The organism is Mucilaginibacter angelicae (genome assembly GCF_042434235.1).
Lineage (GTDB): Bacteria > Bacteroidota > Bacteroidia > Sphingobacteriales > Sphingobacteriaceae > Mucilaginibacter > Mucilaginibacter angelicae.
The window spans coordinates 230,687-288,357 of the sequence record NZ_JBHLTS010000080.1 but is presented as its reverse complement, the minus strand read 5'-3'; the positions used below and the strand labels follow the sequence as shown (position 1 = coordinate 288,357).

The following is a 57,671-nucleotide window of genomic DNA, read 5'->3' as shown; positions in this document are numbered from 1 at the left end:
TGTCCTCAACAGTAAAATCATCCAGTCCTAAAATGGCAGCCATGGTTGATGGTTGTATTTCACAGGCTTTTTGCATGGCATTGGCACGTGCGGCAACTAAACGCAGGCCATCTTCAAACGTTAAAGCACCTGCAGCAACCAAGGCCGAAAACTCGCCCAGTGAATGTCCTGCAACCATTTCGGGCTGAAAATCATCGCCCAAAACTGTAGCTAAAATGGTGGAATGTAAGTAAATAGCAGGTTGGGTTACGTTGGTTTGCACCAGGTCTTCGGCAGTGCCTTCAAACATTACATCAGTAATACGGAAACCTAATATTTCGTTAGCCTTTTCAAACAGCTCACGTGCTTTTTCTGACTGGTCGTACAGGTCCTTGCCCATACCTACAAACTGGGCGCCCTGGCCCGGGAAAATATATGCTTTCATTAGCCCCCTAACCCCCTAAAGGGGGAATTTTTTTAGTGTTTATAATATAATTATTAGCTCCCATCACTCCCCCTTTAGGGGGCCGGGGGGCTTAACTCAACTTAGAGCTTATCAAATTCAAAAACTCAGTCCTTGTTTTTTCCTTCAGGAACTCGCCGGTAAAGGCCGATGTGGTGGTTACCGAATTTTGTTTTTGTACACCGCGCATGCTCATGCACAGGTGGCGGCATTCAATTACCACGCCAACGCCTATCGGGTTCAGCGTTTGCTGAATGCAATCGCGAATTTCGTTGGTTAAACGTTCCTGAACCTGTAACCGGCGGGCAAATACGTCAACCACCCGGGGGATCTTACTCAGGCCTACCACATGCCCGTTAGGGATGTAGGCCACATGCGCCTTGCCAAAAAACGGCAGCATATGGTGTTCACACATCGAGTATACTTCAATGTCTTTCACTACCACCATCTGGCTGTAATCCTCTTTAAACTTGGCCGAGTTCAGGATCTCCTCGGCATTAAGGTCATAACCGTGGGTTAAATAAAGCATAGCTTTGGCAACACGCTCAGGGGTTTTTAATAAACCTTCTCGCTCTGCGTCTTCGCCTATCTGCTTTAATACGTTGTGGTAGTTATCCTTTAAACTATCAATCCGCTCCTGGTTGTAACGATCTATTTTGATGTATCCGCCGAAATCGTCATCGTCGGTATCCTGGCTAAATTGTGAATCGCTCATCTTATAAAATTAACCGCCAAAATACTCGGCAGAATTGTTTTCGGTTTCGTACAGCTTTACCGAATGTAAAAATACACCCTCGTAAGCTTCGATAGGCTCTTTTAACTGGTTAAAGATCTCAATACAGAGCAACTCTGTCGATGCCATTTTGCCGGCCATAAAATCAACATCTTTATTAATGTTTTTATGATCCAGCTTTTCAATAACATACTCATTGATAATCGTCTTCAGCTCTTTCAGGTCTATCAGGTAGCCGGTAGCGTGCGTAACTTCGCCCTTTACAGTTACAAACAGGTTGTAATTGTGACCATGCCAGTTGGGGTTGGCGCATTTGCCAAACACCTCAAAGTTTTTTTCAGCGCTCCATTCCTCACGGTACATCCGGTGAGCGGCATTAAAATGTTCCTTGCGCGTTATATGTATCATCATAACAAAAGTGGGTGCAAATATACAAAACAAAAACAGGTGAGTTGTTTTATATTAGCCGTCAAAATAATGCAATATGCTTATACTCATTGTTGCAGCTACCAAATTTGAGGTTGAACCACTGGTCAATGCTTTTGGCAGCAAGGTTGATGTATTGATAACCGGCGCGGGCATGGTGCCAACGGCCTTTAGTATGGCCCGGCAACTAAGCAACCACACTTACGACCTTGTGCTTAACTTTGGCATAGCAGGCAGTTTTGACCGCAGTTTTCATTTAGGCGATGTACTGGAAATTACCGAAGATACCTTTGCCGAACTTGGCGCACAGGATGATGAGGCTTTTATCCCTATCGATACCCTTGGCTTCGGAGAAAGTGCTTTTACGCCCACAACTTCACTCGAACAGGTTTATCCAAATTTTTTTCTGAAAAAGGCAAAAGCTATAACCGTTAATACGGTACACGGACATGAAACATCCATCCAAAAAATACAGCAACGGCTAAACCCGCAGCTGGAAAGCATGGAGGGAGCAGCTTTTTTTTACGCCTGCCGGCAGATGAACGTGCCCGGTATGCAGATCAGGGCAGTGTCAAATTATGTTGAAAAACGCAACCGCGAGGCCTGGAACATTGGGCTGGCCATTAAAAATCTGAATACATTTGCCATCGACCTGGTTAGCCAGATCATTAACAGTTAATCTACTACCCGCATGAAACTAACGCTCGGATTTTCGCCCTGCCCTAATGATACTTTTATTTTTGATGCCCTCATCCACCATAAAATTGATACCGAAGGACTGGAGTTTGAGGTTTTTTATGATGATGTGGAAACGCTTAATCAAAAAGCCTTTCGTGGCGAGCTGGATATTACCAAGCTAAGCTACCATGCTTTTGCCTATGTAACCGATAAATATGTGTTGCTTGACTCGGGCAGTGCACTGGGTTTTGGGGTAGGACCATTGTTGATTTCGGATTTGGAAATTTCGATTTCGGATTTAGAAAAAGGAGAAATCCGAAATCGAAATTCCGAAATCAAAAATCCTTTAATTGGTATTCCCGGCAAATACACTACTGCCAACTTTTTGCTGGGCCTTGCATTTCCGCAGGCTACCAATAAGCAGGAGCTGGTGTTTTCGGAAATAGAAGATGCTTTGCTTGATAGCCGTATAGATGTTGGCCTGATCATTCACGAAAATCGTTTCACTTATCAGGATAGAGGCCTGAAAAAGATAATTGACCTTGGCGATTACTGGGAAAAACGCACCGGCTGCGCTATACCGCTGGGCGGTATTGTTGCCAACCGTAATTTACCCCTGGATGTTCAGTATAAAATAAACCGGGTGCTGCGCAAATCGGTTGAGTTTGCTTTTGCCAACCCAAAATCGGGCCTGGAATTTATCAAGCAACACGCCCAGGAAATGAGCGAAGAGGTGATGTATAAACACATTGAGCTTTACGTTAACCAATACTCGGTTGAGCTTGGTGAAGAAGGCCGTAAAGCTATTAACCTGATGTTTGATACCGCTTTGGAGAAGGGGATCATACCGGAGATAAAGGAGGGGATATTTTTGACTGATTGAGAGCATAGAAAGATGGCGTTTAGATATTAAACGAATGATTATATTTGTGTGCAGGAAGGAGATGTAAATGGAAACTAAAAAAATTAAAATAGAGGAACTCTATGACCCATTTCGTTCTTATCAATATAGGTCTTATTCCGTAGAAGAGATTTTGGCAGCCGGAGGAGCTACTGCTTTCGCTGTTAAGATGGGCAAAAGCATGAAAGGTCTGGAAGAGGAATTGCAAGCCTTCCCAGATGATGCTTTTTTAACCGACGAAGAGTTTGAAGCCGCTCTTGCAATGCTTAGGGAAAGTAAATGAATTGATTTCTCGACACCAATATAATTTATATGGTTAAGCAGGCACTGATAAGCCTATGGAACTGCATATCAGCACATGCCAGTTACAAGTAGAAAGCTATTTGAGATTATCATAAGAGGCTGTCTCTGCTATCTGTGCAATTCGTTCTTCCAGATTAGGTATATATCCACTATCTATTTTCAGTTTTTCTCTTTCCCGATTTTGTTTTCTGGCTTCTGCAAACAATGTTTCGTAGCTGAGATGCAATGATTTTAAAACATCTGTCCAGAATCGAACCCGTTCGTCCGGCGAATGACATGGCCCATCTCTGTTATCTTTAAAACGTTCGTGATCGATAACAAATAATTCCGTCGAGTCATATCCCATGATTTTAGCCTTATCTTCAATCAACTCGCGTTCAGGCCAATTGTCAAACCAGTGTTCGCCATAGTCATTATCCAATATAAAAAAACGGCCAATCCATACAACCTCATTCCATTCGGTAAGCCCCAATTGATCTGCTATTCTCTTGTAATCATTATCAACCATAAAACAATTAAGTTCATCGAGGTATTTAAAAATTTTGATCATCGAGACATGATAAAAAAGTTGGTTTATCAATACAACAACTGGTCATACGGATACCTCTCCGTATGGATCGCCTTTACTTCGTCGTACAACAAAGCCCTGAACTCATCAACATTTTCTTTTTTGGTGGCCGAAATAAATATGGCGGGAGCATTATTCTTAGCCATCCAGCTTTGCTTAAAGTCTTCGAGTGTTAGCGGTTCATCCTGCGATACCTGGTGATCTTCGGGTTTAAAAGCATCTATTTTGTTAAACACGGTGATAATGCGTTTATCAATAGCGCCGATATCTTTCAAAGTTTCGTTAACTGTACGGATCTGATCTTCAAAATTGGGGTGCGAAATATCAACCACATGGATCAGGACATCTGCCTCGCGGGTTTCATCAAGCGTTGATTTAAAGCTCTCAACCAAATGGAGGGGCAGCTTACGGATAAAGCCTACCGTATCCGACATCAGGAAAGGCAGGTTTTCGATCACTACTTTCCTTACTGTAGTATCCAGCGTTGCAAACAACTTGTTTTCGGCAAACACCTCCGATTTGGCTATCATGTTCATGATGGTCGATTTGCCTACGTTGGTATAACCTACCAGTGCTGTACGCACCAGTTGATGACGGTTTTTGCGCTGGGTTTCATTCTGTTTATCTATCTGCTTCAGTTTATCCTTTAACAGCGAGATCTTATTCAGGATTAAACGACGGTCGGTTTCAATTTGCGACTCACCCGGACCACGCATACCAATACCACCCTTTTGGCGTTCAAGGTGGGTCCAGAGACGGGTAAGGCGGGGCAGCAGGTATTGTAACTGTGCCAGTTCAACCTGGGTTTTGGCCTGGGCTGTTTGGGCACGGCTCGCAAAAATGTCCAGGATCAGGTTATTCCGATCAAGAATTTTTACCTGCAGCTCATTCTCTATATTACGCAATTGCGAGGGCGAAAGGCCATCGTCAAAAATAACTATGTCAATTTCTTCTTCTATAACGTAGGCTTTAATTTCTTCCAGTTTACCTGAACCTACAAAGGTTGCCCTGTCCGGGCGCTGCAGTTTTTGTGTAAAATGGTTCACCGTTAATGCCCCTGCTGTGCTGGCCAGAAACTCCAGTTCTTCAAGGTGTTCCTTCTCCATTTCATCGGTTTCGTTTGGTGTTATTACACCAACAAGTACAGCTTTCTCCTGCTTCACAGCAGTATCATAAAATTTTTGCTTCATTAATTACAGTATATCAATCCAAATGCCAGTTAAATAAATGTACGTAAACAGGGGCGGGAAATGAAATTTTAATGTCAAAATAACAGGGTGCCGGGGTAAATTCATGACAGCAATTATCGCCATAAAAAAATAAATAAAATGGCCGGAAAATTTGCTTTTAAATATTCCGGTAATTGTTATTTTTGATTTGATTAAACCTCATCACGATGAACAGGCTTTTAGTGTTGCTCGGAGCAGCCTTATTTGCGTTACCGGTTAACGCTCAGAAAAACGAAAATCCCCCTAAAATTCTACCCTTTGGCAAAATCGAAACAGCCGATCTTGAAATGACGAAATGTGATTTTGAGCCGGATGCCAATGCCGAAGTTCTTTTTAACAAAGGTGACGTTTACTACGATGGCTCATTTGATATTAGCGGCGAATATCACAAACGCATCAAAATCTTTAATGATAAAGGCAAAGATGAAGCCAATATCCGTATTGAGTATTACGGCGGTAACCGCCTGGAATATATTAACGATGTACAGGCCGAAACCATTAACCTGGTTAACGGAAAGCCCGAAATAACCAAGCTGGATAAAAAGCTTATTTATACCCAAACCATTGATAAAGTACGCAACGCTATTGTTTTTTCAATGCCAAACGTTAAAGCGGGTTCGGTAATTGAATACAAGTATAAATATCACACTGTTTCGATAAGCAATTTCCCATCATGGGATTTTCAGCAAAAAATACCGGTACGCTACAGCGAACTGGATACCTCTATTCCCGATCTGTTATATTTCCGGACGGTAAGCCATGTATGGATGCCTTATTCAAAATCAATTCATAAATCGGATGCACGTACAATGCCGGGTAATAACTCTTTATCCTACAATGACGAAAAGGATTTGAGGGCTATGGAAAATATCCCGTCACTGCGCGATGAGCCTTATATGCGCTCATACACAGATAATATCATGTCGTTACAGTTTAACCTTACCTCGGTAAAATCAAGCTATGGTTTTTATAAGTCATATTCAGATACCTGGGCCAAGGTGGGGGGGCTTATTGCCGATGATGAAGATTTTGGAGGTCAGCTTAAACGTAAATTAAAAGATGAAGAGCCTATCATTGCCAAGGCCAAAACGTTTAAAACCGATGATGAAAAAATAGCATACATATTTAATGCAGTAAAAAACACCATGAAATGGGATGGTATCGACCGCTGGTATACCAACGATGGTACTTACCGGGCCTGGGAAAAGAAGACCGGTAACTCGGCCGAAGTTAATATCATTTTATACCACCTGCTTAAGCAATCGGGTATTAAAGAAATTTATCCCATGATTGTAAGCACCCGCGAGCATGGAAAGGTTGACGGGTACAATACCTCGCTTTCACAATTTAACAGGGCTGTGGTTTATATCCCGGTTGATACCACAAAAGAATATATCCTGGATGCCACAAGCAAATACAATCTGTACAACGAAATTCCGGATAACCTGCTTAACTCTTCGGGCTTATACATTGATAAATCGGCCAATACTTACGATATGCTCACTATCGAAAAAGATGCGCCCGCCAGGCAGGTAGTCATTATCAACGCCGATATCTCGGCCGACGGAAAAATGACAGGCACCGCCGATATCAGTAGTTTCAGCTATCATAAAATGAGCAGCTGTGAGCGCTATAAAACTGATGGCGAAAAAAAATATATTGAATACTTAAGGGAAAAGGACAATAACCTAAAAATATCGTCATTAAAAATGAATGATATGGAGGTTGATACCCTGCCCCTGGTTCAAAACATAGCCTTTAACCTTGAGCTTACAGGCTCAGATGGCAATTATATTTACTTTAACCCCAATTTGTTTACCCCCATACGTACCAACCCTTTTCTGAGCGAAAAGCGAGCTACCGATATTGATTTCGGGCACCGCAACCGGTATGAAATAAACGGCAGCTATAAAATTCCGGCCGGTTATAAAATTGATGCCCTGCCCAAAAGCATCCACATGGTTATGCCCGATCAAAGCATAAGCCTTAAGCGCTTTATTGCCGAGCAGGATGGAATGGTCATGGTACGGTATGTTATTTCATATGAAAAAGCTTTTTATGAAAAAGAGAGCTATCCCGAATTAAGAGAATTTTATAAACAAATGCAGGATATGCTTAATGAGCAGATAGTGCTCAAAAAAGCTTAGCCAATACATTCCTTATAATTAATCGCAAATCCATAAACCTAATTAACAATACTATAATTTAAATGAATAAATTATTAACCCTTATTGCCTTGGGTGCTTTTGCTACAGTAGCAAAGGCCCAGGCCCCTGCTATCCCAATTGCCCAGGCTTTTGGCAAGGTTGACAAAGCCGATCTTGAAATGAAAGCCTGCGATTTTGAAAAAGACGCCAACGCCGAAGTTCTTTTTGATAAAGGCGAGGTCTATTTCGATACACAATACAACATCATATTTGAAAGGCACAGGCGTATCAAAATATTTAACGATAATGGTAAAGATGAAGCCAATATCCGGTTAACTTATTACGGCGCTAACCATGCCGAATTTATAACCGGGTTACAGGCCGAAACTATTAATCTTGAAAATGGCGTTGCCACCCCCATTAAAGTCGATAAAAAGCAGATTTTTACACAAGCTGTTGATAAAAACCGTTCGGCGCTGGTTTTCTCATTCCCGAATGTAAAACCCGGTAGTATTATCGAATACAAATACAGGCATACCATTAACAACATCGGCGATTTTCCTGACTGGTATTTTCAGGGCGACCTGCCAACCCGCTATAGCGAGCTTAATACCAATATTCCTGATGTACTCACTTATAAAAACCTGGTGAACCTTCATTACCCGCTGGTGGTTGATAAAACTTCCGGAAGCAATACCCATACACAGGCAATGGCCAATATTCCTTCGGTAAAGGAAGAACCCTACATGGATGCCGTTAACGACAATTCAGAGCGGATCCTTTTCCAGCTACTGAGCATTCGCGGCACCTTTATGCACAGCTTTTCCGACACCTGGACAAAGGTTGGTGAAAACGTTATTAAATGGGAGGATTTTGGCGAACAGCTTAACCGTAAGCTTGCCGGCGAGGAAACTATTGTTGCCAAAGCAAAAACTTTCAAAACCGACGATGAAAAAATAGCCTACATTTTCAACGAGGTTAAAAATACCATGAAATGGGATGAATCCTATGATAATACAACCAATGATGGTACTGTTAAAGCCTGGGAAAAGAAAACAGGCAACTCAACAGAAGTAAACCTCATCCTTTATCATTTGCTTCAAAAATCGGGCTTAAAGGTTTATCCTATGATGGTTAGCACCCGTAAGCACGGCCGCATAAACCCTGCTTATCCAAACTCTTATCAGTTTAACAGTACCGTAGCTTACATACCTGTTGATAGCGCAAAACACTACGTGCTTGATGCCACAAGCAAATACAATCTTTACAACCAGGTTCCTTATACCTATCTTAATTCGTTTGGCTTTTTAATAAACAAAGCAGATAACGCTTACGATATGACGTTTTTACAAAATACCGACCCGGTAAGGCAGGTGGTTTTGATCAACGCCGAAATTAAACCCGATGGCAAAATGACCGGCAATGCCGATATCAGCAGCTTTGCCTATAACAGGATCAACGCTATAAGGGATTACAAAACCGATGGGGAAAAAAAATATATCGAAAACCTGCGCGATAATAACAACAACCTTAAAATATCATCGCTAAAATTTGAAGACATAGATATTGATACACTGCCCTTACGCCAAAATATCAATTTTAACCTCGACCTAACCGGCTCAGATGATAATTACATCTATTTTAATTCAAACCTGTTTACCGACCTTAAGACCAACCCGTTTTTAAGTGAAAACCGTACTACCGATATCAACTTTGGCTATCGCGATAACTATGCAATAACCGGCATTTTTAAACTGCCTGCAGGCTATAAAGTTGATGCATTGCCTAAAAGTGTAAGCATGGCCACTCCTGATAATTCAATAGTTTTTAAACGCATAGTGGCCGAACAGGATGGCCAGATCATGGTACGTCTTAATATCGATCACAAAAAATCGATATATTTCAAAGAGGAGTATGCTGATTTTCATGAGTTCTGTAAAAAAATGTACGAAATGATTAACGAGCAGATAGTGCTTAAAAAATCATAGTGAATAATATACGGTCAACCGATAAGATAGCAGAATGAGAAAATTGTTCACCTTTTTTATATTAATCCTGATAACAACAGCTGCTAAATCACAGGTAACAACCACATCAGGCACCAGGCAATTTGGAGATATTGACAAAGCCGACCTGGAAATGAAGGCCTGTGATTTTGAAAAAGATGCAAATGCTGAGGTGTTGTTTGATAAAGGAAGCGTATATTTTAATCATGACTACGAAATCATATTTGAAAGGCACCGCAGGATAAAAATATTAAATGACAATGCCAAAGATATGGCAAATGTACGCCTCGTTTACTTTGATATAAATCATGCCCAACATTTAAACGATGTACAAGCCGAAACAATAAACCTGCAAAATGGCGCCATCACTACTACCGTGGTTGATAAGAAGCAAATTTTCAGCGAATCTGTCGACAAATACCGGTCGGCCCTGGTATTTGCATTTCCAAACGTAAAGGCCGGGAGTGTTATTGAGTTTAAATTCAGGCTTACCTCGTCGTCCATTCTTAACTTTCCCGACTGGTATTTTCAGTCTGATATCCCTACCAGGTACAGTGAAATCACCACAGATATCCCATTCATCCTGTCGTACAAAAACCTGGTGAACGTTCATTATCCGTTTGTAGTTGATAAAGTTGCAGGAGCCAACATCCATACCCAGGCATTAGCTAATATTCCGTCATTGAAGGACGAGCCTTATATGGGTGCCCGTAATGACAACTCAGAGCGGATACTTTTTCAATTAATTAGCGTCAGACTGCCGGAACGTTACTCATTTGGTTTTCAGGAAACCTGGAACAAAGTGGCCGAAAGCGTTTTGTACAGTGACGACTTTGGGAGTCAGCTGAACCGAAAATTACCGGGGGAAGAAACAATATTAGCAAAAGTCAAAAGCTTTAAAACTGATGATGATAAGATCGCATATTTATTTAACTCGGTAAAAAACTCCATGACCTGGAATGGAATACACCAGGCTTTTACCAATGACGGAACCACCAAAGCATGGGAAAAAAGAACCGGAAACTCGGCCGAAATAAACCTGGCGCTGTATAGGCTGCTGCATAAAGCCGGACTAAAGGTTTACCCTATGATGGTGAGCACACGCAGCAATGGCCGCGTAAACCCTGCATATCCAAATTCATACCAGTTCAACAGCACGGTTAGCTACATACCTGTTGATAGTGCTAAATATTACATCCTTGATGCTTCAAATAAGTATAATCTCTATAACAGGGTTCCCCAGGACCTTTTAAACACCTTTGGCTTTTATATCAATAATGATGAGAAAGATTTTAACTTTTTGTTTATGCAGGATGAAGTACCTATGAACAAGGTTATTATGCTGAACGCCGAAATTAAGCCTGAAGGCAAAATGACAGGCGATGCAGATATTAGCAGTTTTGGTTATAACAGGGCAAGCGTTGTTAGCACATTCAAAAAGGAAGGCGAGAAAAAGTTTACCGAAGACCTTGCCGGGAATGGGTTAAAAATAACATCATTAAAAATGGAAGATATTGATGTAGATAGTTTACCGGCCAGGGAAAAGATTACTTTCGATCTTGACCTCAGCAGTTCTGACGGAAATTACATCTATTTTACCCCTAATTTATTTACTGGTCTTAATACAAACCCCTTTTTAAGCGAAGATAGAAAAACCGATATTGATTTTGGCTATCGCGATAATTGTGCTTTAACGGGGATGTTTAAAATACCCCACGGTTACGCGGTAGAGGCCATGCCTAAAAGTATTACCATGTCTACGCCTGATAACTCCATTGTTTTTAAACGCACAGTAGCCGAACAGGATGGGGCCATCATGGTACGTTTTAATATCGATTACAAAAAAACATTATATTTTAAAGAAGATTACCCCGAGTTTTATGAATTCTGCAAAAAATTGCACGAGATGCTCAGCGAAAATGTCGTACTCAAAAAATCCTGATATCACAATGTCAACTCAATACTTTAACAAATTGCTGGTTATTGCGGCAGTTTTATGCTTTTTTACCTTAAAAAGCTACAGCCAGGATAAAACCATTCCTAAAGACCTTTATATAGCCTCAACCATCCCCGATTCATTGAAAGAGGATGCAAACTCGGTGGTGCGCTATAGTATGGAAGATGATAGTTTTACAGGCCCGGGAAAAGCGGAAGAACGCTTCCATACCATTATTACTATTTTAAATGAAAAAGGGAATGACGAAGCCGAAAAGGTTTTGCACTATAATAAAAAGTATAGCATGGTAAATTCATTTGAAATGCGGATTTATGGCGCAGACGGCACCCTGATTAAAAAATATCATAAAAGCGACATGTACGACAGGCTGGCCGTTGACAATGAAACCATGGCAACCGACGATAGATTACTCGCCATAGGCCATACCATAGCTACCTATCCAACAACCGTTGAATATATTTATGATTTAGATGTAAGGAGCCTTATGGACCTGGGTTCCTGGGCTTACCAGGGTTATGAACAATCTGTTCAAAACGCATACTATCACATTTCCATTAACAGCGATGCCGGCTTTAGGTACATGAACAGGAATACCAATATTAAACCTCAAAAAACTACCGCCGATAAAATTGACAGCTATTCATGGAAAGTGACTAATCTAAAAGCTTTCAAGCATGAAATAGGATCAAAAGGATGGCGGGTATTGCCGATGATATATTTTGCTGCCAGTGATTTTGAGTTTTATGGCGTGCCCGGTAGCATAAGTACATGGCAAAACTATGGTAAGTGGCAGCAAAAACTCAATGCTGATGTATGTACACTTAGCCCCGAGCGGGTTGAGGAAATAAAAAAAATGACCGCTGATATAAAAACCGACAAAGAAAAAGTAAAGTTTTTATATGAGTACATGCAAAAAAATGTACGTTATGTAAGTATACAATTGGGTATAGGTGGCTGGAAGCCCTTTCCGGCAACGTTTGTTGACCAGAAAAAATATGGCGATTGCAAAGCGCTGTCCAATTACATGTCGGCTTTGCTTAGGGCGGTGGATATCCCTTCATGTTATGCCATCATAAACGCAGGAGCAAACATGCAGCCGGCCGATCCTTCATTTCCTTTCGATCCTTTTAACCACATCATTTTGTGTGTGCCGCTTAAAAGCGATACTACCTGGCTTGAGTGTACAAGCCAGACACAGACTTTTGGAAAATTAGGCTCATTTACCGAAAACAGGTATGCATTGTTAGTTACCGACGAGGGCGGCAAGCTGGTAAGAACCCCCAGGAGCAAAGACACCGACAACCAGTTTAACAGCGAAGTTCAAATAACGCTTGATGCCGATGGCGGTGCCAAAGCAAAGGTTAAGATCCTTAGCACCGGCGATTACAGGGATGATTACCTTGGTTTAATGTATTTAAAAACGGATGAACAAAAGTCAAAGCTGATAACGATGCTGAATATGAAACAGCCATCTGTTTTTACCTTTACACCATCAACAGATAAGGATGGTGTAAAAGAAGTTGACATTGATCTGGAGTATGACAAGTTTTGTGATATAGCTGCAGGCGGTAAGCAATTTTATAAACCAAGGGTGTTTGATTTATGGCAATCAACATTCCCGGTAGAAGAAAAACGTAAAAGCGACTATTATTTTGAGGTGCCCATGTTAAAAACATGTGTTACTACTATTGATCTGCCTGCCGGTTTCGAAATTGACGCCCTGCCTGCCGATCAAAGTCTTAAATTTACATACGGCACCTATGATGTTAAGTATGTTTATGATGCTGCTAAAAACCAGGTGGTAAGCACTACCAAATTCAATTTAAAAAACCACGTGATCCCTGCTGCAAAATACACCGAAATGCAGGTTTATATGGATGCTATAGCCAAAGCCCAAAATAAAAAGCTGGTGATCCGCCGTAAAGCATAAATTTGTGCCTGATGATATTCAGGCTCGACGAACGTTTAGTATTTCCAAAGCCCGATCTGGCCGAACCAGACGGGCTTTTGGCTGTTGGCGGCGACCTGAGCACTCAACGTTTGCTGCTGGCCTATCAAAACGGCATTTTCCCCTGGTATAGTGATGATACACCAATTCTGTGGTATTCGCCCCATGAGCGTTTTGTTTTATACCCGGATGAATTGAAGATATCTAAATCCATGCGGCAGGTACTCCGTTCCGGCAAGTTGAGGGTTACTGTTGATACCAGCTTTAACGATGTAATAACCGCCTGTTCAACCGCCCCGCGTGAAGGGCAGGACGGCACCTGGATAGTGCCGGATATGATTGCCGCTTATAATCGTCTGCATTTGGAAGGCTATGCCCACTCTGTGGAAGTATGGCAGGATGACAAACTGGTCGGTGGCCTTTATGGTGTGCACGTAGGCGATGTTTTTTGCGGCGAGAGTATGTTTAGCCGCGTTAGCAATGCTTCAAAGACCGCGCTCATTTACCTCTGCAACACCGGCCTTTACCGGCTGATAGACTGCCAGGTACATACCGGTCACCTCGAATCGATGGGGGCGAGGATGATAAGCAGGGGGCAATATATGGATGTATTGCTAAATAGTTTAGTTTGATTAGTTACCTTTGAGCCATATGCAGCAGGTGGTAAGTTTAAAGGAAAGGATCATTTTAGGTATCGACCCCGGCACAGCGGTTATGGGCTACGGATTGCTTAAAGAAACCGGCCCTAAAATTGAACTGCTGGCTATGGGTGTGGTTAAAATGCCCACTACCGACGATCATATGCTTAAGCTGCAACGCATCTTTGAAAAAACTGTAGCCCTTATTGATAACTACAATCCCGATTGCCTGGCTATTGAAGCCCCCTTTTATGGCAAAAACATACAGGTTATGCTTAAGCTTGGCCGCGCCCAGGGCATAGCGATAGCCGCAGCTTTATCACGCAACATCGAGATCACTGAATACGCTCCGCGTAAAATAAAACAATCCATAACCGGTAACGGCAACGCCACCAAAGAGCAGGTAGCCGCTATGCTGCAAAGCCTGTTGAAATTTAAAGAGACCCCCGATTTTCTGGATGCTACCGACGGCTTGGCGGTGGCCGTTTGCCATTCTTTTCAACGGATTCCTACTGGTTCGGGGAAAACAGGATCTAAAAAAGCCTATTCCGGTTGGGATACTTTTGTAAAGGATAATGCTAAACGGATTGTGAAGTAGGATAATAAAAGAAGCGTCATTGCTTCATACCACAATGACGCCGTTATGTTTTGAATATTTTGCCCTTACGGTTTCACCACACTCTTCACATACTTATCCACACGCCCGTCTTTAATAATCCCCTTCCAGTTTAAGCCGAAACCGAAATCATATTTATTGCCCTGCTCGTCAACATAGCATTTCATATCATGGGGAACATCCTCAAATTGCGCTTCTACGGTTTTCATATCTACCGGCATTTGCAACGGTAATAATGCCGATGGCTCAACTTTACCAGTCATGATATCAAGCGATGCCTGGCCTTGCACACCGAAATCAACAATGATGGCATTGGCATCCTTTTCAAACTCGGCAAACACCATCGGGTTACTCATATTAACAGATACAATAACCGGCTTTCCTTTCATTTTGGTATAGGTATCAGTAACCATAGCCAGATCCGTAACATTAATAGCCGTGCTTGATTTGCCTTTGTAAGTACGGTTGGTAAATTTCTCCAGCGGATCGCCACCTGCTATACTGGTTGCGCGTGCATCAGTAGCCGTATACGCTCCATATTGCAGGTTAACAGGTACATAACCTGTTCCACCGTTTTTAGCATCGGCGCTGTTGTAACCGCCGCCGCTGTTGGGGCTGGCAATAAACACCAATGCATAATCGGCCTCATCAGGGTTGTCGGTCACTTTAAAATACTTTTTAACGGTTTCCATATTTACAGGATATTCCAGTTTTTCAGGTGTTTCCATTCCCAAAAAGTTTCTACCTGCTGGGGTGAATTTTTTAGGCACATACACGGTTTTGCCGCTTTGTAAAGGCAATATATTTGCCTTGTTTTTAAGCATTACTATCGATTTAAGCTGCGCCTGGTAACCTGCATCCATAAACTCAGGCTTACCAACAACTTGTTTAGATACTTCAGGCTCCAGGTAAGGGTTTTCAAACAAGCCAGTCCTGAAAATATTGCGCAGCAACCTCACTGCCGACTGCTCAAACCTTGCCCGCATAAATGCTTCACCATGCTCTTTTACGCCAATCTGGTAAGCCTCGGTAACAGGGGCAACCTCGTTATTACCACCGAACTGGTCGACACCGGCCATCAGCACTTTATAATGGCGCTGTGCTATTGTAAGGCTTTCCACGCCCCATGATTTACCGGAAAGGAATGAATCAACCGTAGTTTCATCGCCGGTAACCAGCCAGTCGGTACAAACCACGCCATCGTATTTGTATTTTTTGCGGAGCAGGTCGTTAATAATGTAGGAGTTATAATTATTGGCTACGTTTTCGTGGTTTTTGGTATCCTGGTTATAGGAAATGGTATAATAAGGCATCACAGCCGCAGCCATACCGGTTTTGCCTTGCAGCTTAAATGCGCCCTCGGTAAAAGGGATCATATGCTGCTTAAAGTTATTGCCCGGGTAAACCGCATACTTGCCGTAAGCATAATGCGCATCGCGACCACCCTCACCGGCGCCACCGCCCGGCCAGTGCTTAACCATAGCATTTACGCTATTATAACCCCATCCGTTCTTTATTTCCTTTTCAGCCTCCGAAGTCTGGAAACCATCAATATAGGCGCGGGCCATATCGGCAGCTAATTGCGGATCCTCACCAAAAGTACCACTTACACGTGCCCAGCGCGGGTCAGTAGCGATATCAACCTGCGGCGAAAGTGCCGTTGAGATCCCCAAAGCCCGGTATTCCTGCGCAGCAATGTGACCGAAGTTTTTCACCACTTCCGGATCAAAGGTAGCCGCCAATCCAAGCGACCCCGGCCACATGGAAATAGCCCCTCCTGCCCCGGCATTGTATTCGGCGGTAGCCACGGTACCATGCCGCGGATCGGAACTGTTATTGTTGGGGATCCCTAAACCCAAACTTTCCACAAAAGCCTGGGCATTGTTATTCCATTGCGCGGCTATTTCGGGGCTTTGCACCGATGTAACCAGCACATGCCTTACATTGTCTTTTTCTAAAAAACGCTTTTGCTGATCGGAAAGATCTGATGCCTTAGCACCGCTTTCTGCGAATATCTTATTGTTATAAGTCCCCGCAAATGGACCACCCGCTGCCGCCGGGATAGGCTGGTGACGGCTGTACAGCATTAACCCCGCTATTTGCTCAACGCTCATTTTTGAAGCGAGGTCTTTAGCACGCTCATCAACCGGCAGGCGCCAGTCTTCGTATTTATCCAGTTTGCCGTTCTTGTTCAGGTCTTTAAAAGCAAGCCCGTCAACAGTTAATATTTTTACGCCGGATGTGGTGGAATAACCTAAGTTTTGTCCGCCGGTATTGGTTACAAAAGCAATATCGCCTGCTTTTCTTTCTGTCCACTTGTTTTGCGCTATTGCGGCAGTTGCGGGCAGCAGGGCCAGCAGGGTTATCAGTTTAATTGGTTTGGCCATGATCATTCATGATTCTGGTTAAAGAAAAAAGCCCCTGCAAAAATACTGCAGAGGCCGGGTTGGTTTTACTTTAGTTTTAGTTCGTTTATAGTTTGTTCGGGAACCAGCGCCTTGTTTACTTTTTCAACAGTAATATCTTTAGCCAGGCTAAAAGATGCTGTTTCTTCAATTTTGCGCGATGATGAACCTATTTTCACTTTATAGCTTCCTTCATCAGCTATCCAGGCCTGCCTGTCGGTATAAAACGAAGCGAGATCGGCTGCTTTGATAGTAAACGTTAATGTTTGCGATTGACCGGGGGCCAGCAGTTTGGTTTTGCCAAAAGCCTTCAGCTCATCCTCGGGTTTATCCAGATCTTTTTTAGGGGCGGCTAAGTATAACTGCACCACCTCTTTACCTGCAACATCACCTGTGTTTTTAACAGTTACTGTAGCAGCGATCATATTTTTGAAAACCTTTGAGCTTAATTTCAGGTTACTGAATTTAAAGTTGGTGTATGACAGGCCATAACCAAACTCATATGCCGGGGTGATTTTAGCAGCATCGTAGTAACGGTAGCCCACATAAATACCTTCTTCATAAATAACCTGTGTAGGTTTACCTTCAGGTGTCCCCGGGAAATTATTGGCCGATGGCACATCTTTATAATCGGCAGGGAAAGTAGTGGCCAGTTTGCCCGATGGGTTTACTTTACCGCTCAGTACATCGGCAATAGCATTACCGGCTTCCAAACCAGGCTGCCAGGCTAATAAAATCCCGTCAACCTTGTCGCGCCAGGCGGTAACATCAACTACACCGCCTATGTTAAGTACAACAATTACCTTTTTACCTTTAGCATGAAAAGCACTGGCAACACCGCTGATCAATCCTTTCTCGGCATCGTTCAAATAATAATCGCTTTCCAGCTTACGGTCGGCACCTTCACCGGCGTTACGGCCTATGGTGATCAGGGCCTCATCGGCACCATTGGCCTCTTCAGCTACGATAGCGTTTACATCCATTTCGGGTATTGGAGCAGGATGATCAAAAAAGTTTTTAGGCTTTGGCTGTTTAGCCTTCATATCAACAAGATATGCTTTATAATTATTGGAAAGCGTTTCCTGGAGTTTAAAGTTGGCGTTAGCCAGGCCTTGCATTAACGAAATGGTGTACGCCTTATTTACATCGCCGCTGCCGGTACCGCCCGCAATAATATCATATGAAGTATTGCCGAAAACAGCAATCCTTTTACCGGCACCCAATGGCAGTGCATGGTCGTCATTTTTTAGAAGTACCATACCCTGGGCAGCAGCCTCACGGGCCACCGCAGCGTGACCGGCCAGATCCGGTGCATCAGAATATTTGTATTTTTTGAATGTTGGCGATAGAATGATCACGTTCAGCATCCGCTCAACGTTGGCGTCAAGCTGTTTGATATCAAGCGTACCGTTTTTCACAGCTGCTACTATATCGTCAGATTGAGTGGGGTTACCCGGCATCAGCAGGTCGTTGCCAGCTTTCATCTGCGCTACGGCGTCTTTACCGCCAAACCAATCGGTCATGACAAAGCCTTTAAAACCCCATTCTTTTTTTAGGATAGTGGTAAGCAAGTCGCGCCTTTCGGATGTAAAAGTGCCGTTCAGTTTGTTATATGACGACATCACCGTCCATGGTTGTGCTTTTTTTACCGCAATTTCAAAACCGCGGAGGTACAGCTCGCGCATGGCACGCTCGCTTACAATGGTATTGATGGAGTTGCGGTTAGTTTCCTGGTTATTGGCCGCATAGTGCTTAATGGAAGTACCTACCCCGTTCGATTCGATACCGTTAACAATGGCCGCGGTCATGCTGCCGGCCACTAAAGGATCTTCTGAATAATATTCAAAATTACGGCCGCCCAGTGGGTTACGGTGAATGTTCATCCCCGGCGCAAGCAAAATATCAACACCATATTCACGCACTTCGTTACCAAAGGCAACACCTACTTTATTTACAAGCTGCGTATCCCAGGTTGAAGCCAATAAGGTAGCCACCGGGAAAGCTGTAGCGTAATAAGTTTTTGATTTATCGCCATTGCGGATAGGCTCGATCCTTAAACCGGCCGGCCCGTCAGATACGGTAATTGAAGGGATCCCTAAACGGGGTATGGCGTGGGTGCGACCGGCAGCTCCGGGCACTTTTTCGGGAATATTATAAGCATCCGGATCGGACGGTGGCAATTTAAAGCCGCCTATATCAACTGCTTCGGGCTTTTTACCCTTTACCGGCGGCGGTACGCCCGGCATTTTAAAACCCATCCCCACAACAAGCTTCGATTTTTCTTCGAGTGTCATGGCGGCAACAATCTGTTTTACGTTTGTTGCGCTTAATTGCGGTGCCGGGCTTTTGCTTTGGGCTTGTACTGCCTGATGGATGCCACCGGCAAATAAAACACCTGCTAAAGCAACGTGTAACTTGTAGCTCATTCTCATGTTTAAAAATTAAATAGGTTAAAGGGCAATAATTGGCGGTAATGAAAGCAAGGAAATCAAACTCTTTGTGTCATTATTACACAATAGTAAAAATTAAGTTTTACAATAACAAGTTTTATCGACGAATGAATGAAGATTAAGGATGGAGATGGGACAAGGCCACGTCTATATTCTGGCGCGAGTATGCAGAATGAGGTTGAGTACCGGGGAGACTCGTGGCTTTTCTAAATATTAAGTTAGATTTTCTTTCTAATAGGTTTGATTATAAAAAAGTCACGAGTACGCCACGCTTTTGCTGGCGTTGCATACTCGCACCAGTTGGTGTTGATTGTCCTTCGGAATACACGCGGCACACATGCAACAGCGAGTGGCCACATAGACAATCAAAAGAATCACGATGATCATTTTGGAATTTTAGATTATTAATTATTGTAGTTTTATACTATAATAATTAAATAATATGGCTATCAAAATAACGGACTATGAAGACAATCTGAAAGAAATGCATAAAGCCATTACCGGCTCAATTAGAGATTTTCAAAAGTTGTCTGAAGAACATTTTTTATCTGGTGAATATGCAGATTGGCATATAAAAGGATTAATCTATCATGTTAATAATCTTATAGCATCGTACCGAGAAGTGGTTAAAGAGTTGGAATTAAGATTGAACACTGTCAGTGAAGCGGATATATTTATAATGCATACCCCCCAGATAAATAACCTCATGTATGAATTTTATGCCTTTGTAAGCCTTGCGCGAATTACATTAGATAACCTTCGATACATATTATATCCTCTTTTTGTAAACAATATGGGGCAAATGCCAAAGTCAATAACTGATTTGGAAAAAAACAAAACCGACTGCTCTGTTTATCAAAGAATTGCCGATACTCAAGAATTGCAGTATTTGATAGATTTAAGAAATTGTATTGTACATTATAAGACATTTGCGACAAGCAATAATTCCGTGATTGTAAAAGAAGGGCTCAACATCAATCTTGAGGACTATACTGGAAATAAATGGACTGTCCCAATGGCAAAGGGTATGTACAGAATAACGGAAAATAGAGATATTGTCTTTAATATATTTTTACCCGATAACATTTATGATAGAACCAGTAATGGAAAGAAACTTTGCGTGTTTACTTATGATAAAAGAATCAATATTTTAGGGGAAAGTGTTAGATTTTTAAGGTATATAGTTTTTAACTACATGGAAGCCTTAATCCTCAATATTTCTTCTCAGGAAAAAAGATTCAATTATAATAAATCGGCTTCATTTGCCAATGTTAAGTATTTAGATTTAAAATTTTAAGGCTTTCTATAACAGTTATAATCGCCCGTTACCGCAGGTAAATTCTATACTTAACAAACTAACCACAATGCCCACGCTTTCTGGCACGGGTATGCAGCGCTGTCACGAGTCCCCCACACTTTGTCCGGCGCTTCATACTCGCGCCGGTTGTGTATTGATTTCTCGCAAAGGCGCGAAGACGCAAAGGTTTTTCTTAGCGCCTTCGCGCCTTTGCGAGCTTATATTAATTGCAGGTATTCAATCAGTTATCATCCGCAATGCAATTATTTGTGCGCAAATAAACCTTATTCAGCATGGCCGGGGAAATAAATACTGACCTACCCCAACACCTCCTCCAGCACATCGGCCGATCTAATGTTGCCAAATCCTTCAATGTGCATGGCATAATATTCCAGCAGCTTTTGTATCAGGTAACGGCGTTCATCATTGCTGAGCTTAAGCAGGTGCATGTTTTCAAAACCGGTTTGCAGTATTAATCCAAAATTCTGGGTATGCGGGGGCGACAGGTAAGAAACACTATCAGGCTTGAAACGGGTAAACAGCCCGTTTTTTATATCGAAGTAATCGGCATTGCCGGCCATGGAACGGTCGGGGTAAAAGCCAAGGTAGCGGGTAAGGCGGGTTAAAAATATCAAATGAAAATTGGCAACGCTTTCGGTTTGATGATCGAGCCATTCAATAGCGCTGAAAATAAAATCGAACAGGTTTTCATCCGGCGATTGCTGCTTTACGGCTTTATACAGCACCTCGTTCAAAAATATGGCTATGCAGCTTTTAATCACATCATAGGGAATACTAAGCAGTACCGGCGCGTTTTTCAATTCGGAAATACGCTGCACACCGCCGGTGTTTTTGTGGTAAACCACCAGGTCTAACAGGTGCAGGGGCTGCAGCATATTCCGGCCTATTTTTGCTTTTGGCTTTTTAGCGCCGTTGATGATGTACGATTGCAAACCAAACTTTTCGGTAAAAATTTGAACAATCACGCTGCTCTCACCATAATCGGTAGCCCTGAATATGATGCCCCGGGTTTTATGCAGCATGTCTTACCAATAAAATGATCTTCGGCAAAAAAATAACTATCCCGGTTATGAGCGCAAATAGCGCAGCCACAACAACGGCACCTGCAGCTACATCTTTTACATGACCCGCTTTTTCATTGTACGTAGGCGAAACCAGATCGGTAAGTGTTTCGAGCGAAGTATTAAGCAGCTCGGTGATGAGCACAACGGCAATGCAGGCCATGAGCCAAAGCCATTCGGCAGTTGAAAGCCGGAAAAAGAGGCCCAGTATTACAGCTATTGTACCGGCCACCAAATGAAACCTGAAGTTAGGCTGGGTTTTAGCAGCATACCCCAAACCCTTAAACGCAAAACCAAAACTGCGTATCAACCTTTTCATGCCCAAAAATACAAAGTTTAGGCGCAAATATTGATAAGGGTTATACTACGCTATTGTAGTTGGCCTTATCTAAGCCGTTGTTGGTGTTGTCATCACAGGTGTTCGGAAGATTTTTTAATTCCCTCCCTCGGGAGGGGTGCGGCTGAGTTGTGTAGTGGCAGGGAGGGGTTTATGTGTCATTTTAAACGAATAACCCTATCGGCGAAACCCCTCCCTACACCCTCCCAAGGGAGGGAATCGCACAATCCCCCGCTTTTTTATTTCTTCCGAACACTTGTGGTGACAACAACGGCAAGAATAAAACCCATGTCATTGCGAGCGATAGCGCGGCAATCTCATGCTATACAGAGCTGCTATACTTCTGTGCGATTGCTTCGTACCCTGCAATGACATAGTTTTTGTTTGTTTGACAAAGAGATTTCATCTTCAATAAACTGCAGGTTAACTATTTGTCACATTATCACTATCATTAATAGGCAGATAGCACAATTTTCGTAGTTTTGCGCCTCCTCTTACATATCAATAACTAATGTTCTGGAAACATATAGCTTCTGCAATTCTTAAAAACAGGCTGATAATTTTTATTTGCGTTTTGGCGCTGAGTGCCTTTATGGGCTATCAGGCTTCGAAAGTAAAAATCACCTTCAACGGCGGTAAAGTGCTCCCGGTTACCGATTCTGCTTTTATCCGCTATGCCGAATTTAAGAAAACCTTCGGGCAGGATGCTTCATCGATGGTTATCGGCATCAAATCACCCAATATTTTTGATAAAGATGTTTTTAACGACTGGTACCAGATAGGCGAGCAGTTAAAAAAAGTAAAAGGTATCAAAGCTGTGATCTCGGCCGCCAATATCTACAATCTGCAAAAGGATACCCTGCAGCATAAATTTGTGCTGAAACCTTTGGTTACCGGTCTGCTGCAAACAACAGCCGCGGTCGACAGTGTAAAACAGCAGCTTGCTTCCATGCCTTTTTATAAAGGGTTGATTATAAGCGAAGACGGCCAAAGTACCTTAATGGCTATCACTTTTGATGATAAGATCATCAACACACCTTTTCGCGTACCTATTATTAAAAAGATAGATCAGCTTGGGCAGGCCTTTGAAAAGAAACATAATATCAAAGTACACTATTCAGGTTTGCCCCTCATCCGTACCGTTGTTGGCGACCTTGTGGCTCATGAGTTTTCATTGTTCCTGAGCCTTTCGGTAATCATAACAGGCCTTATCCTCTTGCTGTTTTTCCGTTCGGTATTCCCGGTTATTTTCCCGGTAATCATTGTGATATTAGGCGTGGTATTTAGCCTGGGCGTACTGCAGCTGATGCATTACGAAATGACCATCCTTACGGGCATCATTCCACCGCTTATTGTGGTGATCGGTATTCCTAACTGCGTGTTCATCCTCAATAAGTACTTTCATGAGTATGGTATCAGCGGTAATAAAATGGCGGCCCTCGAAGTTGCCGTTGAACGCGCCGGTATCACCACTTTTATCGCCAACATTACTACCGCTATAGGTTTCGGCGTATTATGCTTTACCAACAGCGAATTGCTTACCCAATTTGGACTGGTAGCCTCAATAGGCATCCTGGGTACTTTTGCACTGAGCCTTATTTTAGTACCTATCATTTTCAGTTTCCTGCCTGCACCAAGGGCAAGCCAAACCGGCATTAAAGACAGTAAACTGATGGACGGTCTGCTGGCCAGGCTGGATAAACTGGTGCATACCAAACGCAAGGTTATTTACATCACCACAGTGGTATTGATCATCATTGCCGGTTTTGGCATGGCTAAAATGAATATTAACGGCTATGTGGTAGATGACCTCCCTCAAAGTAATAATACCCTGCACGACCTTAAATTTTTCGAGTCGAATTTTAAAGGGGTGCTTCCTTTGGAGGTTAGTATCGATACCAAACGCAAAAACGGGGTAATGAACTTAGCCACCATCCGCAAGGTAGAGAAACTGGAAAAACTGATCTCCTCATACCCTGAATTCAGCCGTTCGGTATCATTGATCCAGGTGTTGAAATTCAGCACCCAGGCCTTTTATGGCGGCAGCCCGGAGTATTATCGCCTGCCCGACGGACTGGAGCAAAACTTTATCCTTAACTATGCCGGTAATTCGGGCAAAGGCACAAGCGGCCTGCTGAAAACCTATCTCGACAGCACACACCGTGTTACCCGTGTTACCTTTGAAATGGTGGATGCCGGTTCAAAAAAGATGAATACCGTACTGGCCGAATTACAGCCACGCATCGATTCCATTTTCAACCCCAAGAAGTTTCATGTTGAACTAACCGGTTCGAGTATTATATTTATAAAAGGTACCAACTACCTGTTAAAAAACTTATATGAAAGCCTGGCCTGGGCCATCGCCCTTATAGCAGGGGTAATGTGGATCCTGTTCCGGGGTATAAAAATGATTGCTATATCGCTGGTGCCAAACCTTGTCCCGCTGGTTATCACAGCCGGCATTATGGGTTTTTTCGGTATCCCGCTTAAACCCTCAACCATATTGATATTCAGTATAGCCATGGGGATCTCGTCCGACCAGACTATCTATTTCATTACCCGCTACCGGCATGAGTTACGTCACAGCAAAAAAAGTATCTCACAAATAGTTTCAGATACCATCTGCGAAACCGGGGTGAGCATGATCTTTATTGCTACGGTGCTGTTTTTCGGCTTCGGCATCTTCGCGGTATCAAAATTTGGCGGTACGGTTGCTTTGGGCATCCTTTTATCCATCACACTACTGGTTGCCATGATCAGCAACCTTACTTTGCTGCCGGCATTTTTGCTTTCGCTTGAAGGTGGCGTTGACCGGGATAAGATCAAAGGCCCAGATATTGAAGAAGCCTGAGAAGAGCTGAAAGCTTTTTGAACTTTAGCTAAGGGGTTATGCTACTGTTTACCTTTATCTTCCCGGTTTTAAAGCCGATACTCCCGTTTCCATCTGTGCCTTCCATAATAAAAGTATAAGTTGATGGTTTATCGGCTGTGAAAAATGATACAGTTGCCTTGCCATCGGCCCCGGTAGTTACATTAGGTTGCCAGTGAATAGTTGAGCGAAGATCGGGCAGGTGTTTGCGGGTATCGTTTATACGATATTTGGGCTGGTAAAACTGTGCCGGTAAGCTTAGTGCAAGAGGTTTGTACAGGTACACACCTGGTATATTATTTATTTCCACACCATGCCCCGATCGTGTACTTATCTCTATAAAAACCGAAGGATACTCTATCCACCCTGAGCCAAACCTTCTTTCATAATTACCGGCGTATTTTGAAGACAGCATAACTTCCACACCTTTAATATCTTCCGCGCTGCGGGCAATCAGATAATCGGTTAAATCATTATAGTTATTAATATGAATAATTGTACTTGCGTCAATCCCGTCGATAAGGATCTTTATTAGTTTATCCTGAATATAATACCATTTAAAATAAGCATTACTCCGCTCTGCAAACCCTTTTATATTTTCTTTGAAAAACTCCAGCCAGTTCTTTTTACCGGCCTTTTCCATATCAGCCTCATCAAAAACCATATCGGCTTCGCCTGGCCCATTAAGGTTTTGTGATCCTTTAATTATTTTTTTAGCCGTGACTTTCACCTCATTCAGTATATGGCCTTCCATGGGCAGATCATTGAGCAGGTTTTGGCGGATGCGGTTATTTTTTAGATTATTAAGCAATGTGGTATCAGTACTAATGTACCAGGGGACGGGTGCAGGCCCTGTAGCAGCGCTGAGTATAGGCTCCGCCTGATCATCCATTACAATATTTACATTAAAGTTTTTAACTGTTTTGAGCACAAAAGCAGGTGAATCCACTACGGGAAGGTTATTAAACACAAACCTGCCGTTTTTATCGGTTGTGGCATCAGCAAATAATAGTGGCGATTTGGAAAGTAAGGTTACCCTGGTTGTTTTTACCGGTTTATTAAAAAAGTTCAACACGCGTCCTTTAACTGCAAATTCATTCTCGGCCATATAAGTAATGTTGTCCTTTTCCGTTAACCAATTATAATTTACCCAGCCCTGAGTTAACAGCAGGTCATCCAGGGCTTGCTGATGCTGATCGTTTTGCAAATAATAGCCGGGATTTTCTACATACCCCTTTAGTTCGGATGTAAGCAGCACATTGCTTATAATATTAATGTTATTGAGGGTATCTGTATTAACCTGCCCATCATCTGTTATTGATGCCGAAAAGTTGGCCATTACAGGGTTACCTATAGCGTCGCTAATTTTAATACGCAGGGCAACACTATCATGAGGGGCATAGACGGCCTTATTTGCCGCGATATTTATATGTAAATGATCATGCTGGTTTATAAATATCAGCCTTTCATTAACTGGATGAACCTTGGCATCCATGAGTACGAAATGGGTGATCCCCGATGGAAATAATTGCTTTGAAATATTCTTATTAGCCCTCCCTCCATCTTTAAAATTTAATGTTGCCGCGTAGCATACAATTCCCCTTGCTTTGCCTACTATGAAATAACTCTCGCCGGATGCTATAATATCTTCAGATGCTGATATCAACAATCTTACAGAATCTTTATTGACAGCGTTAGAAACCCTTAAAACTATGCCTGACGTTTTTACAGCAGGCAGTGGATATTCCTTTATTGCCCCGCCGGGTAAGGTAACCCTGGCAACATAATTTTCTCCTTTTTTGACTGCCATATCAAAACTTCCCATCCCCAGATGGTATGAGGCAAATTCAGCTACTTGTTCCTGGTTCTGATCAACAACCACGCCTTTTACAGCTATGCCCCTGCCGTCTTGCCCAATTGCCTTAAAGCCAATATGTGCATTTAATCCTGCTACCAGGCTTCCCCCTTCCGGCATAAATTGGACATCGGCATCCTGCGGCCTATTAAAATTGAGCGGAACATTAATCTTGTTGTTATTTTGATCCCAGGCATTGATACTTAAGCCATGTGTTTTATCGGGCAGATTGAAGCCTATATCAATTAATCCCGAAGCATCTGTTTGTACAGTTTGTTTGAATAGCCTGCGCGTGCCATTTATTACAGCCAGTTGAACCGGCTTATCGGCAATAGCTGTTTTATTGAAATCCCTTAGCCATAGTTTTACACCAGCCTGCTCTTTGCCATCAGCGATATTTATTGTTGTTTTATAATTCACCAGCCAATTACTTCGGGTATCATCAACAATGGTAAACTGCTTACGGAAAAAGCAGTCGTTACCAAAATTTTGCAGCCATTGCGTGTAAGCTATAAGTGTATAAGTAGCAGCGGGTAGTTCTTTCAGGCTGATGTTACCCCAGCTCAACCCATTTTCAACAGGTATACGCTGCCGCTTTACCACCACATTGTTATCAGTAACAATACTTACATACATCAACCCACTTTTAGCCGATAGGTTAAGCGTTGGAGCGTTAAAAAGATAAGCTTTAAACCACAGTGTATCCCCGGGGGTATAAGTGTTTTTATCCAACTGCAGATAGATCTTTTCGGCAGGATTTTTCATCTCTGAGCTGTCTGCCTCAGCTTTGATTTTTAACAATTGCTGTTTTAGCGCTTCTGTTTGTCCAAAACAATTGTGTTGAAGCATCAACATTAGCGGCAGCAAAAAAACAAGACTTTTAAAATGCAAACGCATGGTTTTAATTGCCGAAAAAAACCTTCCGCAAAGCTTAGGGGTACAGCCATCTGTTTTTGACAGCAAATCTTTCAATGGAGTGGATGTATTTAGGTTTATAATTGGGTGATATAAAGTTAATTATTATTAATAAAAAATAAAAGATTGTACATTTATATTATGCCGAAAGAAGAGGTTACCGATCTGCTTTTCTTTATGAGGACTTTCCCCTCTGAAGTGCGGGAGCGTGCTTTGTGGCTGCGCGATTTTATATGGGATTTGTACCCGCAGGCCAATGAGCTTATTTATGACAATTATAATGCTTTGGCCGTGGGCTGGTCGCCTACCGAAAAAATGAGCCATATCTTTTGCTCCTTTGCCCTGTACCGTGGGGGTAATTACAATACTCACTTCGGCTTTTACTGGGGTTCCGAACTTTCCGATCCGCACAAAATACTTATTGGCGAAGGCAAACAGTACCGCTATCTGCTGGTAAATGATATTGCGGCTTTCCCGCAACAAGAGGTAAAGAAGCTGGTTGATGAAGCCTGGCAAAATTCGCTGGCTAAGGTTAAAGACCCTAAACAATTAACAGAGGGCAAAACCATTGTGAAAATGGTATCTGACAGCAAGCGCGAAAAAAAACTGAAAGCTCCCAAAAAGTAAGTTTCTGGCGAATAAGCCCCAATTTTATTTTACAGGATAAAATATTTACTTTAAGCCTGTAAACTTACGCCTTAATGAAAAAGATCATACTGCTGATTTTGTGCTGTAGCATAAGCCTGTATGCCGGTGCCCAATCAGCTCATTTATATTTCGACCGCCTTGATATTAAAAAAGGTCTGCCCGAGTCAAACGTGGGCTCCCTTATTGAAGACAGCCAGGGATATATGTGGTTCTCTACACAAAATGGTCTTGTTCGTTATGACGGTTACCGCTACAAGATATACAAACTCGGCTCTCCAAAATTCAATAAGCAGGTATCAACACTGGTATTTAACATAATTGAAGATCATGATAAAACCCTGTGGATAACCACCCTTGCAAATGGAGTTTTCAGGTATAACCGGGCAACAGATTCCTTTACACAATATCCTTATCCGGCAAGTATAACCTATGGCCAGCTGATTGTGGGCACTATAGATAACGATGGCAATTTGTGGGGACGTTTTGATTCGGCCAACGACGGGCAAAATATTATGAAGTTTGAGCCGGGCACGGGGCAGTACCAACTTTTCGGCAACCGGCAAAAGGGCATCTATCATGTCAGGGCTACCCTTTATTATAACCCCGTTAAAACTACGGACGGCAGTATCTGGTTCGGCTCAAATAATGGCATATACCGTTACATGGGCGCAGGTAAAGGGTTTAGTGAATATCTTACATCAAATGATACCGCAAAAATGCGGGCCGCAAATCCAGTTTATGAAGCCCCATCTGAACCTGGTGTACTTTATATGAATACCTTTCATGGGCATGACGAAGCCCTGAAATTTGCCCGTTATGATATTAGCACCGGCAGGCTTAAAGAATACGGCCAGGCTAATGCAAAAGACAGCCTGTTGAGCGCAGGTATTTATAGCTTTTACGAAGATAAAGGTAAACGCCTGTGGATTGGCACGAATAAAGGTCTTTCAAAATTTGACAGGCAAACCCGTACGTTCAGCAACTATATACCTGTTGATACCATAAATTCAGCTACTAAAAACCAATTCATTACTTTCAGGGAAACGCGGGATGGGAAACTCTGGATCTCATCGTCGGCGGGTTTGGTTTATTTTGATCCCATAACATCTGCTTTTAAGCGCTACCTCACCGATCCGGATGATCCGGGCGCCTTACCAAGCCTGGGCTTAGGCGGTAAAGCAGTCGATCATACCAATACGCTTTGGGTTGGTTTTGGAAATGCAGGTGTAGCGCGCGTAAACAAGTTAAAAAGTGCCTTTACCATATTTAAAAGTAACCCGGCAAAAACCGGTACTTATCCCGGCAAGCTTGTAGCTATTAAAACATGGCCCAATGGCGATGCATGGCTCACCACCCGGCAGGGTATATATAAAGGTAATATCATCGCTAATCAGTACAAAAAGGTATACAACGCAGCCCCTGATGAAGGCTATTTTCCGGGCTTCTGCTACGGACAAAACAACACACTGTATGTGGCAACTGAAAGCGGGCTGCTGGTGTACAATACCATTACCGGAAAAAAAGAAAAATACAGCAACATTCCCGGTGACAGCACTTCCCTTACCAGCAATTTTATACACACGCTGTTCCAGGACCATACCGGGATACTATGGATAGCCGTAGATATAGATGCCGGGATCTGCTCATTTAACCCGGTAACAAAAAAGTTCACCCGCTATCCCTACCGGGGCTCTTATGAAAATATCACTTCAAAAAATAAATATGCACTTGATGACAGCCGCGGCATTACCTTTTATGAAGATCATGAAAATACCCTCTGGATAGGTACCAATTTCGGCGGCCTTAATCGTTTCGACAGGAAAACAGGGCGCTTTATATCCTATTTTAATAATGACATACGAAAAGCCGTTTGTGTAGATAACATTTTTGAAGATAAAGCCGGCAGGCTTTGGGTAGGCACCTATCTTGATGGTTTATTTGAGTTTGACCGCAAAAAGGAAGTTTATGTAAGGCATTTTAATGAAGATTCCGGCCTGATATTTAACTCGGTAATGGGCATTAATGAAGATAATGACGGCCGCCTGTGGGTAATAACCGAGCGGGGCTTTACCCGGATAGATACCCGCACCATGAAGTTGAAAAATTTTTTCATGGACGACATTTTGCCCGGGAAGGATATTTTCAGGGGAATTGATAACGTTAACAAGCTTACAGATGGCCGGATGGTTTTCCCGTTAAACAATGGCATTGCTGTTTTTAACCCCGAAGATTTAAACGACAGCCCCTACCCACCCATTGTACATATTGAAGCGGTTACCTACAGCAGTCCAAAAGCAAGCGAAAAAGCAGTAACCAATGCGTTGACATTTGGCCGTAAAAAACTTGAATTGTCCTATGATCAAAATCGCATTCAATTTAGCTATGTGGCCCTTCAGTATGATAATCCCGGGCAAAACGCTTACGCTTACAAGTTAGATGGATATGACAAAAACTGGGTGCAGGCAGGCACCAACCGTACGGTAACTTATAATAACCTTTCGCCGGGCACTTATGTATTTCATGTAAAAGCTGCCAACAGCTCGGGTGTTTGGAATAATACCGGCGATAGTTTTACCATAATTATAACTACTGCCTGGTACCTGCGCTGGTGGGCCTGGTTAATATATGTGGTATTGTTTGCTTCGGCAGTTTACGCGTTTATTGCTTACCGTTCGCGGCATCTTAAACGTGAAAACCAGTTGCTTGAAGAAAAGGTTAAGCAACGTACCAATGATCTGAGCCTGGCCAATAAAGAACTTAGCGAACAGCAGGAAGAGATCATTACCCAGCGCGACCAGTTGGCCGAAGCTGTCGACAACCTCAAAACCACTCAGCAGCAACTGATCCAGGCCGAAAAACTGGCCTCACTGGGTGAACTTACTGCCGGTATAGCCCACGAAATTCAAAACCCGCTTAATTTTGTAAACAATTTTTCGGAAGTAAGTATCGAGTTGATAGAAGAAATGGAAACCGAGCTCACCAACGGCGATGCGGAAGAAGCCAGGGCCATAGCGGAGGACGTAAAGCTCAACCTCGAAAAAATTCATCATCACGGTAAACGTGCCGATGCTATTGTAAAGAATATGCTGCAGCATTCAAGGGCAGGCACAGGCAGTAAGGAACCAGTAAACATCAACAACCTCACTGGCGAATATTTCAAGCTGGCCTATAACGGGCTTCGCGCTAAAGACAAAACTTTTAATACTGCATTGGTCACGAACTTTGACGACAACCTGCCGCTGATCAATATTGTACAGCAGGATTTTGGCCGGGTGCTGCTCAACCTGTTTAACAATGCTTTTTACGCGGTACATCAAAAGCAAAAAACAGCGGGCGAAAATTATCATCCGGAAGTGGTAGTGGAAACGGCCCCCCAACCCCCTAAAGGGGGAGCGACCTCAGTGATAATAACGGTACGCGATAATGGTACGGGCATCCCTGATAGTATTAAGGAAAAAATCATGCAGCCGTTTTTTACCACCAAACCAACCGGGCAGGGCACAGGATTAGGCTTATCACTCAGTTATGATATTGTGGTAAAGGGGCACGGAGGCAAAATTGATATTGATAGTAAGGAAGGAGAATATACTGTGTTTAGGATTACTTTGCCGGTAGGATAATCTTACAAAAATGTCATTGTGAGCGTAGCGCAGCAATCTCGTCGCCAATGCCGCTTCAATATGAATAGCTACGAGATTGCCACGTCGCTCCCTCGCACCTCCCCGGCAGGCTCCTCGCAATGACATGGTTTATATTTTATCTTCGCAGGTTTAATAGAGTTTAACCTGTGACTGTCCTGCCTCTTGTATCTCTTCCGCACTCATCCCCTAAAAACCCGCGCCCATGTACTTTATCTTTTAACTGTATAATAGTTTTTGTTGCTTTGGTAATAATTCGGCAACAGGCAAATTGAAACAACAGACAACTATATCACTTTATTGGAAATGTCAGCTCATTGGCTGGTCGGTGGCGGCGCTTTATTGGGGGTATACAGGCTACAGTGGGACGGGCTTTCATTGGTTGTCTGGCATTCTTCAATTTATTACCGATGTTGCCGTTTATATCCTTATTACCCATCTTTACCGTTGCCTTGCTTTAAAACTGGGCTGGCAAAACCTGGGATTAAATAAATTATTGCCACGATTGGTACCTGCGGTTATTGTATTGGGCCTTGTTTACCTGTTTGTAACCGTTTCAAAAGTTTATTTTTTCAGGGTGTGGTTTCAGATTGGGTTTTCAGAGCCGTTCAGTGATTTTTTTGATTTTTATCGCGACAGTATTTTTGTTGCCGGGCTGCGCCTGATGTCTATCTGGTTGCTGGCTTATCATATGTACCATTATTCCAAACGCGAGATCAATATAGCCAGGGAAAACGCCAGGCTGGCGGTAATCACCCGCGATGCACAGCTTAATAACCTTTCGGCACAGCTTAACCCGCATTTTCTGTTTAATTCTTTAAATAACATTAAAGCGTTGGTTATCGATGATCCCAAATCGGCAAGGCGGGCAATTGATCTGTTGGCCGATCTGCTAAGAAACTCCCTTTACAGTGGCGATAAACAAATGATCTCCGTAAAAGAAGAGCTTGAGCTGGTTAAAGATTATCTCGAACTGGAGAAACTCCGGCTTGAAGAGCGGTTGCAATATCATATCGAAGCAAGCAATGAGCCGGAAAATGTCATGCTTCCCCGCTTGTGTATCCAAACGTTGGTTGAAAACGCCATTAAACACGGCATCGGTCAGCAAAAACAAGGTGGGCTTATCAGCATACAATTAAACAATGAGCATAACAGTTTGATCATATCCGTGAGCAATCCCGGCAGGCTGAAGCCTGTTGAAGAAAGCAGCGGATTAGGTATTAAAAACCTGAACGAGCGTTTGCAATTGCAATACAAAGGCGAAGCCCATTTTACCATCAGCGAAGTCAATGACATGGTAACGGCAAGCATTAAAATCCCTTTGGCATGAAAAAAATAAGGATTTTGATTGTTGATGATGAACGCGCCGCCCGGAATGAAATAAAACGGTTGCTTGCCAATTATCCCGATTTTGAAATTATAGGGGAAGCCGCCAATGCCGATGATGCCATAAAAATGATGGGAGAACAAGCCCCCGACCTTCTTTTTTTAGACATCCAGATGCCGGAAAAATCAGGCTTCGACCTGCTGGAATCATTAGAACAGGTGCCGCCCGTAATATTTACAACCGCTTATGACCAGTATGCAGTTAAAGCTTTTGAAGTAAGTGCGCTTGATTACCTTGTAAAACCCATCCGCGAAGAAAGATTTGAAAAAGCGATACTGCAGGCAAGACTCCGGTTAGGCAAGGCAGATCCCGCCGGACAAATCTTTGTGAAAGACAGGCAGCAGTACCATTTTATTCAATGGAGTTCGGTACACCTTATTGAATCGATGGATAATTATGCCAGGATCTTTTTTGGTGATAAAAACGTGTTCATGAAAAGTTCGCTCAACCAGCTGGAGGATAAATTGAACAGTGAACTATTTTTCAGGATCAATCGCGCGCAGATCATCAACCGGCAATACATCCAGGCTATAACAACCGTGGATGGCCGCTTAAAAATAATCCTTAATACCGGTGCCAGGCTGGAGGTTTCCGAACGGCAATCGGCAAAATTCAGGCATTGGGCTGCAAGTAAGTAAATAGAGAAAGGATAAATATTGAATAAAAGAAAATGTCATTTCGATTGAGCAGGGGCAGGCTGAGTGCCGGGGCGAAAGAGAAACTATCTCTTGAGCGGTAGCGAAAAATGACATTTGGCTTTATTGATTAATAAAAATGTTTAAATGCAACCTCTCCAAAGAGAAAGTATAAGCTAAAAATCACAATACATATTAAACACTTAAAATGATGAGAAAATTATTCTCCCTGCTATTGCTATGCCTTGTTTTTGGCAGCGTAGCATCGGCACAAAACAAACCCGGCAAAGGAACTTACATTAGGGATAGTGTGCTGTTAAAAACACACGACGGCGTATTTATTACCGTGATGACAGCCCGTAAGAAAGGGGTAACCGAAAAACTGCCGGCCATTTTTCAGTTCACCATATACGCCCGCCGAACCGATTCATTAAAAATTGAAGAAGCTGCAGATCGGGGTTATGTTGGTGTAATGGCCTATACCCGCGGTAAATGGAACAGTCCCGGCGAGCCGATGGCCTATGAAACCGATGGCCGCGATGCTTATGAGGTGATTGACTGGATCAGCAAACAAGCCTGGAGCGATGGCCGGGTGGGCATGTACGGCGGAAGCTATAACGGCTTTACGCAATGGGCGGCTACCAAAAAGCTTCACCCTGCCCTTAAAACCATTGTGCCATCGGCATCGGTAGCGCCGGGACTTGATGTACCCATGACCAATAACGTGCAAATGAGCTTCGTTTTTTCGTGGACCTACTACACCAGCAACAATAAATTCCTGGATGAAAAAGACTACAACGGCCCGCAATGGAACCAGCTATACTGGAAATGGTATAACGCAGGCTTAGCCTATCACACGCTCGACAGCCTTACCGGTCGCGGGCCAAATCATATGTTCAGGCAATGGGTGGCTCACCCTACTTATGATCAATACTGGCGGAGTATGATCCCCTATAAAAAAGAATTTGCAGCTATCAACATACCGGTATTAACAACTACAGGGTATTACGATGGCGGACAAATTGGAGGCATGTATTATTATCGTGAACATCTGAAATATAATCCTCAAGCCAATCATTACGTGATCATCGGCCCCTACGGACATTTCGGCTCACAGGGACACCCGGATTCGGTTTTGAACGGCTATCGCATTGATGATGCCGCGCGGATCAATATCCACGAAATTATTTACCAGTGGTTTGATTATATTTTCAAAAACAAACCCAAGCCGGCTTTTTTGAAGGATAAATTCAATTTTGAAGTTATGGGCAGCAACGAGTGGAAGCATGTACCCTCACTAAAGCAAATGAGTAATGATACGCTGAAGTTTTACCTTGATAATTCGCGTTTAAGCCCGGTTAAACCATTAAAAAAAGCTTTCGCATCGCAAAATGTCGACTTCGCGAACCGGGATAGCATCAGCAGTTATTATTTTTTAAACCAGCTGGTTTATGATACGCTGAATACCGGCAGCAGTCTTGTTTTTAAAAGCGATCCGCTTACAAAACCTTTAACCGTAAGCGGTGCATTTTCGGGCGTATTAAAAACGATGATCAACAAAAAGGACCTGGATTACCATGTGGTAATGTTTGAGGAGATGCCCGATGGTAAATATTTTTACCTCACGTACTTTATGGGCCGGGCGAGTTATGCCACCAACCCGGAGAAAAGAAGTTTATTAAAACCCGGGCAAATAGAAACTATTCCCTTTACCAACAGCTACATCACCAGCAGGCAATTCAGCAAAGGCAGCCGCATAGTGATCCTGCTCAATATCAATAAAAGCCCTTTTGAACAGATTAACTACGGAACAGGCAAAAATGTAAGTGATGAAACTATCCGGGATGCCAAAGTACCGCTGCAAATAAAATGGTTTAATGATAGTTATATTAATGTGCCGGTGTTGAGGTAGATAAGACGCAAGAACCAGGAAGCAAGAAAATGTTTTATAAAAAACGTCATTGCGAGGAACGAAGCAATCCCCGATTAGCAGGTCCGCCCTGTATAGTTTGGGATTGCTTCGTGCCTCGCAATGACGATTGAAGATGTTACAACTACAATTTCTTAATCTCAATATTCCTGTACCACACATCCGCGCCATGATCCTGTAATACAATGTGCCCTGTTTTAAATGTTCCGAAATCGGGCCATTGCTTAAATTTACTGCCGGCTACCAGTTTTTTCCAATGATCATCCCAAAGGGTGGTTGACAGCACATGCTCGCCGTTGATGGTAAAATCAAGCTTGCTGTTGTTGCAAACTATCTCTACCTGATTCCATTCACCGGCAGGTTTAACTACTTCTTTTGATATCGAGATCAGGTCATACAAATCGCCTGCGCGGTGTTTGATGAGTTTACCATCTTCGTTTTCCTTGTTATCGACAACCTGGCATTCGGGGCCGGTAAAATAACTGTACTTGTATTTGGTGGTATCTTCCTTAACGAGGAACAGGATGCCGCTGTTCCCACCTTTGGAGATCTTCCATTCCAGCTTAAGGTCAAAGTTCCCGTATTCCCCGTTACTTACCATATCGCCGCCGTTTTTGCTTTGCCAATCGCCTTTTTGCGATGCGTCAAGGTGCAGCACACCATCTTCTGCTTTCCAGCCCAAACCCGGTGCCGGTTTACCGTAGGCATGCCAGCCCTTAGTAGTTTTACCATCAAACAAAGGTTCAAACGCGGCGCTGTCTTTTGAAGCTGTCGCGGTACTGTCCTTATTATAGTTTTTGGGGGTAGACGAATGGCAGCCGCTAATCGCTATGGCTGTTAGTGCTATTAAAAATAACTTATTCATTGGTGCTATGTTTATTTAGTAAGTTTTAAAGATTTCCTTTTTTAAGTTCGCCTACGGCAAAAGTAGCAGCGCGGGCGGTTAATGCCATATACAATATCGACGGGCTCTGGTTACCTGTACTGGTCATGCAGGCACCATCCGTAACAAACACGTTTTTGCACAAATGCAGCTGGTTCCATTGGTTAAGCAGCGATGTTTTAGGATCCTTCCCCATGCGTACGCCACCCATTTCATGAATATCCAGGCCGGGGGCTTGTTTATTTTCATGCTTTTGAATATTGGTACAGCCTGCCTTTTCAAACATGGCGGCGGTTTGGGTTAAAAAATCTTGGATCATACGCTCATCATTATCATCATACTCAACCGAAGTTATCAGCAGGGGGATGCCCCATTGATCTTTCTGCTCTTTACTCAGGCGCACATGATTACTAACTTTGGGGATAGTTTCGCCCTGCAGGTACATATAAGCACTCCAGCCGCCCGGTTCTGTAAGCGAATCTTTGTAAGCAGCTCCAACTTCACCTTCGGCTGTTTCTTTTGGCCCCCGGTTACGGTAAGCACCCATAAAAGTGGTGAAACCTCCCTTATAGTCAGTTTCCTGTTGATGCAGATTACGATAATTAGCCAGGATCAGCTCTGTTGGATTGCGGCCAAAATAGTAGCGGTCTAAAAAGCCATCCATATCGGCCGTTACAGATGCCCGGTAGTTTTGAAAGGCGATATATTTACCCAGCAAACCATTATCGTTGCCAAGCCCGTTCGGGAACCGGTTTGAAATTGAATTAAGCAGGATGAGGTTAGTATTCAATGCCGAAGCATTCATGAAAATGATGCGTGCCTGGTATACAAACTCCTGTTTGGTATTGGTATCAATAACCTTTACGCCGGTAGCTTTGCCCAGTTCTTCGTCATAAATAATGGAATGAACAACCGAAAACGGCCTTATGGTAAGGTTACCAGTTTTTTTAGCCCATGGCAGTGTTGAGCTTACCGAACTGAAATAACCACCGAATGGGCAGCCGCGCATACACAGGTTCCGGGCCATACATTTAACCCGGCCCTGGTCAATGTGGATCTGTTTGGGTTCGGTAATATGCGCCCAGCGGGCATGTACGAGGTGCCTGTCGGGGAAGCTTTCTTTTATTTTTTTGCTTATGTGTTCCTGCACCGCGTTCATATCAAAGGGCGGCAAAAACTCACCATCGGGCATGGATTCAATGCCGTCCTTATTGCCGCAAACACCTATAAACTTTTCTACATGCGAGTACCATGGTGCTACATCATCATAACCTATAGGCCATTCAATACCATAACCAAACCGGGCCGGGTTTTCAAACTCATACTTGCTCCAGCGCTGGCAGGCCCTGCCCCAGGTAAGCGATTTACCGCCAACCTGGTAGCCGCGGATCCAGTCGAAAGGTTTTTCCTGGATGTATGGATGATCTTTATCCTTTACAAAAAAATGAGCATCATCCTCCCCGTAGCCTGCAGCGCGAGTTATCAGCGGATTTTCGTCCATAAAGGCCTTGGTCATTGCTCCGCGGTGTTTAAACTCCCATGGATCCATGGTTGCGGTAGGATAATCTTTAATATGCTGCACATCCCTGCCGCGTTCAAGCACAAGTGTTTTAAGGCCCTGCTCGCAAAGTTCTTTAGCTGCCCACCCACCACTGATGCCCGAGCCTATTACAATAGCATCATAAGTAAACTGACCGGCAGTATTTTTAGGTTCATCAGGCATTGGTACAATGGTTATGGTTAATAAACTGTTTAATTGCCAATAGGTTTTATATAAAGCTGAAAGTGCAAAGCTAAAGGCCTAAAGCATTCGGTCCTTAAAAGCTAAAAGCACAAAGCAGAAGGCTTAAAGCTTTATATTTTTAGCTTTCGGCTTTGTGCCTTAAGCTTTAAGCTCATCATAACAGTTTTTATACTGTTAAGCTCAGCTGCGCGGCGGCGGCATCATCCAAAAACACCTGCGAGTTTTGCAGCGTTTTAAATATGGAGGCAGGCACATCATTGGTAACATATCCCTGCAATGCCTGCGCTATGATGGGTGCTTTTTTACTTCCGCTGGCTATCAGCACCGGTACAGCGGCTTCGGCCAGGTGCCTCAAGCCAAGGGTAATGCCTTCGGTTAAAACAGTATCGGTAGTAAAATATTTTTGAGCAACCTCAATAGTAATAGGAGCCAGAGGCGAGTGATGGGCATATGAATGAAAATCGGCACCGGGTTCATTAAGGCCGATGTGGCCGTTAAGCCCCACGCCAACCACCATCATATCCAGGCCGCCCAAATTATCAATATGTTTATTCATAGCCTGGCATTCGGCATCCAGATCGTCGGCCACCGCATTAAAAAACTTCACCTTTTTAGGAGAGATCTTTAATGGGGTAAAAAAATATTTTTCGAGAAAATAGGTACAGCTGCCATCATTTGTACGGTCGAGCCCAACCCATTCATCAAGCCCTACAAAGTTTGTCTGGCTAAAATCAACCTGGCCGTGGCTTGCATATTGAACCAGATAGCTGAGTAAGCCTGTCGGCGATTCGCCGGAAGGGAAGCAGATAAGCGCATCGGGCTTTTGATTAACGAGGGTAACCACCAAATCGGCCGCAGCTTTCGACATGGTGTTGTAATCGGGATATGTATGTAGTTTCATTTTCTATTTAGTATTGAGCCAAAGGTTTACCGGTTTATCGATTTTTGCCGAAAAAGGCAGCTCAATTTTCTTACCTGCTCCCGCCGATGCATAGGCCGCATAGATCAACTCGAGCACAGCCCTGCCATCTTCGCCGGTTACCAGCGGGGTTTTGTTGTTTTGCACGCAATCAATAAAATGTTTTAGCTCATGCGGATAGCCCTGGTTAAAGGCTTCCTCAAAAATGGTGAAGCTCCAGCCTTGCGTGGTATCTGATTTTTCCATGGCGTAGCCGTACCCGTCGCGACTGTACGTTACTGCGGCATTGCCCATAAACAAATCGGCATAAATAACGCCTCCAAGGCCATGGATCTCGCAGCGATCGTCCATACCACCATGTTTGGCCCAACTATTTTCGGCCACGGCAGTTACGCCGTTTTCAAACTCAACAATAATTACCGAATTATCTTCGCCCTTGGTGCGGCCTTTATGAAGCACAGTGCTCATACTGGCATAAACGCTTTTAGGTTTGGCATTATCCAGCATCCAGCGGAACCAGCCTAATGCATGGCAGCCCATATCCATGATCACCCCGCCGCCCGAAAAATTGATGTCATAAAACCAATCCGAATGCGGGCCCGAATGCTTTTCGCCCTGTTTCAGCATATAGATCTCGCCAACGGCCCCTTCTTTTACCAGATGCCTTGCCCGTTCATATTTTGGCGCGAAGCAAAGTTCTTCGGCATACATCAGTTTTACATTGCTGGCCTTGCATACGGCAATCATTTCGTCGGCTTCTTCAAGCGTAACGGCAAGTGGCTTTTCAATAATCACATGCTTGCCTGCTTTTGCTGCCTTGATTGTAGCTTCGGCATGCAGGTAATTGGGCAGGCAGATATCTACCACTTCACAGCCCGATTCGGCAATGAGCTTATCAATATCGTCAAACCATTGGGCTATGTTGTATTTGGCGGCAAAGGCTTTAGCTTTTTCGGGGTTACGGGCGTAACAGGCTACTACCTCCGCTTCGGGAATAAAGCGATGGTATGATTCCATGTGGATATCGGTAATAAAACCGGCACCCAGTATGGCTACTTTAGTCTTGTTCATAAAACGTATATATGTTATAATACGCTGATAATTGGCAACAGCGCAGCAGGATTTAACCGGTTCAGAATACTATTCAAGATTAACGAATAATATTTAAAAATTGAAAATTTTTGGAAGATGTTGTGTTATTAGTACTACCTGCCAATCGTACTATGTGGACACATTTTTTCAAATAAAAGAAAATGTCATTTCGATTGAGCAGGGGTGGTTGAGTGTCGGGGCGAAAGAGAAATCTTATACGCTCGGTAGGGCCCTATGTAAGGTTTAGGGCAGGACGTATAAGATTTCTCCTCACCTCGCCCGCACATCCCCAAAGTGGTTCGTCGAAATGACATTTGGTTTTATTGATTGATATTCATTGACAAGATGTCTCCATACGGTAGCTGCCAATCGATGCTGAAGAACAAAGCATCTTTTTCGCTCTGTATAGCCGCTCCGCATCTTGAAGATGATCCTTCGCTATCGCTCATTATGACAAATATTTATCGATCTAATATACTGTTTACTGCTCCAGCACATGCTTTTTAATAAACTCAATTGTTGATTCGGGCAGGGCGTTGCCGCTGGCCTGGGTAAGGCTGCCATCGGGCTGAAGTTCCAGCTCGGCGTTGATGTTGTTATCGATAAAAACATGCAGCTTGTTTTGCTCTTTTTCAACACGGCAGGTAAGCTCACGTTCTGAATAGTTGATCAGGAACTCGTACTTCCCATCTTTAGCAGCCGGTGTGGTATCTTTTTGATCGATCATGGTGGTTTGTTTATTGGGATAACACGCCGGGATACATGATGTTTACTTTATTTGATAAATAAAACAAGCGTTTAAACATGCTTTAAAAAAGAGGCAGAAAAAAAAGAGATAGCCCGCCGGCTGTCTCTTTTTTAAATTTAAGTTGACTGACCTCATTATTTATCATAAAGAACTAATTGGTTAGATCGATAATAACAATTAGTCAAATATAAGCACTATAGATTTAGTAGACTAATTTTTTTGATAAAAAATGTTACTTTTTTTTCATTTTGTATCAGTTTTTCCTAACAGGTAACGCTTTATTAACAATAGTGTCTACTTTTTGCCCATTTTTGGGCAATTTTGGTACAAAATTCTTATTTATCGTATCCTTTTTAATTTTTACCGCATTATTCTTTCCAGTATCAACTTTTAAGGTGCTATCCTGCATATTTTTTTGTCCGGGCCCTTTCAGGCTGTCGGTCTTGAGGCTTGTACCCGGCTTTGCACTACCTGGTTTGCCCGGAGCAGTTTTTACCCCCGGCTTTGCAGGTGTTACTTTTTTACTTCGCTTCTTTATAATATCCTCTTTGGATGCCGGCCGCTCTTTAGGTTTCCACAAAAAGCCCTTCAGGATCTTATCGTCTTCCTTAACTTTTTCAATAGGGATATACCGGTTTTCGGGCTTGGTTAAAAAGACAACATCAGTGGCCTGGTTGTTTTTAAAAGCTGTACGGATCCGGCTGCTTAATGATCGCTGCATCCCCGAAACCTTGCCGCTGTCGCGCTGAAAATAAATGGTTTCAGCATTGCCGAATGTATACATCTGGTCCAGCTTATCATCCTTAAAATACCCCCGCATCTTTTTACCCGATACCTGGTTAAAATGCGTGGAATCATCTTTTTCGATATTTACGATAAACGCCGACGGGAACAGCTCAATATTATCCAGTTTTTTGTGGCGCATTTGCAGGTATACCGTATCACCGCTCATTTGCGAGCCTTGTGCCCAGATAATAGGATTTACGTACATGCGCATGGTGGAGTCGCTGTTACTGTAAAATATCGAATCGGCCTTAGCCTGCAGATCTGATTTAAAGATCTTGACGTGGTGGTGCCCGATAAGCATCCTTACGCGGGCGGTATCTTTTACGTTAACCGGATATTGTTTAAAAACCGGATCGCGCTGCATCTGTACGCGGGCAATACTATCCTGCTTTGCTTTCCTGATTGCGGCAAGCGCATCCTTTTTGCGTTGCAACGAATCATTTACCGGCTTAGGTTTACCAAAAAAATCGCGGTGAAAATAGCTGGTGTCTTTAGGTACCTTAATGTAATAGGCCGTCAAAAACTTCGATGATTTCTTGTCAGCCAGCAGTTTGCGTTGTTTCAACGTGGTATCGCGCAAAGTACGCTGACGCTCCTGGTAAATTTTTTGATTTTTATAGGTCATGATCTGCGTTTCAATAGTATCGGCAGTCATGTATATCGAATCGCGTTTAATGTGGCTGGTATCTTTTGGCACCACTGGTGTTTTTACGGGTATAAGCTTCCCGGTTACTTTGGCAACACCTGGCTTTATGGCATCGGCAACGCCGGCCAGGCTGCCTATGTTTTTTATGTTGGCCTTGTCCTTATTGTTTTTTAATACAGGGGCGGCAGCCTTCAGCGCCGAATCGATCAGCTTTTCATTCCCTTTTTTTGCCTGCGTTGCTGCATTTATTAAAGCATCGGCAGCCATGTTTTTATTATTTTTCATAGCACCCTGTACCAGCGTAGTTGCCATATCAACATTGGCGCTATCTTTTTTACCTATAGCAAAAGGTTGCTTAATGGGCATGGTATTGGCCGGGGCCTTATGGCTGCTATCGGGCTTTATGGCGTTGGCAACTTTACTAAGATCGGTAACGTTTTTGGCCGATGTTTTTGCATTTTTATTTTCGGCAGGTAATTGCTTAACTGTGGTATCGGTTTTACTGGTATCCTTTTGTTCGGAAACCAGTACTACATAAGCATTTTCGGTAACAACGGTTTTTTCCTCGGCCCTGAAGTATGTGCCCAGATCGCCTTTAATGGTTACCTTTTGTTCCCGGTCTTCAAAAGTGATGTTTTTTACCGCCCGGCCATAGCCTTTCAGCTTATCATAAAAAAGGCTGTCTCCTTTTAATGATTTGGTGCCCTGCCTGTATGAATTCTTTTTCCCAAAATAGGCCTGCTCAGTAACTGTATTATACCGGCCGTTTTCGGTGTACAGGGTATCCTTATCCTTGGTGCCGTAAATATTGGTCGGGCCGAAAAAATAGGCTATGCGCGTACCTGTATTGTACTTAAGGGTATCGGTTTTTATCAGGGCATCGGGCGTGGTAAGTACCACATCGTACCGAAAATAAGAGTCGCGGCTGAAAGCAAAATAGTAACCGTTTTTACTGGTGAGCACGTTATCCTTGTTCACCAACTTTCCACCACCGGTATAGGTACCTATGCGGCTGGCCGTGTTATACGTAAGGTAATTGGTGGTTAAGGTAGCATCGCGGTCAACCATTTTAACATTATCGGTAAGGATAGCTATTTTGGTATTACCATTATAGTTAAGCTTATCCGAAAATATATTCAGTGTATCGCCCTGGTTTATGTTTACGTTACCAAAGGCATCAAAGGCATTTTCGTTGGGATAAAAGTAAGCACTGTCCGACCGGAGGATGGAGTAATCCTGCTTAAACACACCTTTATATACCTTGATCAGCTGCCTGCCATTAACCTTTGTGCCGGTGCTTCGTTCAGATTGTATCAGGTTTACAATTGATTTTTTTTGAGCCATAGCTGCAGTTGCCATCGCCAAAAACAAAAAGCATAAAACGTATTTCCTCACAATGGCAAAATTAGTTTTTTGTTGGGGTTATTAAATTAATAATTTTGATGAATGCTGCCAGTTAATCAGTTTGTTAATTTTATTGAGCAAAATGCTTTATTTACACCTGTCACCAAAATACTGGCAGCGGTAAGCGGCGGCATCGATTCGGTTTTAATGACACACCTGCTTAAAGCTGCGGGCTATGACTTTGGCATTGCCCATTGCAACTTTCAGCTGCGCGGCGATGAAGCCTTGCGCGACCAGGATTTTTGCCGCAACCTTGCCACAGCACTTGGTGTACCTTTCCACACTGTTAATTTTGACACAAAACAATACGCTGCCGAAAACAAGGTATCGATACAAATGGCTGCCCGTGACCTGCGTTACCAGTGGTTTGATACCATTAGCCAGCAATCAGGCTATGAGGCCGTTGCGCTTGCCCACCACCAAAACGATACTATTGAAACAATATTGTTAAACCTTACACGCGGTACCGGAATTGCCGGTTTGCATGGCATTTTGCCTAAAAATGGCAAACTGGTGCGCCCCCTGTTATTCCTTACCCGGGTGGAGATACAGACCATTGTTGGTGCCGAAGGTTTAACTTTTGTTGAGGACAGTTCCAACGCTTCGGCAAAGTATGCCCGCAATAAAATCAGGCTGGAGGTTGTGCCTAAGTTGAAAGAACTGAACCCATCGCTCGAAAAAACTTTTGAAAACAACCTGCTCCATTTCCGCGACCTGGAACTGTTACTTGAGCTTAAGCTTGACGAATTAAGGCAAACACTGCCGCAGATACATGATGGCATTATTCACCTGCCCATTGCCGAAGTAAAAAAACTAAAACCCAAACGGTTGTTGCTTTTTAAGTTGCTGGACGAGTATGGCTTTAATGAGGACACTATTGATGACCTCATTGCTTCGCTTGATAAACACTCCGGCCGGGTATTTGAATCTGGTACACACACCTTATTTCTCGACCGGGATAACATTATCCTTAAATCCAGAGCAACAGCCCTGCTGCCTGAAGTTATTATTAACCCAACAGACCACGCAGCTAATTTTGGCGTTTATAGGATAAATTTGCTGCATGATGATAGCCCGCTGATCATAAAGGATAACCCATTAGCAGTATCAATTGATGCGGACAAGCTGGTTTACCCGCTTAAAGTGCGCACATGGCAGGAGGGCGATCATTTTTTCCCTTTGGGGATGAAGGGCAAAAAGAAACTGAGCGATTTTTTCATCAATCAAAAAGTGCCGCTGCATCAAAAGGAAGAAATCCCTATCCTGGTAAATGGCAACGGTGAAATTATGTGGATTGGCGGTTACCGCCCCGACGAAAGGTATAAAGTGAGTGATAACACTAAAAAAGTTATTATCTTCGAACTGTTTAAACTAACATGAGCGATAAATCCGTTTTTACTGAAAAGCAATACCTTGGCCGGGAATTTATACCGCTAACCATACGCCTGGTTTTGGCCATGTTCTGTTTTGCAGCCTACTTTTTTACTGATGAGCGCGAACGCAACGGCGATTTACTGGTTGTTGTGGGCTTTGCCATCATCATTATTTCCATTATCATGGGCTTCCTGCTCCATTTCCGCACACGTGTGGAAAACAAAAGCGTTATGCTTGACGGTCTGTGGACAACCAAACTGGTAAAAATAGATTTAAACGGAATTGTGAAAGTTGAAAAAGGCACTTACAGCCGCTATCTTTTTAACAACCCGGTTTACAACCTGCATACCAAAGGCACTATCCGCTTTTTTACTTCGGGCAACGAAGCCATCCACCTTACCGACCGTGACGGTCTGCTTTACATTATCGGCTCCAAACACCCCAATGAATTTTTGAGGGCAATAAGGGAAGAGATGAAGAAGTAATTCGGGCTGGACTGATTATGCAGTCGTGATGACAGGACCGCGGGGGAGACACATTATACGCCTGTCATTTCGACGAACAAGCGCAGGAATGGAGCGGTAGCGTGAGGAGAAATCTTATACGCCCTGCTCACAAACTTTAACAACGGACTCTTACATAGCGTATAAGATTTCTCTTTCGCCCCGGTGCTCAGCCCCATCTGCTCTATCGAAATGACATTTTTTTTAATATTACTCACTCTCCATCACCCGCATCAACTCCTCAATAAATAAAATAGCCGCTCTTTTCCGGTAAACCCCTTTTTGCCACAGGATGTAGGATTGTCGTTTGATCTCTTTTGATTCGATGGGGATAGCGGTTACTTTGTTCCAGCCGATGATAGCTTTTTCGTTCAATACGGTGGCCCAGGGACCGTTCTCAACAAGTGCCAGCAGCGAATGCACATCATTAAGCTCTATTTTGATATTGGGCGTTATCTTTTTACGGTTAAACAGGTCATTAATAAAATCACGCGAGCTGAAACCTTTACCTGGTAAAATGAGGTCTTGTTTGGCGAGCTCTTCCAGACTTATTTTTTTGAGTTGAGCAAGCGGATTATTTTTAGAAACTACCATTACCACGCTTGAACTAAACAGCTCCTGCATTTCCAGGTCTTCGTCGTCGCTTTCATTATGGAAGGCCAGGATCATATCCAGTTCGGCCAGTCGTAACTTTTTTTCAAGTTCTTCGGGGCTGCCGTAGGTGATAAAGATCTTGATGCCCGGATATTTAGTGCTAAACGGGGCCAGCGCCGGTAATAACAAAGAGGTAAAAGCATATGACACGCCAAGGTTCAGCTCGCCGGTGGTGGCATTCTGCAACTCGCTGATGGCTTGTTTGCTCCGCTGCACATCGTTAAGGATTTTGCGGGCATGGGTTAAAAATATATGCCCGGCTTCGGTTATGCGCACGCGCTTGCCCACCCTGTCGAACAGGAGCATACCCAGTTCTTCCTCCAACTGCTTAATCTGTTGCGATAGGGTACTTTGCGTAATAAAAACAGCCGCTGCTGCCTCGGTAAAGTTCATGGTTTCGGCAGCTTTAACAAAGTACTGGAGTTGACGCAATTCCATAATCAATCGTTTTTATCTATTAATTACATTAAAACAATCTATTTTACAAATGTATCAATATGGGCGATATTTGCATCATAAAACAATTCAATAGTCTTGCATTAAGTACTCCCCTGAATTTGCTTTTGTTATGAATTGAACAAATGAATGTGTTTCGCTCTTTAAAGTACCGTAATTTCAAGCTGTTTTTTTACGGTCAGTCAATATCCCTCATCGGCACATGGATGCAAAAAACAGCAGTGAGCTGGTTGGTTTACCGCCTTACCGGTTCGGCCCTTTTACTGGGTATAGTAGGTTTTGTAAGCCTGATCCCATCCCTGATATTGGCGCCATACGCCGGCAGTATTGTTGACAGGCATAACCGTTACCGCATTTTAGTTATTACCCAGGTGGTATCTATGCTGCAGGCCGGGGCCTTTGCTTTCATGATATTTTTCAAGATCTATAATATCCCGGCTATCATTGGTTTAAGCCTATTGCAGGGCATCGTCAATGCTTTTGACATTACCTGCCGTCAATCATTAATGGTTGATATGGTTGATGACAAGGCCGACCTGCCCAATGCCATCGCCCTAAACTCAACCATGACCAACCTTGCGCGTATTGCCGGCCCTGCCATTGCAGGTATAGTATTGAGCACATTTGGCGAGGATGTTTGTTTCTTTGGTAATTTTCTGAGCTATATTCCGGTACTTACCTGTTTATTTATGATGAGACTGGATACTATAGTCCCTATCCGTTCAGAAAAAAGCATCTGGACAGAATTGCAGGAAGGTTTCAGATACGTATCAGGCGACAGCGACCTGAGCAGCATGATCCTGATGCTTACTGCAAGTAGCCTGTTCGTTATTCCTTTTAATACGCTGATGCCCATTTTTGCAAAAGATATTTTTAATGGCGATGCCAAAACCTTCAGCTGGTTTGAGAGCGCAGCAGGCTTAGGCTCGGTGGTTAGCGCGGTTTATTTAGCCAACTTAAAAAGCAGTAAAAATTTAGTGAAGATCATGTCTATCGCAAGCCTGGTCTTCGGTGTAAGCGTTTTGATGGTGGCTTATGCCAGCAAACTGCCTTTCGCTTTAATGTTTATGGTACTTACCGGGGTTGGTATGATGGCGCAAACATCGGCCATTAACACTTATATCCAAACCCACGCTATCCCGACCATGAGGGCGCGGGCTATCAGCTATTATGTTATGGCTTACCAGGGCATGATCCCTATAGGCAGTTTAATGGCAGGCTGGTTAGCCAATGAGCTTGGTCCGCGCAAAGCGGTTTGTATTGAAGGCATTATCGGGGTAATGGCTACTGCGTTGTTTGTGTTATATAAAAGGAGACAGGCAGCCGGAGAAAGTGTTGATGGGAAAGCTGTGCTGGTTAAATAAAAATATTTCATCTATCTGTATTAAATGTAAAAGCCCTTTCCATTTGGAGAGGGCTTTGTTATTATGAAGATGTCATTGCGGGGAGCGAAACGGGAATGAGCCTGGGAGCGACGTGGCAATTGCATGCGTTACAGGGCGGACAAGCTTCCGTGCGATTGCTTCGTACCTTATAATGACATAATTGTAAGTTATTTATTATTAAGCGTATTTTATGATCCGTTTTATAAATATGGGCGTTGCCTGCGGCCCGGGCTTTCCGTTCCAAGTCCTCGCCTTTCCTACCCGCAAAGCCGACGCACGCTGCGGGCTTTACACTGCAATCCCTAACGCGGCCCCCGCGCACCATCGCTGAAATATATTTTATACCTCATTACGTTTTTTTTCAGGGTTTCCCTGATGGTTGCTTGCAATGACATTTTTTTGCATTACATCTTTAAACCAATCTCTCTCAAACGTTCATCCAAATACTCGCCTGCCGTAATATCGGTATACAACTTAGGGTGCTGCTCATCAATGCACGAGTCAAGGCTGGTCAAATCCATATTTGATTTGGGGTGCAGGAAAAATGGCACCGAAAAACGGGAGAATTTCATCAACTCGCGCGGTGGGTTCACTACGCGGTGGGTAGTTGATTTCAGTTTGTTGTTGGTTAAACGCTGCAGCATATCGCCAACGTTAACTACCAGGTCTTCACCATAAGCTTTCACCGGGAACCAGCTGTTATCGCGGGTTAACAGCTCAAGCCCGTCGGCACTGGCACCTATCAATAAAGTGATCAGGTTGATATCTTCGTGGGCACCGGCACGTACTGCATCATCAGGTACCGAATCGGGATCGGCTATCGGGAAATAGTGCAGGGTACGGAGTATGGAATTACCGTTGTGTACTTTATCGTCAAAATAGTTTTCGGGCAGTTCAAGATAAACGGCAATTGCACGGAGCAAATGTTTACCGGCCGCTTCCAGCTTTTTGTAAACTTCGATGGTGGTTGGGTTAAATTCGGGCAATTCGTTAACCGTTACGTTATCAGGATATTGTGCCTTCAGTGTATCATCATCTGTTACGGTTTGGCCTATCTGCCAAAACTCCTTCAAATCGGGAGTTTTAAAACCTTTAGCTGTTTCCTTGCCTTTACCGGTATACCCGCGCTGGCCTGCTAAACCCGGAATTTCATATTGTTGTTTTACTGCATCTGGTTCGGCAAACAATGCTTTAACCTGCTCGTAAAGCTTATCTATCAGCTCTTTACTAAGGCCATGATTGGTAATAGTAACAAAACCGGTTTCATTAAAAGCCTTGCCAATATCGTTCGAAAATTGCTTCCGTTCTTCGGCGCTGCCGTTTATATAGGTATTCAGATCCAGGCGTGGAATATTTACTGTGCTCATAGTTATAGTTTATAAAACAGGTAGCAAAATTATTTAATTTTTAAGCGTAGTACACAAGATAGCAATAAAATTTTATCCCCATAATTACACCTACTGAGTTTGTATAAACGCATTAAAACAATTTTTGCTTTAAACGTTTTATACTTCTGCCTGTCATATATTTAGCAACAACAATATAACAGGCTTTTTTTAAACACTATTATTATGAAATTCATCAATAAAATATGCGGTATCAGCTTAATAGCATTTTTGATAATGCTTGCCGCACCAAACAGGAGTAAAGCCCAGGAAGGAGGCTACGTATCCGACCAGGAGTTTTATGACGAACTTGATCCTTACGGTACCTGGGTTAATGATCCTCAATACGGTAACGTTTGGATCCCCGATGCAGAAGACAATTTCAGGCCATATGCAACCCGCGGCCACTGGGTAGTAACCGACTATGGTAATACCTGGGTATCTGATTACCCATGGGGCTGGGCGCCATTTCACTACGGCAGGTGGCGTTATGATGATTATTATGGCTGGGAATGGATTCCGGGCCATGAATGGGCACCGGCATGGGTTAGCTGGAGGCATGGTGGCGGCTATTATGGCTGGGCACCTTTGCAACCGGGTATCAGCATCAATATATCCTTTGGCAATAGCTACAACGTGCCCGATAATTACTGGGTTTGCGCTCCACAGGCTTATATCAACAGGCCAAACATTTACAACTATTATGTGCCACAAACCCGTGTGGTAAACATTATTCACCAAACAACTATTATTAACAACACCTATGTTAATAACAACCGTACTTATGTAACCGGCCCAAGAATTAACGAGATCAGGCAGGTTACCAACAACCGTAATGTACGCGTTTATAACATTACCAATGTTAACCGGCCAAACGGCGGCGGCAGGGTAGTTAATAACACTGTGAATATTTATCGCCCCGAAATAAGGAAAGCGCCTGATGCAAGGCCGGCAAGGGTGGTAAATGCTGCGGCCTATCGTCAGCAAAACCCTAACAATGGTATAGCTAACAGGCAAGCCGGAAATGCAGCTATTAACCGCAATAATGCCGCCCGTTTAAGAGAAGTAGCCCGAAATGAAAGACCTGATAACAAAATAGTGCAGGTTAATCATGCAGGCCCGGCTGCAAGGCCAACCCCTGCAAACGGAGCACGCCCTAACCAGCCGAATGCAAGGCCCGGAGACAACCAGGCACAGCGTGAGCAGCAAGCACAACAACGCCAGCAACAGCAACAGGCTCAGAGGCAGCAGCAGCTTGATCAAAAACAAAAAGATCAAACCCAGCAACAGCAGCAGGCCCAACGTCAGCAGCAATTACAACAGCGTCAACAAGAACAACAGGCAAAAAGCCAGCAGCAACAACGGCCTCAGAACCAACCTGACCAGCAAGCGCAACGTCAGCAACGCCAGCAACAACAGCGGCCTCAAGATCAACAAGACCAGCAAGCACAACGTCAGCAACAACAGGAGCAACAACGCCAGCAGGCCCAGCAACAGCAACAAGCTCAAAAACAACAGCAAGAGCAACAACGTCAGCAACAGCAGCAAGTCCAAAGGCAACAACAGGAACAGCAACGTCAGCAGCAACAGCAAGTCCAAAGGCAACAACAGGAACAGCAACGTCAGCAGCAACAGCAAGCCCAAAGACAACAACAAGAACAGCAACGTCAGCAGCAACAGCAAGCTCAAAGGCAGCAACAGGAACAGCAGCGTCAGCAGCAACAGCAGGCCCAAAGGCAGCAGCAGGAGCAGCAACGCCAGCAACAGCAGCAGGCCCAAAGGCAGCAGCAGGAGCAGCAACGTCAGCAACAGCAGCAGGCCCAAAGGCAGCAACAGCAGCAGCAACAACAAGCTCAGCGCCAACAACAACAGCAACAACAGCAGGCCCAGCGTCAGCAGCAACAGCAAGCTCAAAAACAACAACAGGAGCAACAACGCCAGCAACAGCAACGCCGCCCCGAAAACAGGTAAAATAAAAATATAACCGCTATAATAAACAGCACGTATAAAGCATTATATACGTGCTGTTTTTATAAATACCCTGATTGAAAATGAAAAAACTCCTGCATATAAGTTATTTTATCATTGTACTTGCCCTTGTATCCGGCCCTGCTGCCAAAGCACAGGAAAGTATCAGCAAGCCATCAACTCAAATTAATTTTATTGAAAACTCCTGGACCGAAGCCTTAAAACAGGCAGCCCGCCAAAACAAATATATTTTTGTTGATGCCTATGCAAGCTGGTGCGGCCCCTGCAAAATGCTTAAGGCTACTACATTTAAAAACAATAAAGTAGCCGATTTTTACAATGACAATTTTGTGAACGTAGCCATTGATATGGAAAAGGGGCAAGGCCCGGCCCTTGCCGCCGAATGGGGCCTGCAGGCTTACCCTACCATGATCATATTCACCAGCAAAGGCAAACCTGTTTCTGGAACCGTAGGCTATATCAGAGCAAACGACCTGATTAAATTTGGCCAGCAGGCGCTGAATAAATAATTTAATTTATCGGCATAAAAAAAGACCGGGGGTTGTTTGCTCCCGGTCTTTTTCATGTTGAGATAATAACCTTATTTAGCTGTATATAAAAGTACCCACTAATAATTTCAATACCTGGTCCATGCTAAGGGGCTCATCAAACGCAGCGGTAGCCACAGCTACTGATGTTGATGACCCGCCGGCGCTTGCAAGCGTGGTAACATTTACAGGGCCCTGGGTAACATTTTGCTCGCCATCATAATTACCATCAACCAAAGCTACGCCGGTATCATTCCCTTTTGTTGCTGTGCTGGTTATCCATGGTGATATGCCGATAAGCTGGCGCACTGCCGACGCGTGGCGTGCTTCAACAGCGTGAATTGACAATGCTGCCGTTAAAACAACCTGGTTGCCCAATAGGTTTGGCGCCTGGCCTTTGTAAGCACGTACACCTGTATCCTCAAAAGCTACTGCAACTTTTTGAAAAGTAGGATAGTCCGTGAAAACGGAATTGCCTAAAGGCCCTGTTCCAGTTCCGCCACCAGCCGAAAAATCGAACTTAGGTACAGCTACCGGTGTGCCGCCTAAACTTTTAATAACACTTATTAAAAATTCAACGTGCTGGCTTTCATCATTGGCAATTACGGTATAAGTTGGCAAACCTGAAGGAGGAATAAAACCCGCTTTGGTTACCCCGTTTGAGTAAAATTTACCTTCAAGGTACTCTAAAGTAAGCGCATAGTTTAAAACCTCAAGAACAGTTGGTGCTGCGGTAGCTCCATAAGCTCTTTTAAACATGGTGCCTAATGCAAATGGCAGGGCAGCTATTGCTACTTTTGAACCAAAGCTTGTTATATTTTTTATCGCGGCACGACGCGGATTAAACCTGTCGTTCAATTCCGGATCGATTTTTTCTATTTCGTCTATTATGTTAAATAAATTCATGGCGATGTGGGGATTAAGCTACGTAACTGTAATTAGATGCACTCACTTTAGTTTTCAGGTAAGTATTTGCAATAGGCAATACCTGTGCAATGGTTGCTGATTTGTTTAAACCGCTGGCATCAACCTGGTCACTGGCGGCAAATGAACCGGGAGTGATCATGTTGCTGATCAATGCAGCATGCCTTGCTTCAACGGATACAATTTTACCTGCAATGGTAAGGTAGCCCGCGTCCTGGATCAGGTAACCGGCGCCATCATAAGCTTGTACACCGGTATCTTCAAACGCTTTGGCAGCACCGAGTACAGCGGCTTTTTTAGTAAAATCAATAGTGCTGAAATCGACAGTAAGAGCTGGGATTGCGTTACCACCTAAAGCAGCTTTGAAAAATTCGCGGTGAAGTATCTCATGGTCGCGAATGCTGGTGAAAAGTGCTTTTTCGTCAGATGTCATACCCGAATATGGGGTGGTGATCACCTGGATATAAAATGCAGCTTCCAATTGCTCAAGAGCATAAGCATAGTTCAGGATAGCAAGGTCGCCTTTGGCGCCGATGTCAATACCGTTATTAACTATTACCTTATGATCTTTGTGGCAAGCTGCTGTAGCTAAAAGGCCGGCAGATGCCACGCCTAATCCCGCATAGCGTAAAAATGACCTCCTGGCCATATTTGCTCCGCCTATGCTTTCTTGTTCAGATGTTTTCATAGAGTTCGATTTTTTTTAATGCTATAATTAGTTGTTCTGTAGATGGATATACGCCTGTAACAACATGACGGATTGTAATTGGTTGATAATTAATCTACTCTTAATTAGAGTGTTTAACTACAAGTAAAACCAGCGGCTCTATTCACAGCTAAAAGACCATCAGAAAAAAATCAGGAGCAATAAAAAAGGCCGAAAAACTCTCGCAGTTTTTCGGCCCTACATCTACCTATGAAAACAACCCTATGAGAAGGGTATTAATACTTATCCAAACCCGGTGCCAAATCATAAAAATATGTTTAAGGCTTGTAAACAAGCTTTTTGGGAACTGTATATTCTATTTATGTGGAAAGCAATCCCAAAATCGGGGATTATAAGCAACTGATCGTTAAAGACACTTAATTAAAAAGCAAGGGAATAAAGCAGCAGATCAAGATTTTCGTTAAATAAAAAAGGCCGGACAACTCTCGCAGTTATTCCGGCCCTACATCTACCTATGAAAAACAACCCTTTGAGAAGGGTAATAACCTATATTCAAACCTGATGCCAATTTGAAAAAACGCCTTTAAATGCCTAATTGGCAGCTTTTTAAAATAAAAACAAACCTCAATGTGTAGAAATGACACCCGTAACCGGGAATTAATTTCCCAATGGTTAATTTGGCGGATCTTATTTTAATTATCGAGCAATACAAACACAATAATAAAAAAGGCCGGGACAACTCTCGCAGTTGATCCGGCCCTACATCTACCTATGAAAAACAACCCTTTGAGAAGGGTATTAACTTTAATTCAAACAGAGTGCCAAATGGAAAAACATACTATAAAGCGTTAAAAAAGCACTTTTCAAATACTTGCCGGTGCCAAAGTGTGTAAATACATTCCGGGAATGGTGGTATAATTTTCCCAAAGGTTAAAATTTTGCGAATTGTGAGTAATTGTCAGTCTCAGTGATAAGGATCGAAGCTTAAAGTACCTTATAGCGTATTGATTTCTCGCAAAGCAGCTGAGACGCAAAGATTTTTCTTAGCGATTTTGCGGCTTTGCGAGCTTATATTAATTGCAGATGATACTTATCATGGGGTAGGTGGAGGACGAAGCAATGAAGCTTTTATCTATTAGTATTTATTTCAAACAGCTTCTTACAACCAATTCAGGCAAATAAAAAAGGTCGAAATACTCTCGCAGTATTTCGACCCTACATCTACCTATGAAAAACAACCCTTTGAGAAGGGTAATAACATTTATTCAAACGAAATGCCAATTGATAAATTGATGCTTATTTGCCTTAAAAACAGCTTTTTAATATTGCCTAAACGTTAAGGTGTAGAAACTTTCCCCAAACGTGGGCGCTATTTCCACACATAGGGGAAAGCGTGTAAAATTCAAACAATTCTTTACATTAAACGCTTAATAAAGAAACCATCCCATATAAACTTTGTTAATCCAATTATGGACTATAATGTATATTTACTGGCAACAGATCCTCAAAACCCCTGCAGGGATGTGATCCATTCCAGGGATACACGCCTCAAGGTAAAAGTTTATTGCCTGGATGAAGAACGTTTTAGTCCGGATGATAACGAAATTCAGCTTTACGGTTATGCCGAACTTAAGCTTTATGCCTTTGAAACCATTAATGTTGCTGCCGAAGACGCGCTTGACTTAGTAGGCGCCATACAATGGTATGCCAATTACATTGATTTTCCACAAATGGAAATCCTTCCTGAAGACCCCCGTCCGCGTGCCCAATACCGGGATGTTAAGTAAATAGCGATTTTAATCGCTGTAAATCAGCAAGATGTGGTTTTTTTGAAATTTTATTTTGACAAACAAGCACAACATCCTATATTTGCAGTCCCAAAAGCAAGGGAGCTTAGCTCAGCTGGTTCAGAGCATCTGCCTTACAAGCAGAGGGTCACTGGTTCGAACCCAGTAGCTCCCACAGAAAAGCCTAACAGAGATGTTAGGCTTTTTTATTTTCTCCTAACCTTTGTCATTTATGTATTTTGCGTAATCAGCTTAATGACATAGCCTGATTATAAGCTTCGGCCAGCGGCCGGGCCTCTCCAGCCTGAAAGCGGTCAATAAAAAAAGTCTTGAAATTCTCCAGGCATTTTGCCGCAAATTCCCTATAGGGTTTATTTTTGGAAACATGGCTGAAGATTTCAAGAATCGCATTTTTCAGCTGCAAAACCAGTGTCGCTTCATTACCATTGTCCTGATAGTCTTTAAAATACCGTGTAAAGCGGTCCAGGTAAGTATCGTAAAACTCCTTGCGTTTGATCGTAAGCTGGTCACGGTCAAGGCCGCATACCCGGATGGTTTGAAGCCCTTGCGGCGTGTTACCCATAATCGTACCATCGGGGTAGAATTCGAAATGGACCATCGGATTTTGTTCCAGTTCAGGGTTGATCAGCTCCGCCAGTTCGCCCAGTAAATCCGGACTGTTAGCCTGGCATGCAGTGGTATCAAGCGCGTTTTGTACAAACGGCGGCGCGGCAACCCTCATCCCGTTTACCGGGAAATGATTGCGCTTCTTATTATTACAGGAAGCGCAGGAAAGCAACAGGTTGCTCCATTGATAGGCCAGCCAGTAATAACCGGTATGCGCAGGTACAGCACCTACTACCGCTTTTTTCGGCCGGTAATGTTCTACTTGCATGGGGGCACCGGCCGTGGTATCCGATTCACAAAAGGCACATTTATTATAATAGATCCGGCTAAGCTCCGCCAGCACCGTCGGGTGCCTGTAAATACTGCTTGAAAATTCATGGGTATTTTGCTCCGTTAGCGAAAGCGCCAGCCTTGCCTGGTAGGCTACTCCGGAAAGGCCTGCGGGGATAGCCAAATAATCCTTGTAAATCTTTTGCATGGGCTTAAATTGGCAACTGGTCAGCATCATTTTCACGATCCCTGGTGCGCTGTTGTGCATCGAAGTCCCGGTCGATGGCATCAAAATCGATTTTCTTCAGGTTAAGGGCTTGTCGGATCTCCTTAACCTCCTCTGAAGAGGCAAAGTCATCCGTCGTCGAAATCGCTGAAATATCTGTATTGGCAGAAGGAATAATCTTTTCAAATCCAAAGATGGGCGAAGTAAGGATCGTATTGGGCAACAGGTTACTGAAATCGATCTGGTCATCCAGCCGCTCCACCGTGATACCATCCTCCAGGTTGCGTGATACCGTCAGGATCACCGAATTCTTGGGTGCGCCAAGCAGCGGGATCGGGCTGTGCGTCGTCGCAATGAACTGGATTTTCGGGAATACCTTCGACAAAGCATCCGGCAGTTCCCGCTGCAGCAAGGGGTGCAGGTGGTTCTCTATTTCATCGATCAGTACCAGGCCGCAATAATCTTTGTAATCGCTGAAACTGGTCCGGTCACTGTAACGGATAATGATATCACCGATAATATTGATCACACTCCGGAAACCCGCAGCCAGGTTTTCCAGCGGGATGGCCGGCAACACCTCGCCGTTACTCAGTGTTTCCCGGAACAATACATTTTCGCCAACCACTTCAATTTCC

General features: G+C 43.4%; 44 protein-coding genes and 1 tRNA gene (2 of these 45 running past the window's edge). 23 read left to right on the top strand and 22 right to left on the bottom strand.

The features are described from left to right. From fabD to ACFFGT_RS32570, 3 genes are all read right to left on the bottom strand, one after another. Nucleotides 1-424 carry the 5' end (the start) of an ACP S-malonyltransferase gene (gene fabD / locus ACFFGT_RS32580; RefSeq protein ID WP_377026700.1) on the bottom strand. Its footprint begins 464 nt before the window's first position, so only the first 424 of its 888 coding nucleotides appear in the window; its start codon is at nt 422-424; its stop codon lies beyond the left edge, outside the window. Nucleotides 425-515: 91 nt separating this feature from the next. Then, nucleotides 516-1,157, bottom strand: coding sequence for a GTP cyclohydrolase I FolE (gene folE / locus ACFFGT_RS32575; RefSeq protein ID WP_377026699.1), 642 nt, complete (start codon nt 1,155-1,157; stop codon nt 516-518). Between the two features lie 9 nt (nt 1,158-1,166). After that, nucleotides 1,167-1,583, bottom strand: coding sequence for a 6-pyruvoyl trahydropterin synthase family protein (locus ACFFGT_RS32570; protein WP_377026762.1), 417 nt, complete (start codon nt 1,581-1,583; stop codon nt 1,167-1,169). Nucleotides 1,584-1,659: 76 nt separating this feature from the next. Between ACFFGT_RS32570 and mqnB the strand changes: the two genes are divergently transcribed. The 3 genes from mqnB to ACFFGT_RS32555 all read left to right on the top strand — a co-directional run bounded on the left by mqnB (nt 1,660) and on the right by ACFFGT_RS32555 (nt 3,463). Further along, entirely contained in the window at nt 1,660-2,280 is a 621-nt protein-coding gene (gene mqnB / locus ACFFGT_RS32565; RefSeq protein WP_377026698.1) for a futalosine hydrolase, read from the top strand. 12 nt (nt 2,281-2,292) lie between these two features. Beyond that, nucleotides 2,293-3,162 carry a menaquinone biosynthesis family protein gene (locus tag ACFFGT_RS32560; protein ID WP_377026697.1) on the top strand — a complete coding sequence of 290 codons (870 nt, stop codon included), beginning with the start codon at nt 2,293-2,295 and terminating at the stop codon, nt 3,160-3,162. 67 nt (nt 3,163-3,229) lie between these two features. Continuing rightward, nucleotides 3,230-3,463 carry a hypothetical protein gene (locus ACFFGT_RS32555; protein WP_377026696.1) on the top strand — a complete coding sequence of 78 codons (234 nt, stop codon included), beginning with the start codon at nt 3,230-3,232 and terminating at the stop codon, nt 3,461-3,463. A 96-nt stretch (nt 3,464-3,559) separates the two neighbouring features. On the opposite strand, the gene ACFFGT_RS32550 is transcribed toward ACFFGT_RS32555, so the two are convergent. Then, nucleotides 3,560-4,033, bottom strand: coding sequence for a hypothetical protein (locus tag ACFFGT_RS32550; protein WP_377026695.1), 474 nt, complete (start codon nt 4,031-4,033; stop codon nt 3,560-3,562). A 26-nt stretch (nt 4,034-4,059) separates the two neighbouring features. Beyond that, nucleotides 4,060-5,241 (bottom strand): GTPase HflX, encoded by a 1,182-nt coding sequence (hflX, locus tag ACFFGT_RS32545; protein WP_377026694.1) that lies wholly within the window; start codon nt 5,239-5,241, stop codon nt 4,060-4,062. Nucleotides 5,242-5,447: 206 nt separating this feature from the next. Between hflX and ACFFGT_RS32540 the strand changes: the two genes are divergently transcribed. The 6 genes from ACFFGT_RS32540 to ruvC all read left to right on the top strand — a co-directional run bounded on the left by ACFFGT_RS32540 (nt 5,448) and on the right by ruvC (nt 14,574). Continuing rightward, on the top strand, nt 5,448-7,427 hold the full coding sequence (locus tag ACFFGT_RS32540) for a DUF3857 domain-containing protein (protein WP_377026693.1): 1,980 nt from the start codon (nt 5,448-5,450) through the stop codon (nt 7,425-7,427). A gap of 62 nt (nt 7,428-7,489) precedes the next feature. Continuing rightward, the gene (locus tag ACFFGT_RS32535; RefSeq protein ID WP_377026692.1) at nt 7,490-9,415 is read left to right on the top strand and encodes a DUF3857 domain-containing protein; all 1,926 of its coding nucleotides are present in this window, start codon (nt 7,490-7,492) and stop codon (nt 9,413-9,415) included. Nucleotides 9,416-9,449: 34 nt separating this feature from the next. Then, nucleotides 9,450-11,375 (top strand): DUF3857 domain-containing protein, encoded by a 1,926-nt coding sequence (locus ACFFGT_RS32530; RefSeq protein WP_377026691.1) that lies wholly within the window; start codon nt 9,450-9,452, stop codon nt 11,373-11,375. A 7-nt stretch (nt 11,376-11,382) separates the two neighbouring features. Beyond that, nucleotides 11,383-13,320: a DUF3857 domain-containing transglutaminase family protein gene (locus ACFFGT_RS32525; protein ID WP_377026690.1), complete on the top strand. Its 1,938-nt coding sequence runs from the start codon at nt 11,383-11,385 to the stop codon at nt 13,318-13,320. Between the two features lie 11 nt (nt 13,321-13,331). Beyond that, nucleotides 13,332-13,970 (top strand): leucyl/phenylalanyl-tRNA--protein transferase, encoded by a 639-nt coding sequence (gene aat, locus ACFFGT_RS32520; protein ID WP_377026689.1) that lies wholly within the window; start codon nt 13,332-13,334, stop codon nt 13,968-13,970. A 19-nt stretch (nt 13,971-13,989) separates the two neighbouring features. Beyond that, nucleotides 13,990-14,574, top strand: a complete 585-nt coding sequence (gene ruvC, locus ACFFGT_RS32515) for a crossover junction endodeoxyribonuclease RuvC (RefSeq protein ID WP_377026688.1) — start codon at nt 13,990-13,992, stop codon at nt 14,572-14,574. A gap of 65 nt (nt 14,575-14,639) precedes the next feature. Here the strand turns inward: ruvC and ACFFGT_RS32510 are convergent, their stop codons facing one another. Together ACFFGT_RS32510 and ACFFGT_RS32505 are read right to left on the bottom strand one after the other, a co-directional pair. After that, a complete protein-coding gene (locus tag ACFFGT_RS32510; RefSeq protein ID WP_377026687.1) occupies nt 14,640-16,979 on the bottom strand; it encodes a glycoside hydrolase family 3 protein in 2,340 nt (779 codons plus the stop codon). 65 nt (nt 16,980-17,044) lie between these two features. Next, the gene (locus ACFFGT_RS32505) at nt 17,045-19,423 is read right to left on the bottom strand and encodes a glycoside hydrolase family 3 C-terminal domain-containing protein (protein ID WP_377026686.1); all 2,379 of its coding nucleotides are present in this window, start codon (nt 19,421-19,423) and stop codon (nt 17,045-17,047) included. A 466-nt stretch (nt 19,424-19,889) separates the two neighbouring features. Between ACFFGT_RS32505 and ACFFGT_RS32500 the strand changes: the two genes are divergently transcribed. Then, nucleotides 19,890-20,744, top strand: coding sequence for a hypothetical protein (locus tag ACFFGT_RS32500; RefSeq protein WP_377026685.1), 855 nt, complete (start codon nt 19,890-19,892; stop codon nt 20,742-20,744). A 317-nt stretch (nt 20,745-21,061) separates the two neighbouring features. On the opposite strand, the gene recO is transcribed toward ACFFGT_RS32500, so the two are convergent. Next, nucleotides 21,062-21,787, bottom strand: coding sequence for a DNA repair protein RecO (gene recO, locus ACFFGT_RS32495; RefSeq protein ID WP_377026684.1), 726 nt, complete (start codon nt 21,785-21,787; stop codon nt 21,062-21,064). Continuing rightward, nucleotides 21,777-22,145 carry a diacylglycerol kinase family protein gene (locus ACFFGT_RS32490; RefSeq protein ID WP_377026683.1) on the bottom strand — a complete coding sequence of 123 codons (369 nt, stop codon included), beginning with the start codon at nt 22,143-22,145 and terminating at the stop codon, nt 21,777-21,779. The genes recO and ACFFGT_RS32490 overlap by 11 nt, the downstream gene beginning before the upstream one ends. A gap of 529 nt (nt 22,146-22,674) precedes the next feature. On the opposite strand from ACFFGT_RS32490, the gene ACFFGT_RS32485 reads away from it, so the two are divergent. Next, a complete protein-coding gene (locus ACFFGT_RS32485; RefSeq protein WP_377026682.1) occupies nt 22,675-25,014 on the top strand; it encodes an efflux RND transporter permease subunit in 2,340 nt (779 codons plus the stop codon). 28 nt (nt 25,015-25,042) lie between these two features. On the opposite strand, the gene ACFFGT_RS32480 is transcribed toward ACFFGT_RS32485, so the two are convergent. Beyond that, entirely contained in the window at nt 25,043-27,859 is a 2,817-nt protein-coding gene (locus tag ACFFGT_RS32480) for a hypothetical protein (RefSeq protein ID WP_377026681.1), read from the bottom strand. 84 nt (nt 27,860-27,943) lie between these two features. Here ACFFGT_RS32480 and ACFFGT_RS32475 point away from each other — a divergent pair, with 84 nt between their 5' ends. From ACFFGT_RS32475 to ACFFGT_RS32455, 5 genes are all read left to right on the top strand, one after another. After that, a complete protein-coding gene (locus tag ACFFGT_RS32475; RefSeq protein WP_377026680.1) occupies nt 27,944-28,429 on the top strand; it encodes a hypothetical protein in 486 nt (161 codons plus the stop codon). A 74-nt stretch (nt 28,430-28,503) separates the two neighbouring features. Further along, entirely contained in the window at nt 28,504-32,070 is a 3,567-nt protein-coding gene (locus tag ACFFGT_RS32470) for a sensor histidine kinase (RefSeq protein WP_377026679.1), read from the top strand. Nucleotides 32,071-32,359: 289 nt separating this feature from the next. Then, nucleotides 32,360-33,418 carry a sensor histidine kinase gene (locus ACFFGT_RS32465; RefSeq protein WP_377026678.1) on the top strand — a complete coding sequence of 353 codons (1,059 nt, stop codon included), beginning with the start codon at nt 32,360-32,362 and terminating at the stop codon, nt 33,416-33,418. Next, a complete protein-coding gene (locus tag ACFFGT_RS32460) occupies nt 33,415-34,113 on the top strand; it encodes a LytR/AlgR family response regulator transcription factor (protein ID WP_377026677.1) in 699 nt (232 codons plus the stop codon). The genes ACFFGT_RS32465 and ACFFGT_RS32460 overlap by 4 nt, the downstream gene beginning before the upstream one ends. A gap of 205 nt (nt 34,114-34,318) precedes the next feature. Further along, a complete protein-coding gene (locus ACFFGT_RS32455) occupies nt 34,319-36,022 on the top strand; it encodes a CocE/NonD family hydrolase (RefSeq protein WP_377026676.1) in 1,704 nt (567 codons plus the stop codon). A 142-nt stretch (nt 36,023-36,164) separates the two neighbouring features. On the opposite strand, the gene ACFFGT_RS32450 is transcribed toward ACFFGT_RS32455, so the two are convergent. The 6 genes from ACFFGT_RS32450 to ACFFGT_RS32425 form a co-directional block, all read right to left on the bottom strand. Then, nucleotides 36,165-36,905, bottom strand: coding sequence for a 3-keto-disaccharide hydrolase (locus ACFFGT_RS32450; protein ID WP_377026675.1), 741 nt, complete (start codon nt 36,903-36,905; stop codon nt 36,165-36,167). Between the two features lie 25 nt (nt 36,906-36,930). Then, nucleotides 36,931-38,646 carry a GMC oxidoreductase gene (locus ACFFGT_RS32445; RefSeq protein WP_377026674.1) on the bottom strand — a complete coding sequence of 572 codons (1,716 nt, stop codon included), beginning with the start codon at nt 38,644-38,646 and terminating at the stop codon, nt 36,931-36,933. Nucleotides 38,647-38,833: 187 nt separating this feature from the next. Then, on the bottom strand, nt 38,834-39,568 hold the full coding sequence (locus ACFFGT_RS32440) for a 6-phosphogluconolactonase (protein ID WP_377026673.1): 735 nt from the start codon (nt 39,566-39,568) through the stop codon (nt 38,834-38,836). Nucleotides 39,569-39,571: 3 nt separating this feature from the next. Continuing rightward, on the bottom strand, nt 39,572-40,657 hold the full coding sequence (locus ACFFGT_RS32435; protein ID WP_377026672.1) for a Gfo/Idh/MocA family protein: 1,086 nt from the start codon (nt 40,655-40,657) through the stop codon (nt 39,572-39,574). 502 nt (nt 40,658-41,159) lie between these two features. Then, on the bottom strand, nt 41,160-41,405 hold the full coding sequence (locus ACFFGT_RS32430) for a hypothetical protein (RefSeq protein ID WP_377026671.1): 246 nt from the start codon (nt 41,403-41,405) through the stop codon (nt 41,160-41,162). Between the two features lie 274 nt (nt 41,406-41,679). After that, nucleotides 41,680-44,253: an OstA-like protein gene (locus tag ACFFGT_RS32425; RefSeq protein WP_377026670.1), complete on the bottom strand. Its 2,574-nt coding sequence runs from the start codon at nt 44,251-44,253 to the stop codon at nt 41,680-41,682. A gap of 51 nt (nt 44,254-44,304) precedes the next feature. Here ACFFGT_RS32425 and tilS point away from each other — a divergent pair, with 51 nt between their 5' ends. Further along, entirely contained in the window at nt 44,305-45,642 is a 1,338-nt protein-coding gene (gene tilS / locus ACFFGT_RS32420) for a tRNA lysidine(34) synthetase TilS (RefSeq protein WP_377026669.1), read from the top strand. Next, entirely contained in the window at nt 45,639-46,121 is a 483-nt protein-coding gene (locus ACFFGT_RS32415) for a hypothetical protein (protein WP_377026668.1), read from the top strand. Before tilS ends, ACFFGT_RS32415 begins: the two co-directional genes overlap by 4 nt. Before the next feature lie 228 nt (nt 46,122-46,349). Here the strand turns inward: ACFFGT_RS32415 and ACFFGT_RS32410 are convergent, their stop codons facing one another. Further along, nucleotides 46,350-47,231 (bottom strand): LysR substrate-binding domain-containing protein, encoded by an 882-nt coding sequence (locus ACFFGT_RS32410; protein ID WP_377026667.1) that lies wholly within the window; start codon nt 47,229-47,231, stop codon nt 46,350-46,352. A gap of 143 nt (nt 47,232-47,374) precedes the next feature. On the opposite strand from ACFFGT_RS32410, the gene ACFFGT_RS32405 reads away from it, so the two are divergent. Further along, nucleotides 47,375-48,613, top strand: coding sequence for an MFS transporter (locus ACFFGT_RS32405; RefSeq protein WP_377026666.1), 1,239 nt, complete (start codon nt 47,375-47,377; stop codon nt 48,611-48,613). A gap of 425 nt (nt 48,614-49,038) precedes the next feature. Here ACFFGT_RS32405 and ACFFGT_RS32400 read toward each other — a convergent pair whose 3' ends face one another. Beyond that, nucleotides 49,039-50,001: an isopenicillin N synthase family dioxygenase gene (locus tag ACFFGT_RS32400; protein WP_377026665.1), complete on the bottom strand. Its 963-nt coding sequence runs from the start codon at nt 49,999-50,001 to the stop codon at nt 49,039-49,041. Between the two features lie 204 nt (nt 50,002-50,205). Between ACFFGT_RS32400 and ACFFGT_RS32395 the strand changes: the two genes are divergently transcribed. Continuing rightward, the gene (locus tag ACFFGT_RS32395) at nt 50,206-51,990 is read left to right on the top strand and encodes a DUF6600 domain-containing protein (RefSeq protein WP_377026664.1); all 1,785 of its coding nucleotides are present in this window, start codon (nt 50,206-50,208) and stop codon (nt 51,988-51,990) included. Between the two features lie 80 nt (nt 51,991-52,070). Beyond that, complete coding sequence (locus ACFFGT_RS32390) at nt 52,071-52,517, top strand: thioredoxin family protein (protein ID WP_377026663.1); 447 nt, start codon at nt 52,071-52,073, stop codon at nt 52,515-52,517. A gap of 75 nt (nt 52,518-52,592) precedes the next feature. Here ACFFGT_RS32390 and ACFFGT_RS32385 read toward each other — a convergent pair whose 3' ends face one another. Together ACFFGT_RS32385 and ACFFGT_RS32380 are read right to left on the bottom strand one after the other, a co-directional pair. Continuing rightward, nucleotides 52,593-53,441, bottom strand: a complete 849-nt coding sequence (locus tag ACFFGT_RS32385) for a ferritin-like domain-containing protein (protein WP_377026662.1) — start codon at nt 53,439-53,441, stop codon at nt 52,593-52,595. A gap of 13 nt (nt 53,442-53,454) precedes the next feature. Further along, nucleotides 53,455-54,147, bottom strand: coding sequence for a ferritin-like domain-containing protein (locus ACFFGT_RS32380; protein WP_377026661.1), 693 nt, complete (start codon nt 54,145-54,147; stop codon nt 53,455-53,457). A 1,448-nt stretch (nt 54,148-55,595) separates the two neighbouring features. Between ACFFGT_RS32380 and ACFFGT_RS32375 the strand changes: the two genes are divergently transcribed. Both ACFFGT_RS32375 and ACFFGT_RS32370 read left to right on the top strand, forming a co-directional pair. Further along, nucleotides 55,596-55,913, top strand: a complete 318-nt coding sequence (locus ACFFGT_RS32375; protein WP_377026660.1) for a hypothetical protein — start codon at nt 55,596-55,598, stop codon at nt 55,911-55,913. A 100-nt stretch (nt 55,914-56,013) separates the two neighbouring features. Further along, a tRNA-Val gene (locus tag ACFFGT_RS32370) sits at nt 56,014-56,088 on the top strand. Between the two features lie 72 nt (nt 56,089-56,160). On the opposite strand, the gene ACFFGT_RS32365 is transcribed toward ACFFGT_RS32370, so the two are convergent. Then, nucleotides 56,161-57,018, bottom strand: coding sequence for an HNH endonuclease (locus ACFFGT_RS32365; protein ID WP_377026659.1), 858 nt, complete (start codon nt 57,016-57,018; stop codon nt 56,161-56,163). Nucleotides 57,019-57,022: 4 nt separating this feature from the next. Beyond that, a protein-coding gene (locus ACFFGT_RS32360) for an AAA family ATPase (protein ID WP_377026658.1) crosses the window boundary here: on the bottom strand, nt 57,023-57,671 show its 3' end. Its footprint extends 1,187 nt past the window's final position; the window shows 649 of its 1,836 coding nt (coding positions 1,188-1,836); the start codon falls outside the window, past its right edge; its stop codon occupies nt 57,023-57,025.

What these genes read in the sequence shown, in the direction of transcription:
- folE (WP_377026699.1), bottom strand. Translation starts at nt 1,157, where the DNA reads ATGAGCGATTCACAATTTAGCCAGGATACCGACGATGACGATTTCGGC.
- ACFFGT_RS32570 (WP_377026762.1), bottom strand. Translation starts at nt 1,583, where the DNA reads ATGATACATATAACGCGCAAGGAACATTTTAATGCCGCTCACCGGATG.
- mqnB (WP_377026698.1), top strand. Translation starts at nt 1,660, where the DNA reads ATGCTTATACTCATTGTTGCAGCTACCAAATTTGAGGTTGAACCACTG.
- ACFFGT_RS32560 (WP_377026697.1), top strand. Translation starts at nt 2,293, where the DNA reads ATGAAACTAACGCTCGGATTTTCGCCCTGCCCTAATGATACTTTTATT.
- ACFFGT_RS32555 (WP_377026696.1), top strand. Translation starts at nt 3,230, where the DNA reads ATGGAAACTAAAAAAATTAAAATAGAGGAACTCTATGACCCATTTCGT.
- ACFFGT_RS32550 (WP_377026695.1), bottom strand. Translation starts at nt 4,033, where the DNA reads ATGATCAAAATTTTTAAATACCTCGATGAACTTAATTGTTTTATGGTT.
- hflX (WP_377026694.1), bottom strand. Translation starts at nt 5,241, where the DNA reads ATGAAGCAAAAATTTTATGATACTGCTGTGAAGCAGGAGAAAGCTGTA.
- ACFFGT_RS32540 (WP_377026693.1), top strand. Translation starts at nt 5,448, where the DNA reads ATGAACAGGCTTTTAGTGTTGCTCGGAGCAGCCTTATTTGCGTTACCG.
- ACFFGT_RS32535 (WP_377026692.1), top strand. Translation starts at nt 7,490, where the DNA reads ATGAATAAATTATTAACCCTTATTGCCTTGGGTGCTTTTGCTACAGTA.
- ACFFGT_RS32530 (WP_377026691.1), top strand. Translation starts at nt 9,450, where the DNA reads ATGAGAAAATTGTTCACCTTTTTTATATTAATCCTGATAACAACAGCT.
- ACFFGT_RS32525 (WP_377026690.1), top strand. Translation starts at nt 11,383, where the DNA reads ATGTCAACTCAATACTTTAACAAATTGCTGGTTATTGCGGCAGTTTTA.
- aat (WP_377026689.1), top strand. Translation starts at nt 13,332, where the DNA reads ATGATATTCAGGCTCGACGAACGTTTAGTATTTCCAAAGCCCGATCTG.
- ruvC (WP_377026688.1), top strand. Translation starts at nt 13,990, where the DNA reads ATGCAGCAGGTGGTAAGTTTAAAGGAAAGGATCATTTTAGGTATCGAC.
- ACFFGT_RS32510 (WP_377026687.1), bottom strand. Translation starts at nt 16,979, where the DNA reads ATGGCCAAACCAATTAAACTGATAACCCTGCTGGCCCTGCTGCCCGCA.
- ACFFGT_RS32505 (WP_377026686.1), bottom strand. Translation starts at nt 19,423, where the DNA reads ATGAGCTACAAGTTACACGTTGCTTTAGCAGGTGTTTTATTTGCCGGT.
- ACFFGT_RS32500 (WP_377026685.1), top strand. Translation starts at nt 19,890, where the DNA reads ATGGCTATCAAAATAACGGACTATGAAGACAATCTGAAAGAAATGCAT.
- recO (WP_377026684.1), bottom strand. Translation starts at nt 21,787, where the DNA reads ATGCTGCATAAAACCCGGGGCATCATATTCAGGGCTACCGATTATGGT.
- ACFFGT_RS32490 (WP_377026683.1), bottom strand. Translation starts at nt 22,145, where the DNA reads ATGAAAAGGTTGATACGCAGTTTTGGTTTTGCGTTTAAGGGTTTGGGG.
- ACFFGT_RS32485 (WP_377026682.1), top strand. Translation starts at nt 22,675, where the DNA reads ATGTTCTGGAAACATATAGCTTCTGCAATTCTTAAAAACAGGCTGATA.
- ACFFGT_RS32475 (WP_377026680.1), top strand. Translation starts at nt 27,944, where the DNA reads ATGCCGAAAGAAGAGGTTACCGATCTGCTTTTCTTTATGAGGACTTTC.
- ACFFGT_RS32470 (WP_377026679.1), top strand. Translation starts at nt 28,504, where the DNA reads ATGAAAAAGATCATACTGCTGATTTTGTGCTGTAGCATAAGCCTGTAT.
- ACFFGT_RS32460 (WP_377026677.1), top strand. Translation starts at nt 33,415, where the DNA reads ATGAAAAAAATAAGGATTTTGATTGTTGATGATGAACGCGCCGCCCGG.
- ACFFGT_RS32455 (WP_377026676.1), top strand. Translation starts at nt 34,319, where the DNA reads ATGATGAGAAAATTATTCTCCCTGCTATTGCTATGCCTTGTTTTTGGC.
- ACFFGT_RS32450 (WP_377026675.1), bottom strand. Translation starts at nt 36,905, where the DNA reads ATGAATAAGTTATTTTTAATAGCACTAACAGCCATAGCGATTAGCGGC.
- ACFFGT_RS32445 (WP_377026674.1), bottom strand. Translation starts at nt 38,646, where the DNA reads ATGCCTGATGAACCTAAAAATACTGCCGGTCAGTTTACTTATGATGCT.
- ACFFGT_RS32440 (WP_377026673.1), bottom strand. Translation starts at nt 39,568, where the DNA reads ATGAAACTACATACATATCCCGATTACAACACCATGTCGAAAGCTGCG.
- ACFFGT_RS32435 (WP_377026672.1), bottom strand. Translation starts at nt 40,657, where the DNA reads ATGAACAAGACTAAAGTAGCCATACTGGGTGCCGGTTTTATTACCGAT.
- ACFFGT_RS32430 (WP_377026671.1), bottom strand. Translation starts at nt 41,405, where the DNA reads ATGATCGATCAAAAAGATACCACACCGGCTGCTAAAGATGGGAAGTAC.
- tilS (WP_377026669.1), top strand. Translation starts at nt 44,305, where the DNA reads ATGCTGCCAGTTAATCAGTTTGTTAATTTTATTGAGCAAAATGCTTTA.
- ACFFGT_RS32415 (WP_377026668.1), top strand. Translation starts at nt 45,639, where the DNA reads ATGAGCGATAAATCCGTTTTTACTGAAAAGCAATACCTTGGCCGGGAA.
- ACFFGT_RS32410 (WP_377026667.1), bottom strand. Translation starts at nt 47,231, where the DNA reads ATGGAATTGCGTCAACTCCAGTACTTTGTTAAAGCTGCCGAAACCATG.
- ACFFGT_RS32405 (WP_377026666.1), top strand. Translation starts at nt 47,375, where the DNA reads ATGAATGTGTTTCGCTCTTTAAAGTACCGTAATTTCAAGCTGTTTTTT.
- ACFFGT_RS32400 (WP_377026665.1), bottom strand. Translation starts at nt 50,001, where the DNA reads ATGAGCACAGTAAATATTCCACGCCTGGATCTGAATACCTATATAAAC.
- ACFFGT_RS32395 (WP_377026664.1), top strand. Translation starts at nt 50,206, where the DNA reads ATGAAATTCATCAATAAAATATGCGGTATCAGCTTAATAGCATTTTTG.
- ACFFGT_RS32390 (WP_377026663.1), top strand. Translation starts at nt 52,071, where the DNA reads ATGAAAAAACTCCTGCATATAAGTTATTTTATCATTGTACTTGCCCTT.
- ACFFGT_RS32385 (WP_377026662.1), bottom strand. Translation starts at nt 53,441, where the DNA reads ATGAATTTATTTAACATAATAGACGAAATAGAAAAAATCGATCCGGAA.
- ACFFGT_RS32380 (WP_377026661.1), bottom strand. Translation starts at nt 54,147, where the DNA reads ATGAAAACATCTGAACAAGAAAGCATAGGCGGAGCAAATATGGCCAGG.
- ACFFGT_RS32375 (WP_377026660.1), top strand. Translation starts at nt 55,596, where the DNA reads ATGGACTATAATGTATATTTACTGGCAACAGATCCTCAAAACCCCTGC.
- ACFFGT_RS32365 (WP_377026659.1), bottom strand. Translation starts at nt 57,018, where the DNA reads ATGCAAAAGATTTACAAGGATTATTTGGCTATCCCCGCAGGCCTTTCC.